The following is a 50,860-nucleotide window of genomic DNA, read 5'->3' on the forward strand; positions in this document are numbered from 1 at the left end:
GTAACAGACAAACCGGAAATTTGGGTGAAACCAGAAGAAGAAAAGATTGAAGAAGAAACAACAGAAGAACTGGAAGCGCCAGAAAAACCGGAAGCACCAAAGGTGACAGAAGAGCCGAACGTGCTAGAAACACCAGAGGTAACAGAGCGTCCGGAAATTATGGTAGAACCAGAAGAAGAACAAGTAGAAGTTGAAGCAACAGAAGAGTTAAAAGAAGAGCAACTGGAAGCACCAAAGGTAACAGAAGAGCCGAACGTGCTAGAGAAACCAGAAGTAAAAGAGCAACCGGAAGTTTCAAACAAACTAGAGGCTCAAGGTAAAGTAGAAGTACAAAACAAACAAGATGTACAACATAAATCTGAAGTGCCATCTAGTAAAGAAAGTAATAAACAATCAAAAGTACTTCCTCAAACAGGTGGAGCAGCGACTGAATCTACTTCTATGATTGCAGGTATGTTCGCATTAATTTTAGGCGCGATGATGTTTAGACGCAAAAAGAATTAATGAGTTTGAGAGTGTTAAGTTGTTGTGTTTTTAGAATAAGATGTATAGAAAAAAGCGGAGACGATAGGTCTCCGCTTTTTTCTTTTTGTATGGGAATGTATTATTTACGTGAAAACCCTTCTTCATCAAGGTATTCCGCAGCTTCTGGATAAGAGTTGAATGTACCGTCTAAGTTTACGCCAGCGTAAACGTTCCACATGTCATCTTCTGATATAAGAGTCAGGATATGACCATCTTCGTTATGCCATTCTTCTTCTTTCGCAGGTTCTGCAGGTACTACGATTTCTTCTTGTGATAGTAGTTCAATGGATTGCTCAATTACTGAACGTAATTCTTCTGCTGAAAACTCGCGGATGTTAATCATACCTTTATCGTCCGTTTTGTAGCCTTTAATGCCGCTTGCATATACAAAGCCGTTTCCATTTGGGTGTAAGTGATATACAACGTTCTTTTTATCTAAACGACTTTCTTCAAAGTGAAAGTTTACACGTTTTAATGATACGTTCTTTCTTTCTAGTTCTGGGAAAGATTCAATAATTGATAATTTTTCTTCAAAAGTTAGCATAGTGCCTCCAAGTATATAGTAAAAGATTTAATTCGTTCATTATAGCATAGTTGCAATTGTTTCCAAAGATAAGGGGGAAACTTTTCATTGAATACGTTTACGTCACGATACTGTAAAAAGTGGGATAACGAATATATCGTTTTAGGTGTACAATGGAAAATGGACTTTATACGAAGGTGGTTTTTTCATGTTTCAAAAAATAGCAAAGGAATGTTTAGCAGGATTTACTGTTGCGATTGTTGCGTTGCCACTTGCCATTGCATTTGGGATTGCCGCGACAGGAACATCTGAAGGGGCGCTTGTCGGATTATACGGTGCGATTTTTGCTGGTTTATTCGCAGCGTTATTTGGCGGGACACCTGGGCAAGTAACGGGGCCAACTGGACCAATTACGGTTATTGCGACAGGAGTTATCGCGACGCACGGGTTAGAGGCGAGTTTTATAGCCTTTATGATGGCAGGACTATTTCAAATTTTATTTGGTGTATGTAAGCTCGGTTCTTACGTTCGATATATTCCGTATCCTGTCGTTTCAGGATTTATGAACGGTATTGCATTAATCATTATTTTAGGCGAAGTGAAACATGTGCAAAATAGTTTTTTACTCGTAGTATTAACGATTATTGTGATGATTGTTTCTGGAAAGTGGATTAAGGCAATTCCATCTAGTTTAGTTGCATTAGTCGGTGTGACTGCTTTGCTTCCTTTATTTTCTCCGTTACTCGAAGGGCTTACAGTGAAGTTACCGTTTATCGGAAATCTTTCATTAAATAAAGTAATTGAAAAGATTGGAACGATTCCAGAAGCGATGCCTATGCTTCACATTCCATCTTTAAGTGGAGCAGGGATAGCGGAACTTATTTTGCCAGCGCTTAGTATTGCTTTGTTAGGATCGATTGACTCGTTGTTAACATCGGTCGTAATGGATAATGTGACAGGTACGCGTCATAAAAGTAATAAAGAGCTCGTTGGGCAAGGTATCGGTAATATGATGAGCGGATTGTTTGGCGGATTAGCAGGTGCAGGTGCGACTGTTCGGTCTATCGTTAATATAAGAAGTGGCGGTAAAACGGCGCTTTCAGCATGTATGCATAGTGTTATATTATTTATTTTCATTATGGGACTTGGTCCGGTTGTACAATACATTCCGCTTGCTGTATTATCAGGTATTTTAATTTTAACTGGTATTGGAATGTTCGACTGGGAAAGCATGAAGAAAATGCATGTAGCGCCAAAAGGTGATGTTATTGTTATGCTCGTAACGATGATCGTTACAGTGAAGTTTGATTTAATGATTGCTGTTGCGTTTGGTATTATTCTTTCTTTCATTATATATATGGTGAAATGTAAAGAACGTAAAACTTCTATTGTAAATGAAGGGGACGTGACATATAAAATTAAAGGACCGCTTTCGTTCTTATCGGTGGATCGTGTTTTTTATACTTTACAAGATGTGAAATCTCCAGTTATTTTACGTATGAAAGATGTGCGTTATATAGATGTATCAGGAGCTATGGCATTATTGAATTTCATTGAGCAGTCTCATAAAGTAGGGATGAGTGTGACGCTTGAACAGGTACATCCTCGTGTTGAAAAAACAATCGTGACGATGGCGAATGATGAGCAGAAGGAACAATTGCAATTTTTGAAAGCTGAAACATTATAAAGAGAAGGGCCCTCACATGATAGAGTGTGAGGGTTTCTGATTATTCGGATATGCATGTTTGTAATTGAATATCTAGATGTTATACGTCTGTTGACAATTACTAAACTTAGCAGTATAGTAACATCTTAGATTGGCAGTATGATATCACAAAAAGTGTAAGAATTTTAAGATTTCTTTACGTTAAAAAGAAATCGCTTTAAGCTGGAGGGAATATTTGATGTACAAACAGTTACCACACGGAGTAAAAGTCGGAATTACACGTTCAATTGTTGCTTCTTTTGAGCAGTATATGAAGGAAATTGAATGGAACGAAGAAAAGTTTGATATGCAACAATTTGTTGAACAGTGGAAACAGTATTTATACACAAAATCAACTTGGATTAATAAAGTAGATGATGAGTTGAAAGGGCATCCAGATTTCCATCAAGCATTAGCAGTGAAAGTGAATGAAAAAATTAACGAGCTTATTAATGAAGAGCCGACTGAAGAGCAATTAAAAATATTAAATGAGAACAAAATAAACAATATAGATGATTTTTGTAAGTTAGAAGCAGCGTATCATATTGAACGTTTGTAGTTGAATTATATAAATAAGTTTACATAAAAAAACACGTCGTATTCTTAAAAGAGTACGACGTGTTTTTGATTCATCCGTTAGCACGTAATTACGCTTGCTCTGGAATAAACGCTTTCCATTTAGATAAATCGATAGTTTCTTTTGATACAGAATTAGCAGAGAATGTAAAGGTCCAAGGTTTAGTTGAATTGGCCTTGATTTGAAACTCTTTTAATGTAAATGTTTCTTCAGCGACAACGGCTCCAGAGCGATCTGCGATATGCAATGGAAGTTGTTCAAGGGTTATATTTTGATTATAGCCATTACGAATTAAAATAGTTGCATTTAAATCGCCATTTTCTTCTACAGTTGCGTTTAGTCCTAGTAAGTTAAGTTCACCTGCTGCAGGTGGTGTAAGGTTAGCGACAATTTCTTGCAATTTCATGATTGCACTTTCAGATAGTCTTTCTTGCCATATAGGATCTAAATCTAATGAATGTTTGCCTTGTAAGTCAAATACGAGTTGCCAGTCTTCTGTAGATAGCGTTGCTTCTGTTATTGAATTTTCTTCAAAGACGAAAGTCCAAGGCATATTTACATTTGATGGGATTTCTTCTAAGAGTGACAAATCAAATGCTTGACGTGCACATGTTTCTCCATCTTTATTTAATAAGGATAGAGTAAGAGTCTCAAATTGAATTGGCTGCTTTACACTACTACGAATAAATGTAGTAATATAATACGCATTCTCATGTTTTTTACTTTCAATTCCAGCTAGCGAAATTTGATTTTCTTGTAAGGTAGGCAAAGATTTATGTAAAAATTGATAAATGTACTTTTGCTCTTGTGAAACCTCATTCCAAGAAGGGTGAAAGTATAAGTTAGGTTTTACGTTTTTTGCATTGTTGATATTGCCTTCGGTTCCTAATAATTGAGAACTCGAAATTACAGAGTCTCTACCTTTTTTTCTTGCCTTCTTTAAAAATGATAGCATGAAATTCACCTCGTTATATGTTTTGTGGAACAGTTATATATCTTGCTAAATATAAAGCAACCTCTTTTTCAAAATGGCTAAATGTTTGTAAAAAGATTTCAAAACCTTCTTGTTGATAAAGACGTGCTGGATCCTCTTGTTGGTATTGTCTTAAGCCAATACCTTCTTTTAAATGCTGCATTGCACTTAAATGGTTTGTCCAACCAGAATCAAGGAAGTGCAAGCTAACTTGACGTAATACTTGTTGTGCATCTGTATTTTTTTCTAAATCGTTCACACGTTCTATATAACTTGTAAGAGTATCTTTTAGTAGCTCTTGTAAGTCCTCTGCGGAATGGACGTTATTAGCAGATAATGCTGGAATTTCTTCGGTAGATAAAACTTCTTTTAAAGCTTCTACTAGTCTAGTGAAATCCCATTCTTCAGGAAGCATACCTTCTAATAAATGTTCTTTAGCAATAGCAACTATTGTATTTTTGATCATTGGAATGACAATCTCTATCATATCTACTTCTTCGTTTAAAAGGTTATTACGAAGTTTGTAGACTACATTTCGTTGATCGTTAATTACATCATCTAATTTCAAGTTATATTCACGCATTGAAAAATGACTACCCTCACAAATTAATTGTGTACGGTTGACTAAATCATAAATTTTCGTGTTTTGAATTAAACCGCTCTCATCAAATTTAAGTGATTTTGCATACTTTTCTATTTCTTCACCTGCGTAGCGTTGCATCATTTCATCTTCTAATGAAAGGAAGAATTGAGAACTTCCAGGGTCACCTTGTCGGCCAGCCCGTCCTTTTAACTGATTATCAACGCGGCGAGATTCATGTCTTTCTGTTCCGATTACATGTAAACCACCAAGTTCGTGGACACCTTTTTCTAATAAAATATCCGTCCCTCGTCCTGCCATATTTGTTGCAATTGTAATTTGCCCTTTTTTCCCAGCTAGAGCAATTAAATCAGCTTCTTGCTCAGCGCTTTTTGCATTCAATAGTTGATAAGAAAGCTTTGCTTCATCTAAATAACGTGCAACAGTCTCTGATTGGAGGATTGACATCGTACCAATTAAAATAGGGCGGTTTTTCTTATGTATGTTTAGTACTTCTGCACAAACAGCGTTATATTTGGCGTCAGCTGTTACATATACGACGTCTTTTTTATCTTCACGAAGTATAGGGCGATTTGTTGGAATTGAAATAACTTCCATATTATATACACGGTTAAATTCTTTCTCTTCTGTTTTTGCTGTACCAGTCATACCAGATAATGCTGGATACATACGGAAGAAGTTTTGAATTGTAATAGATGCTTGCGTTTGATTCTCATCTGTAATTGGTAAGCCTTCTTTCGCTTCAAGTGCTTGATGTAAGCCATCGCTTAACGAGCGGCCATCCATAATACGTCCTGTGAAAATATCAACAAGCATAATTTTTTCGTCTTCAACAATATAGTCTACGTCACATTGGAAAGCGACATTTGCACGTAATGCTTGAATCATATAATGATATAAAGTTTGATGCTCTAAATCATATAAGTTATCAATATCAAATAAATCTTCAATTTTTGTAATGCCATCTTCTGTAAAGTTACATGCTTTTGTTTCCGCATCATAAGTGTAATGTAAAGTGTCTTGGAATGTGTTCATTACCTTCGCACATAAATGATGGAAATCGGAACTGCTTGCTTTTTTTCCAGCGATAATAAGCGGGGTCTTCGCCTCATCAATTAAAACGCTGTCAATCTCATCAATAATTGCAAAGTGATAGGGACGCTGTACTTGTTGTGCTCGGGATGACTCCATATTATCGCGAAGATAGTCGAAGCCAAACTCAGTCCCAATTCCGTATGTAATATCAGCCTCATAGGCGCGTTTTTTATCGATAGATTCCATTTGTGGTACATTTAACCCGACTGTTAGACCGAGAAATTCATGAACTTGTCCAATTAATTCTTTATCACGTTTCGCTAAATAATCATTTACTGTAATAACGTGAACGCCTTTTTTCTCAAGAGCACGTACGTACGTAGGTAAAGAAGAGACAAGTGTTTTTCCTTCTCCAGTAGGCATTTCAGCGATGTTTCCTTCTAGTAATACAAGGCCACCGATTAACTGTACATCGTAGTGACGAAGACCAAGCACTCGTTTTGCAGCCTCTCGAACGACAGCAAATGCTTCTACTTTTATATCATCAACTGTTTTTCCGTTTTGTAACATGTTCTGAAAAACAATAGTTTTTTGGCGTAATTCATCATCTGATAATGTTTCCATTACAGATTCTAATTGATTAATATCATTCACAATTTGTTCATAATTTTTAATCTTTCTTTTTTGTGAATCTCCCAACAATTTCTTGACCGAATTCAGCATTCTTGTAACACTCCTCTGACTGACAATAGATACATTATAGCATAGTTATACTAGAAAAAAGTAGAAATGGAAAGTGGTAGGGGATTTGAGTAAAATCGTTTTTTGAGTAAGAATACTTTCGTTTTGTTGTAAAAAAGGAAGTATTCAATATATAAGAAATTTGGTATGATAATTTAATGAGATAAAATACAATCTCTATAATTTGTAATAATATGCTTGAGAATATATGTATAAAAGAAAAGAGAAGGAACATGAATAAGAAATTTGTAAAAGGTGCAGCGATTTTAACAATCACAACTTTTTTGTCGAAATTGCTTGGTAGTTTCTTTCAAATTCCATTACAAAATATTGCAGGAGATGAAGTACTTGGTATATTCCGCCTTGTGTTTCCTGTATATATGATTGCTCTTACATTGTCAGTAGCAGGTGTTCCGCTAGCAATTTCAAAATTGATTGCAGAGTTAAACGGAAAAAATAAGAAAAAAGAAATTGCAAAATTATTTAAATCCGCATCAATTATAGGAATGGCTTTCGGTGCATTCGGATGTTTGGTTATTGTATTATTTTCTACTGAAATTGCAAGTATGCTTGGTGGACAAGAAACGAGGGTGCCTTTACTGGTTACGTCATCGGCGTTGCTCGTTGCACCATATATGGCAGTTTATCGTGGTTATTTTCAAGGGTTTGGTGATATGAAACCAACGGGGATATCACAAGTCATTGAGCAATTTGTACGAGTATTTTTTATGTTAATCATCGCTTATATATTAGTATATTGGAATAAGAGTAGTGCTGTCATTACTAGTGGGGCAATGGTTGGATCTTTCCTCGGGGTAATAAGTTCCCTTATATATTTACGTATGACGTACAATAAAAGTTCATACAAATATAAGGAAAGCTCGTATTCGTTGCGAGATTTGAGAGAAGACGGAAAGAAAATATTGCAAGTATCTATTCCAATTGCTATTGGAGCTTTATCCATGTCGCTTTTAAATTTAGTGGATTCGCTTACAGTACCACATGTACTGCAAGGGTCGTCGGCAGAAATTCAAGCGCAATTTGGTATATATAGCCGAGGTTCTGCATTTACACAATTAATAGTTGTTTTCGCAAGTGCAATTGTATTTCCATTAATACCATTATTAACATCTGCGCTAGCAAAAAGAGATATGAGTTTAGCAAAAATGACAGTTCAAAATACGAATGCACTTATGCATGTGCTAACAGCCCCTTTAACGATATGGCTAATTGCATTAACAGTTCCTTTAAATGTGGGATTGTTTACAGATGCGAAAGGAAGTAGTATGTTAGCTGTTATGATTGGTAGTTCGTATTTCACATCAGTTATGGTATTATCAATAGGAGTTTTACAAGGGATTAACCGCTCTGCACAAGCTGCGTGGATTGTTATTGGCGCAAGTTTTGTGAAAGGTTTATTAAACATAGTGTTAACGAGAAAGTTTGGCATAGATGGAGCGGCGTATAGTACATTGATTATATATGTGTTAATCTGTATCGTAAATCATCTATACATCCGCAAATATCTTTCCTATTCTATTCGCATAGGAAGATTTTTTACTGTAATAGGAGTATCTTGTATTTTAGGATTAGGACTATATGAATTATCTACGGTGCTAGATGTTACATCTTCAAGAATGGTTGCGCTATTATATAGTGGTGTAGCATTTATTATTGCAACAATTTTGTACGGGGTATGTGCTTTGAAGTTAAACTGGATATCAACAAAACAAATACCATTTTTAAAAAAATAAATAAAGAGAACTACGAAATTTGAGAATTGGAATTCGGACGGGCTTATTGTGATGATACTTTTTAATGTATCGTGTGTTTTAGGTAAGGAGTTGGTACCAATTATGATGGATGAAACAATTGGTCACCAAATGTTGGAGGAGATTAAGAGTGCGGTTAGTTTTATCAGGATATTATGGTTTTTATAACGTTGGAGACGAAGCTATTCTACAATCGATTATTGAATCGTTACATAAAGAGAATCCGAATATTGAACTCGTTGTGCTGTCAAATGACCCTGACTATACAAGGAAAATGTACGGAGTGGAAGCGGTAAATCGTTGGAGTATAAAATCGGTTTATAATGCAATAAAAAATAGTGACGGGCTTATTAGTGGTGGAGGGAGTCTCCTCCAAGATAAAACGAGTGTGAAAAGTATTTTATACTATACGGGTATAATGGGGTTTGCTCGTATGCTAAAAAAACCGTATTACATTTATTCACAAGGAATAGGACCGATTACAAAAAGACATAATCGACTATTAGTAAAATGGCATTTGTCAAAAGCTGCATATATATCAGTTCGAGATGAGGATTCATTTTTATATTTAAAAGAGCTTGGAATGAAAAGGGATATTGAGCTTGTTCCAGATCCGGTTTTAACATGGAAACGAAAAAAACAATCAGATTGGTTACAAAAACATGCTCTGCACGGGAAAATTATTGCAGTTAGTGTGCGTCACTGGAATGCAAAAGAAGATTATATAAAAAAGTTAGCGATCGCTTTAAAAAAATTGAAGCAAGAAGGGTACCAAATTTTATTCGTCCCGATGCATGGGCCATTTGATCAAAATGCTTCGCGTGATGTAGTGGATTTAATGGGAGAAGAAACGTATATGCTCCCATATAAAATGGATATTGATGAGAAAATATCTATTTTATCAGAGTGTTCACTTTTAATTGGTATGCGTCTTCACGCTCTTATTTTTTCTGCTGTCGCGAAAACACCGATGGTCGGAATTTCATACGATCCAAAAATTGATTCGTTTTTAAGACAAGTGAATCAACCTGTTATAGGAAGTGTGGATGGAGACTGGAGTGCCGAAGATTTATATAAAATTGCGAAAAAGCAAGTGATACAACATGAAGATATACAGCAATCTCTGCAAAGAAGAGTAGATGAGCTTCAACTGCAAGGTGAACAAGCGGCCAAAAAAATTATTTATCATATAGAAAAAAACACTCTACAGAAAAAGTAGAGTGTTTTTTTGTTAGTGTACTTCTTTACGCTCGGAATCTTTTTTTCATATATTGCGTAATGAGATAGACGCCGTAACCTTGCATCATCATAAACGTCGGTATAATAAAGTAGCGATAACGCGATTGTATTTCAATAAATATATGGACTCCCGCGTAACCTAAAATTAATAGAGAGAAGAATAATAACGTTTTATTTTTTTGTTCTTTTATCGTTTTGATGGAAGCTATAAGGGCGAATAGGCAAATGCTTACGTAACATAATTTTTCTAACGTCCATAGTAATCGTGATAACTCAGGTTTTGTATACCCTTCTAGCCCCCAATAAATGGATGCGTCATAATCTCCCCACATAACTTTAAATTTATCTTTGAATAACAATAATAGCTGTCCTTTATCGGCAGTTCTTTCTGAAATGAGTTGTTTTTCAACTTCAAAACGTTCCTCGCCAATTGGATATTGAAAAACAAGTTTATGGTCAGGGAAAGAAAATCCACCTGTTGTCTCAGGGTTGAATCCGACTACAAATTTCCAGTAAGGGTCTCGACTAGATAATGGGTATTGTGTAATTCCTGTAGCGATTAATGTATAGCTAAAGATGAAATGCACGATATAATAAATGCCAAGCATACCAATTAACTTTGATACGACCATTTTTTTATTTATTTTTTGATCACCTATTATATGAGTGATCAGTAAGAAAAGAATGAGCGCTAGTAAAATAACAATACCAATCGGTCTCATAATATCGCCAAATGCAATAAGAATACTAACGAATATCCATGCATACGAATGCGAGATTCCTTTTTTTACAAGAAGATAAAAACCAGCATAGAATAAAAATGTAGCGATGTGCTGATTTGTTAAAACAGAAGTCATCATAATGTTAGGGATGTATGTTGCGAAAATAAGTGCTGCGACTCTACCGCTAAATTCGTTAAATAGATGCGAAGCTATGCGATATATAAAGTACGTAATGCCAGTGCAATACAGTATGTTTAGTAATTTAATCGCTAATACACCTTCGCCAAACAATTTCATAACACCGGCTTGATACATCGTAAAGCCTAATTGATATACCCAAGTCGTAAAGTATGTTTCGTTTGCAAATGAGAAATTATTATTTGCTGCATCAACTGCTCCGTTATACATTTGAGCGAAATCTTGTACGATATTTGTATGGACTGTTAACACCCATGCAAGGCGCAGTATAAATGCTAGTAAACAAAGAAATATGATAAATTGTGTTTGAGTAAAGAATCGGTTCACGATAATAGAAATGAATATAATACCGGTTAGAACAATTATGAGTGCAACGATGAGTAAAAAGGTGTTGTACTTCGGTTCAGTTATTAAATATTGCAATGAGAAAATAAGAGTCATTGCAAAAAATAATACTGTTAATATTTGCAGTGATTTAAATGCAAATGTATATAATCTAGGCATAGTTATCCTCCGTAATATGTAATATCTTTTTAGTTATTTCTATATAAACAGAAATAACTACGCCATTATATCATAAAGAATTTTACGGTTGTAAAAGGAATGAGGTACGAAAGAAAAATAGCACCTGTATATATTATTGATATATAATAAAATATGTATTTTAAAAAGGCTTTATACTAATTTGTATTTATCATGTTTATATAATTAGTATATAATCGGTGTTGGAATAATAAATTGGTAGATTATGAGGAGGATAACCGTGAAGAAATTTTCAAAAGGTATTACGGCAGTTGCATTAACGGGGTCATTGCTTTTAACGCCTATTTCAAGTTATGCGGCGAGCGATGATATTACTGGGCACCTATTTGAGCAGCATATGCGTACTCTTATTAACAAAGGGATTATGTCTGGGTATGGAAATAATGTGTATTTACCTGATCAAGAGATAACGAGAGCAGAGTTTGCTACATTAATAGCGAAAGCTCTGCAACTTCCACAAGCAGATTCGAATTTCAGTGATGTGCCAAAATCTTACGGCTTATATGATGGTGTAAGTAGGGCATTCGGAGCGGGAATTATTAAGGGGCGTAGTCCTGAGAGTTTTGCACCTGGTGATATTATTACACGTGAAGAAATGGCCGTAATGGTAAAACAGGCGCTAGATTATAAGAATGTTAAAGTAACTGTAAGTCCGCTTACATTTGCTGATACGAATCGTATTAACTATAAAGAACATGTACAAGTTATGGTAGCTACCGGGATTATTAAAGGTTATCCAGAAGATAATACGTTTAGACCGCATTTATCAGCGACAAGAGGTATGGCTTCGGCAATGCTGAATTTAATGCTTGATAAAGTTGGAAACACCGGGGGAGAAACGCCTGTAGAAACAAAGAATTATGTATTGCTAAATGATGCAGGGAAAGTAGTAGAGCGTTACACTACATATAAAGAAGCTGTTACGGCTGCGCAAAGTAAAGGCATCAATGCAGTAAAGTATGAAAATGAATACGTATGGATTAAAGATGGCTTTGCAACTGCGAAGCGAATTCCTGGAAATACAATTAATGTTTACGGTGAAAATTTACAAACAGCATATACATACCTTCAGTACGGAACAGAATTTAAAGTGTTAGAAGTTGGAGAAGACCGCGTGAAAGTTCAACTCTCTGATTTAACAGGTTATGTGAAGAAAAATGAAGTCACTTTAATTCCAGAAAAAGAAATGCAAAAATCATCCTATTACGTAAAACCAGATGGATACTTATATCATAGGTATTATACGTATGGTGCAGAGGCACCGCGTTATACAGAATATAGATATGGTGCGGCACCTTCTTTCATGAAGCAAGGGCAATCAATGTATAGTATAGATGGAAAGACATTTGGAAATGAAACGTTCTATCAATATTTTAATTACGTATCATTACGTTCTAAAACAGAATACACAGCAGAACAATTAGATAGTTATGTAAAATCAGTTAGAGCGGATTCTCCATTAATCGGTTTAGGTGCGAAATTTAAAGAAGTAGAAAGCAAGTATAATGTAAATGCACTATTCTTATATTCATTAGCAGTTCATGAAAGTTTATATGGAACAAGTGACCTTGCGCGAGATAAAAATAATTTATTTGGTTTAAAGGCAACTGATGATAGTCCATATGGTAACGGTCTAACATTTAATTCAAAAGAAGATTGTATTGAACATGCTGCAAAAGTATATATGAATGAATGGTATTTAAATCCGGGACATTGGCGTTATACAGCAGCGTATACAGGTGATAAATCTGGTGGTGTAAATATGAACTATGCATCTGATGCGAACTGGGGTAAAAAAGTAGCAGGGCATATGTTCCGTTTTGATTCATACTTAGGTAAAAAAGAGTACAACAAATATAAACTTGCACGTGTAACAAACAAGGTAGAAGTGAAAAAAGATCCTCGTACGTCAGGCGCCAAACTGTATAGCTTATCGCCAAATAAAGTTGTTACGATAACAGGCGAAGAAACGATAAATGGACAAGCATGGGTTAAAATCATTTCTGATGACCCTGCTGTAAATGAAGCGTATGTTGCAAAAGAAAATGTAGAGTACGTAAAACACTAATAAACTTTAAAAGACTGATCATCCAGATGCATTTTGAGAAAAATGAAAAAGATGATCAGTCTTTTTGTTTGCCGAATAAAACGAATGACGGTATCTAATGGTATTTAGTTACATTAAAATGAAAACAATCCCATTTTATGAAAAATAATAACAAATAATTCGACAAAACAACTAAAATAAAACGTATACATGTCGAACAGTGTCGATAATTTTAAAGAGTATAAATTGTCAATCCATTTGTAATATGTGCTATAATACTATCTGTATATTAGATACAAGCGATGTATATACGTTTACATATTAGAAAATTTGATAAAGGTATAATTCGACAAAAGTTAAGAATTTGTCGAATTATGCGATAAGAAATTCTTTTAAAAAAAAGAATTATGACGTATTATATACATGGTTTAACTTTTTGGTAAAAGATAGAATTTATTATGGCTGATAAATTACTATTCTTCAAAAAGTGTTTGTAATTTTAATATATGAATCAGGTAAATCACTAGTTTTTCAAATACATATTTCTAAAGCTAGTATTATATTTCTCAAGGAGGAAATAAATCAATGGCAAAAAATAAGTCTTTTAACAAATTAATGGCTGGTACAATGACAGCTGCAATGGTAGCAGGAGTAGTAGCACCAGTTGCTACAGCGGCAGAAGAGAGTGCATTTAAAGATGTTCCTAAAGGACATTGGTCTGCAGATGCAATCAACGCTATGGCTGCACAAGGTATTATCGTAGGTGTTGGTAATGGCCTATTCGGATTTGGTGACGATGTAACTCGTGCTCAAGTAGCTACTTTCATGGTAAAAGCGAAAGGTCTTGAAACTGGATCAACAAAAACTCCATTCACAGATGTACCAGAAAGCAGCATTTATGCTAAATTCATCGCAGCTGCTGAAGCTAACAAAATTATGGCTGGTTTAGGCGACAATAAATTCGGTCCAGACGAGAAGTTAACTCGTGCACAAATGGCACAGCTTCTTGTTAACGCATACGGCTTCAAAGCTGATGACAACAACAAAAAAACTTTCAATGACATCGACGGTTTATCTTGGGCAACTGCAAAATCTTCAATCGAGACTCTTGCAAGCTTAGGTATCGTATCTGGTGAAGGTGAAGGCAAATTCAATCCAAACGGCGTTGTAACTCGTGAGCAAGCTGCTCAGTTCATCTACAATGCGATGACATATAGCCCAGAAGTAAAAACAGAAGCTAAAGTTGAATCTGTAAGTGCGATCAACGCTCAAGAAATTAAAGTTACATTCACAAACCCAGTAGATGAAAAAACTGCGATTAACGAAGCTAACTACATTTTCAATCAAAATGGTAATAAATTAGAAGCTAATGACTTCTTCGGTCCAGCTGGTGAGAAAGGTGTTCTTTCAAAAGATGGTAAGAGCGTAACTTTCAAATTAGTAGATGGTAAAGCATTCGCTAACGCTGATAAATATGCAGTACACGTAACTACAGGCGTATTAGGTGCTGACTTCAAACCTGTAGAAAAATACCTTGATTCAGAAAAAACATTCTCTGACACAACAGCTCCAGAATTATTAGGTGCACGCGTTGTTGGTAAAAAAGTTGAATTAACATTCAACAAACCTGTGAAAACAGATGCACGAGTTAAAATTGATGGTGTTGAGCTTACAGAAGCAAAAACTGCAAGTGAAACTCCAGGTGTATACACTTTAACAACTGCTGAAGTTGCAGGAAAAGACGGTATCTTCGCGAAAGGTGATCATGAAGTAGTTGTATACGATGCGAAAGATACATTAAGCAAAAATCCTAATACATCTTCAATCTTAACAACAAAATACACTGTATCTTCTGATACAACAGCACCAGAAGTGAAAGAAGTTAAAGCTATTAACAGCCGTACTTTCAAAGTTACATTCTCAGAGCCATTAAAACAAGACCCTGAAGTAACTGTGAAAAAAGGTAACTACACGTTCCCAACAGCTGTAATTGATACAACAGGCAAACCAGGAGAGGTACAATTTACAAAAGATCCACAAAATCCAACTTCATACATCGTTTCTGTTAAAGAAGATAAAGATGGAGAGCGTAACCCATTATATGCAGGTAGTGAAAAGAACGTTGACTTAAGTGTTAACCTTAAAAACTTCAAAGATGGAGCAAACTTACTTGGTAAACCAGTTGATATGAGCGTTTCTTTATCTGAAGATACTGCTACACCAAAAGTAGCTACTGATAGCTTAAACAAAATCGAAGGTAATAGCTTAAAAGTTAAATTCGATGGTAAAATTAATGTAAATAAACCAGAACAAATCGTAGTACGTGACAAAGGTGGCATAGTTGTAGAGTCTGATTTCGTAACTGACGGTGACGTATTAACAGTTACTCCTAAAAACGGCGTTGAATTAAAAGACGATTCTTACACAGTAGAATTAAAAGCTGATGCTGTTAAGTATGCAGTAGATAACAACTTAGCTTCTTACTCTGTAAACACAAACAGCAACGTTGCATTTATTACAACTGTTGGTAAAACAGGCACTGTAACACCTGTTGAAGTGATGGACAAAGGAATTATTAAAGTTACTGGTGATGTAATCGAAATCAAATATACAAAAGACATGAGCGGTAACGCGAAAGATTTAGAGAACTACAAAATTGACGGTAAAGCATTACCAACAGGTACAACTGCAGAGTTCGTTGGTGACAAAAAGACTGTTAGAATTTCTTTACCAAAAAATTATTTCGCAAAAGCTCAAGATGCTAAATTCACAATTAGCACAAACGTATTAACTGCTTCTGGAAGCAAAGTAGTAGCTAACGCTCAAACAAAAGCTCCAGTAGAAGATGTAATTACATTTGCTGATAACACAGCTCCAAAATTAGCAAGCGCTGTTTATGTGAAGGCTAAGAGTGGAGATGACGTTTCAAATGAAATCAAAGTAACATTTGATGAAAACATTGCAGCGTTCACTGCAGACGACGCTCAATTTATCAATGACTTAAAAGTTGTTGTAAATGGCAACGATGCAGCAGTTAAAGGTATTAAGCATGGCGGAGCAAACGAGAAAAACGTTGTTTACTTAACAACTACAGAAAATCTAAACGTTGCTCAAGCTGCGACAATTAGTGTAGTAGCAAAAGGTTCAGCTAATACAGAAGGCATCAACATTACAGATGCTACTGGTAACCAGTTAGCACTTGGTAACGTAACTGCATCAACTGCTATTGTTAAAAAATAATAATAGATAGTATATCTGTTATTGATGAAAATCCCTTGTAGGAAATTTCCTGCAAGGGATTTTTCTATATTATTTAGTTGTTTGCGAGTAGGAGACTTATGATGTTTGATTGTTGCAAGGCGATGAAATATCAAAATTAAACATAGAAAGTATAAAAAATACCATGCCCTCAAATGATTACAAGGGCATGGTATTTCAACTTGCTATTCAATTTCCAAATCAACGATCATATAAGCAAGTATAACAGCAAAGAAAATGCTAACGGCTGGTGATGTTAATACGTGGCCAGACATAAAGGCGATGCCGAGCGATAGGACGAGTGTGCTAGCTAGTAGCATATGTTTGACACTAAATAGTTTCTTGAAGTTTGTGATCATACGAATGAATATTTTTATACCGAAATAAAGAAGCGGTAGTAAGTACGTAAGGAACCCGACAATTCCGAATGCGAAGAATAGGTCGTAGAAATCCATTTCGATTAACTTCACTTTCGTTGTATAGTTACCAGCGTATCCCATTCCAAATAGTTTTTGAGATAGTGGTGCGTCTTTATAATATTGTTTGTATACTTTTAAATATTTGTCACGATCACTGTAAATTAAACTTTTTACTTCAGAGTCTGTTAGTTCACCTTGCTTATGTTCTTCTTCTTTAATTACTTTTCCTTCTTTTCGTTCTTTTTCTTCTTGTACTGATTTTTTATATTCATACATTTGTAAATGAATGCTCATATTTTTTGCGATAGGAGTTTGTGGTGTAAGGACAAGTAAACCACCTAATACGATAGCAGCAATAACTGTGTTTACAAGGTATGTGAATCCTTTTCCTTCTCGTTTGCGATGAATTATATATTGAATGAATGAGAATAGGAGTGCAACGCCAAGCGTAACAATAATTGCACCATATCCTACTTTCGTTCCGACCATAATGCTTGCATACATCGCGAGTACAGTTGGAATCCAGTAATAGAATTTTGAGAAAGAAGTTGTTTTATGAACGGAGTATAAGACAACGATTGGGAACATAATTGCAAAAATAGAACTTAAATCATTCCCGGCAAAGAACCAACCTCTTGAACCGATCTTTGAGTGAGGATAGCTTTGGAAATCTGTACCCGTTACCATTGCCACAATGAGTGAGATACTCAAAATTAATGTTGCATATAAGAAATAGGTAATGATTTTATGAAACGCATAGTCGTTATTTTTTAGTTCTTTTAGTGCGATAATATATCCAAACAGTAGTACAATTGGATATACACTCTTCATAATAAATTTCACTTCTTCTCCGAATGAAATAGGAGATTTGACCATTAAATTATTCACAAGGCCGATTGCGAGTACAATGCCAAATAGACATAAGTAAATAATATATTTTTTCGCACCTTGTTGTTTATAATGAAGAAGTAGATAACCTAATGCGAGAAGCATAAAGGCGAAACGGACTACGATTCCGACTGTTGCACTCATGTGTAATACATAGATTGAAAAGGATGTTAGTAAATCTAAAATTGGTTGAAATACAATGAATAGCAGTAGGAAATGTGGGAAGTAGTTATCCGTCTGTTTCAACTTATTAACCATATGTGCCTCCATTTCTTCATTCTTTTATTTTCAGCACCTGAGACAGGGGATAAAAGCCTTTTTTTATAGGAAGGCGAATGAATTTCAATATTTGATTTTTTGTATCAAACTTAAGAATACACCATTTCATTGTAATGGTAAATAGATGAAATGGATGGGTAAACCGACTTTAATTGCTATATTTTTCAACGGAATTGTATGTTTTATACAAGGGTATATACAAATTACGAGATTATTAGACAGAAAATTAAGAAAAAAGAAGGGTTTTTCACTAGCTTTCTATAATTATATAAGTATAATCTTTATGTGGAAAAGAGGGGTATATATAATGGAAGTAACAAGTAAAACAGAATCTGTTGTTGTGAAGTATGAAGGGCGCGTTGCAACGGTTATGGTCAATCGCCCAGAGGTGTTAAATGCATTAGATGAGCCGACATTAAAAGAGCTATTACAAAAGTTGAAAGAAGTAGCGGAGAGTTCTGCGCATATTGTTGTGCTATGCGGGAATGGCCGTGGTTTTTCTGCGGGTGGGGATATTAAATCGATGCTTTCAAGTAATGATGAAAGCAAGTTTGATGGTATTATGAATACTATTTCTGAAGTCGTTGTCACGTTATATACGATGCCGAAGCTTGTTATTAGTGCCATTCATGGACCAACTGCAGGTCTTGGATTAAGCATTGCATTAACAGCTGATTATGTGATGGCAGATATATCATCTATTATTGCGATGAACTTTATTGGAATCGCTTTAATTCCAGATGGTGGCGGTCATTTCTTCCTTCAAAAGCGCGTTGGTGAAAATGTGACGAAGCAAATTATTTGGGAAGGAAAAAAATTATCGGCGAGCGAAGCACTTGATATCGGCTTAATTGATGAAGTAATCGGCGAGGATTTCCAAACGGCTGTGAAGAAAAAAATTAGTGAATGGTCACAAAAACCGATTAAAGCGATGATTCAAACGAAGCAAATTTTGTGTGAAGTAAATCGCTCTAATTTAGAACAAACGCTGCAACTTGAAAAACGTGGCCAATATGCGATGAGACAAACTGCGGATCATAAAGAAGGCATTGCTGCTTTCTTAGAAAAACGTTTACCTACATTTAAAGGTGAATAAAGTGGAGAAAGTGCTAACACATTTTAGTATAATTGTGTTAGCACTTTTTTTTAGGAGTAATATATGAAGAAAATTATCGGTGTGATCGGCATGATTGTAATTGTATATTATGCTCTGCATAGTACGCCATCTATGGCGGTTCGGACTGCGTTGTTTTTTGAAGGACATCCGAGCGTTGCTTTCTCAGGTGAGGTGACGAAAGAACGGGATGTGAAAAAAGAGGCGATTCCTGATGAGTACCAGACCTTATATGGCGATAAGAAAGAGGAACTGGAGCATTATTTCTTTCCACACGTAAGAGCAAAAGGTTCAGGAATTGATATGACTAGTGCATGCGTCACGAAAAGCTGGTTTTTCTATAAAGCAGAGCTTGGGTGTTTCTAAGTATAGGAGGTTGAATGATGTCAGCGTATAACAAGTTAGTAAGAGATCGTGTTCCAGAGAAGATTTTAATGTCTGGAAAAACGTATACAGCACAAAAATTAACAGGGCAAGCATACATACAAGCTTTAGCGAAAGTTGGAACGGAAGAAATTCGTGAATTTGCTTCTATGAAAGAGCGTGAACATGCGCTAGACTCTCTTGCAGATGCACTGGAAGTTATTATTTCATTAGCGCGTGCAGAAGGTGCGTCAATTGAAGATGTAGAACGTCTTCGTAAGCAAAAGGAAATAGAGCGCGGTGGATTTGAAAGAGGCATTTATTTATTAGACGTTTCAGAAGAATAGTTTTACAGGAAGGCATAGCGTTAATGAGTAACGTTATGCTTTTTGTTAAAGTGAATTTTATTACAATTTAGAAAATTAAGCTATATGAGTAGAGGTTTTCTAGCAAATTTTGTATACTGAATAGTAGAGAAAATGAGGAGGAAACGACGATGGCACATCATGCGAAAGAAACGATGGAACTTATTAAGGAGCTTGTCTCTATTCCGAGTCCATCTGGAAATACAGAGAAAATCATTCGTTTTATTGAAAACTATGTGAGTGAGTGGAATGTAGAAACGAAGCGTAACAATAAAGGGGCTCTTATTATTACGGTAAAAGGAAAAAATGATGCACAGCACCGTTTATTAACAGCGCATGTGGATACGTTAGGTGCGATGGTGAAAGAGATTAAGCCTGACGGTCGCCTTCGCCTTTCTATGATTGGCGGATTTCGCTGGAACTCTGTAGAAGGGGAATATTGCGAAATTGAAACGTCAAGTGGCAAGACGTATACAGGAACGATTTTGATGCATCAAACATCTGTGCATGTATATAAAGATGCAGGTGAAGCGAAACGCGATGAGAAAAATATTGAGGTTCGTATTGATGAGCGTGTTTCTTCGGTAAATGAAGTACGTGAATTAGGAATTGAAGTAGGCGACTTCGTTTCATTTGATCCACGCGTTCAAATTACAGAGAGTGGATACATAAAATCACGTCATTTAGATGATAAAGTAAGTGTTGCGATTCTATTGAAATTAATTAAGAGATTACAAGATGAAAACGTAACATTACCATATACAACTCATTTCTTAATTTCTAATAATGAAGAGATTGGATACGGTGGTAATTCTAACATTCCAGAAGAAACGGTTGAATATTTAGCAGTTGATATGGGAGCGTTAGGTGATGGGCAAGCATCTGATGAATATACAGTATCTATTTGTGCAAAAGACTCTAGTGGCCCGTATCATTATGCACTGCGTAAACATTTAGTACAGCTTGCGAAAACGAACAATATTGAATATAAAGTAGATATTTATCCATATTACGGCTCTGATGCATCAGCTGCGATTCGTGCTGGATTTGATGTGAAACATGCATTAATTGGAGCGGGTATTGATTCTTCTCATGCATTTGAGCGTACGCATGAAAGCTCGATTGCGCATACAGAAGCACTCATATATGCATATGTGATGTCTCAGTTAATTGAAGGCTAATTTCATAGAGAATAGAGAAAGCTGATTGAAAATAGTATTTTTCATCAGCTTTTTATTTTGGGGATAACTAGTCGCCTTTTTAAATTCCACTTATATTTATTGTTCTTTATATATTAACATTTAATAATTTGAGGAGGAAACGTATTTACTCCAGTGATAGAATGTTATAAACTATGAAAGGAGTTATTTTCCAGTTAATATTTTTAATATTAGTTTGATTAAGAGAATTATAATGTGAGATGTCGAGAGGAGATTTGTTTTTTATGAAGTACAAAGCAATAGCTGCTGGTATGTTAGCGGCAAGTTTACTAGCTTATCCAGTTAGTAGTTTAGCAGAAACGAAGAAGTTTTCAGATGTTCCGGATAACGCATGGTCAAAAGACGCAATTTACTATTTAGTAGAAAGAAATGTAATTAGCGGTATGACGGACAGTACGTTTGCACCACAAGGTCTTTTAACACGCGCTGAAGCAGCGACAATTGTAGCGAAAGCAATTGGATTAAACGTTGATCCAGCTGCGAAGCCATCTTTTAATGATTCAAAAAATCATTGGGCAGCTCAGTATATTGCAGTAATTGAAAAAGAAAATATTATTGCAGGACGAGGAGCAGGCGTATTTGATCCTGATGGAAAAGTAACGCGTGCTGAGATGGCGTCTATGCTTGTGAAGGCTTATAAATTACAAGGATTCGTAAAAGCGCCAATAACGAATAAATTTACTGATTTAGAAAACCATTTCGGTAAAGAAGCTGCAAATATTTTAGTAGCGTTAGAGATTTCTGCTGGTACAGGGGGGACAAATTGGAGTCCAGATCTTTCTATACCACGTGAACAAGCAGCACAAATGACGTATAAAGCGGACAAGCTAACGAAAAATAATGAGGACGTTAGCAAACCAGAAGATACAACGAAGAAAATGTATATCGATCGTAAGTTCATTACATACCATCAACCATCTTTATCATCAGGAATCACTGACGTGCAACATGAACCACAAACAGTTGTAGTAAAAGAAGAGCGAGATGGATGGATTAAAATTGTAACGAATAAAGGTGATAAATGGACACCTTTAACAGAGAAAACAGAAGTTATTAATGAAGGATTTACAACGTATGCAGAAGCGTCACATGCTTCTAAAGTGTTAGGGAAACATGAAGCGCAAAAAGTAACAGTTATTGAAGAAAAAGATAGCTGGATTCGTATCCGTACAAATAGCGGCTTCCAGTGGGTGGATAAAAACCAATTAAACCCAGTGAAACAAGGTAACTTCTTAGAAGGTAAAGCGATTATTATTGATCCAGGTCATGGTGGAGAAGATCCAGGACATCTTGGTGTAAATATGGATGAAAGTGCTATTGTATTAGATACATCATTACGAGTACAAAAATTATTTGAAAAGAAAACACCATTTACTGTGTTATTAACACGTACAGATGATACACGCCCGGGAGTTGATTCTGGCGATTCTTTAAGAAAACGTGTAGAATTTGCTAATAAAAATAACGGTGACATTTTCGTAAGTATTCATGCTAATGGATATAACAACTCAGTAGAAGGTACTGAAACATATTATTATAGATCAGCAACAACAAATCCAAACAAAGAAGAAAGCCGTATACTAGCAGAAAAAATACAAAAACGTTTAGTTACTGCCCTTGATACAAATAATAGAGGGGTAAAAACAGATAACTTCTATGTAATTAAATATAATACAATGCCGGCTATTTTAACTGAACTAGGATTTATTGATGCAAAAGATGAAGGTGAAAAGCTATCTTCAGAAGAATGGAGACAACGTGCAGCGGAAGCGATTTATCAAGGTATTTTAGATTACTACGAAGCAATGGGTAATAACGTATCTTCTTTCCGTTAATAATTTAAAAGAGATTGCCAATAGGCAGTCTCTTTTATTTGTAAAACAAATCATAAAGGTTTCTCTTTATTTCCGGCATGTGATATCATTTAATTTTATATAAAAAAGTATTCGAGTAATTGTGTTCATAACAATTTTAAACGATAAAGGATGATCATAGATTGAATAATCATAGTAAAACACCTGCATGTATATATACGTATGCATTTCGCGAGGAGGAGCGTGCTTTATGTTACTTGGAAATGCGCTCGTTCTTTGGAATGGAATCTCACGTTAACATTTTGAAAAGTGATGTTAAAATTGACCCGAGTAGAAGTGCGTTTATGAAAGAGCGCGTTGAAGTTATGTATGAAGGAGACGACTTAGAAAGTATTCTAAAGCAAGTGGAACAAATTGACTTGGCGGGAGCGACATTCAAAGTTATCTTCGTTAAAATAAATGACCTTGGGAAAGAAAATAAAATTGAATATGGAGAAAGACGTCTTATTGAACGAGACCTCGGCATGCATATTGAAGGAGAAGCGGACGTTCGTAATCCAGAGCGTGTATTCGGGATTGTTCCTCTTGGAGGACGTTGGTATTTCGGACATTATGTAGAAAGTGAGCCAGTTTGGTATCATCACATCAAAAAACCGCATAGCTATTCGACTTCTCTGAGCACACGTGTGGCGAGATCGGTTGCAAATATTGCTGTACCAAATCCAGAGGGAGTACGAGCAATTGACCCGTGCTGCGGTATTGGAACGGTAGTAGTAGAAGCACTTTCTATGGGGATTAACATCGTTGGTAGAGATATTAATCCACTTGTAGTTCTTGGAACGAGAAAAAACATCGCACATTTCGGGTTTGAGGGAACGGTAACGAAAGGTCCGATCGAGGAAATTACTGAGAACTACGACGTTGCAATTATCGATATGCCGTACGACTTATTTACGCACGCAACACCAGAAGATCAGCTCTCTATTCTTTCAAGCGCACGTCGCATCGCTAAAAAAGTAGTCGTTGTCACGATGGAAACAATGGACGATATGATTCATGAAGCAGGATTTGAAATTACAGATCGTTGTATTACAAGAAAAGGATCATTTACTAGACAAATTCTTGTTTGTGAATAAGAAAGGAAGGTCACCCGTTTGGGTGACCTTTTTTGCTTGTGTTGATGTGTGATTGGTTGGTGGTTTAGGTGGGAGGGGGACGTGGTTTGTCGAATGGTCGATATTCCTTGTCGAATCGCCGATATATGATAAGTTGTGATCGATATATTTGAAAAATCGCTGATATATTCTGAGAATCGTTTTATATCTCTATATTATTATATTACTCTTCTTTCAGTTTTTCCTGTTGTGCGGCTAATAAATTGCGTAATACGTGTCCGCGATAACTTTCTAGTTTTCGTCCTTCATAGTAACGAACGCCTAATTTTTTCAGTTCGGCTACGTACCAGCCTTTTGTTCCGTAGTACATGAGATCACTTCCTTTTGCTTTTGAACAGTATATGTTGAGGAGATTTGGAAATTTCATCTCAAATTAATATTGAATATTCAGTTTATTTATATTATGATTAACTTATTATCGGATGACAGTGATTAGCCTCCCTGTAAGCCCGGATGCATGTTTGAAATGAATAGAGGAACTTCTTTCCACTTGAGCTTCCTTAGCAGGAGGACGAGCCATAAGGATAGAGGCAGTAAAATTCAATGCAGTTGTATGCGTTGTTTTTCTGGCTCTTTTTATTTTTTCTTAAAACGTAGGAGGGGATTTTTGAGAAAGCGTTATCAATGGGTTGTGGCGCACGTTCATGCTAATGGAGGGGTTGGTGAACTGTTTGGCTAAAGAGAAAAAGGAGTTACAAAAGGATTTAAAAACGCGGCATATAACAATGATTTCGATTGGCGGGGTTATCGGGGGCGGTTTGTTCGTAGGAAGTGGGACGATTATTCAATCTGCAGGGCCTGCGGCGATTTTGTCCTATATTATCGGTGCTTTAATGGTTGTGCTTGTGATGAGGATGTTAGGAGAAATGGCAGCGGAAAATCCTGATAGCGGTTCTTTCGCAACGTATGCGAATAAGGCAATTGGACCGTGGGCAGGATACACGATCGGATGGTTGTATTGGTTTAACTGGGTCATTATTATCGCAATTGAAGCGGTGCTTTTAGGCGTCATGATTAACAACTGGTTTCCTTCCGTTCCAGCTTGGATCGCAAGTTTATGTATGGTTCTTTTAATGACGATGACGAATGTATATTCAGTGAAATTGTACGGTGAGTTTGAATATTGGTTAGCGTTTATTAAAGTCGTGGCGATTGTTGCGTTTTTAATTTTAGGAGTTTCGATGTTTTTTGGCCTTGTTCCAGGAGTGGATAAACCGAGTCTTTCTATTATTACAGAGCACGGTGGTTTCTTCCCGAACGGAGTTGTCCCTGTTTTACTGAGCGTTGTGTTTATTTCGTTCTCGTTATCAGGAAGTGAAGTTGCAGCAATTGCAGCCGGGGAATCGGAAAATCCAGAGAAGAATGTTATACGAGCGATTAATAGTGTAGTATGGCGCCTTATGCTTTTCTTCGTTGGATCCGTAACAATTTTAGTTATGTTCATTCCGTGGACGGATAAGGAGTTATTAAAGCTTCCATATGCAAGTTTATTTAATATGGCAGGAGTACCTGCAGCCGCAGAAATTATGAATGGTGTCGTATTTTTATCACTACTTTCCGTTATGAACTCAGGTATATATACGAGTTCGCGTATGTTATTTTCCCTTGCGAAAAAAGGTGACGCTCCATCCGCTTTTTCAAAGTTAAATAGTAGAGGAACACCGGTTATAGCGATTTATGCGAGTATTGTATTTGCATTTATTTGCGCGATGTTGAAATTTATATCTCCTGATAAACTGTTTGCGTTTTTAGCAAATAGTTCAGGCGGAGTAACGATGCTTATGTACATGTTCGTTGCCGTTTCGCATGTGAAGTTAAGACGAGAAAGGGAACGAGAAGGGGCTGGAAAGTTAAAAGTGAAAATGTGGTTATTCCCTTATCTCACATATGCAACGCTTTTAATGATTGTTACGATCTTTGTTTCACAGGCGTTCATCGCAGATATGCGTATGCAGTTTTATATGACATTACTAGCTACTACCCTAGTAATCATAAGTTATTTTCTAAGAGTTAGAAAGTTAGATAAGCAAAAGTTGAATGATTTTACGATTATAAAAGATTCGGGAGTTAGCATAGAAAAAGAATAAGAAAAGGGGTATATACTATGTTGAAAGAGAAGAAGGATATTACAACTACAAAATCTAGCATATTACATGAAAGAAGAAAAAATGCGGTGCCAGAAGGACCATACAATATTACGGAGCTGTATGTGCAATCAGCAAAGGGAGCGATTATTACAGATATAGATGGTAATGAACTGATTGACTTTGCGGGTGGAATTGGTATGCAAAACGTTGGGCATTGTCATCCGAAAGTAGTGAAGGCGATTCAAGAACAAGTGGAATCTTCTATTCATAGTTGTTTCCACGTAGCGCCATATGAAAGTTATATTGCGTTAGCTGAAAGACTGAATGAATTAACGCCAGGTGATTTTAAGAAAAAAACGATGTTTGCTAATAGCGGAGCTGAAGCAGTAGAAAATGCGGTGAAGATTGCTAGAAAGGCAACGGGAAGAAGCGCGATTGTTTCGTTTGAACGAGCTTATCACGGACGTACACTTATGACGATGTCACTTACAAGTAAAGTGAAACCGTACAAGCATGGATTTGGGCCGTTCGCATCCGAAGTGTATAAATTACCATATCCGTATTATTACCGTGCTGACGAAAGATTGACGCAAGAAGAAGTAGACGAACAAATTTTATCGTATTTCGAACGTTTTATGTTAGAAGAAGTCGCAAGTGATAATATTGCAGCGATTATTTTGGAACCCCTGCAAGGAGAAGGCGGATTTATCGTTCCGACGACTACATTCATGCAAGGTGTTCGAAATATTTGTGATAAATATGGAATCATTATGATTGCGGATGAAATTCAAACTGGTTTTGCTCGTACGGGTAGCTTATTTGCAATGGATCATTTCGATGTAGCTCCTGATTTAATGACTTTCTCAAAATCAATTGCTGCTGGCATGCCGCTTAGCGCAGTAACAGGAAGAGCGGAACTAATGGATGCACCTGGTCCTGGTCAACTTGGGGGCACATTCTCTGGAAGTCCGGTTGCTTGCGCAGCTGCGTTAGCTGTTTTAGATGTAATAGAAGAAGAGAATTTAGTAAATCGCGCCGCTGAAATTGGCGCACGTATGATGACAGTATTTAATAGTTGGAAAGAGAAATACGAACTAATCGGTGATGTGAGAGGAATCGGCGCAATGACTGCAATCGAGCTTGTAAAAGATAGAGAAACGAAAGAGCCAGCAACGGAAGAAGTAAAAGCGATTATGAAGGAAACACATAGTAAAGGGGTTATTACGATAAGTGCAGGTATTTATAGTAACGTACTTCGTTTCTTACCGCCGCTCGTTATAACAGATGAACAGCTTGAAGAAGGGCTTACTATTTTAGAAGCGGCAATTGCAAAACTATCAAAATAAAAACGGTGGGGGCAGGGGAATGAAGTTTTTCAATTATATAAATGGTGAGTGGAGAGAGCCTTCCACGAATGCATACGTGAAAGATTATAATCCGCATAATGGAGAAGTGCTAGGCGAATTCCCGTTTAGTTCAGTAGAAGATACAAGAGTCGCAATTGCATCAGCGAAAGAGGCTTTTCATAAATGGCAAAAGTTATCGTTTCAAGAAAGAGCGAGCTATTTATGGAAAGCGGCAGCTATTTTAAAAGAAAAGGTAAATGAAATTGGCCAGGATGTAACGAATGAAGAAGGAAAGACGATTGCAGAAGGAATAGGCGAGACGAAGCGAGCAATTAGCATCCTTGAATATTATGCCGGGGAAGCAAATCAGCCGATCGGGGAGATTATCCCGTCTGCGAATGAAAGTACGATGCTTTACAGTAAACGTGTCGCAGTAGGACCGGTCGGATTAATTACGCCGTGGAACTTTCCAATCGCGATTCCAGCATGGAAAATGGCGCCGGCACTTATTTACGGAAATACAATTGTCATTAAGCCGGCTGAAGTGACGCCGAAATCAGTGTACCATCTTGTAAATGCGTTTCATGAGGCGGGTATTCCGGCAGGTGTTATCAATTGTGTGTTCGGAAAAGGTTCTGAAGTTGGTGCAGAGTTAACGGGAAATCCGGATATAAAAGCGGTATCCTTTACAGGCTCTAATCACGTTGGCAATATCATTCAGAAAGCAGCCGTTGAAACGAGGAAAAAAGTGCAATTAGAAATGGGCGGGAAGAACCCGTTAGTCGTATTAAAAGATGCCGATGTTGAAAAGGCGGTAACGATTGCGATAAAAGGTGCGTTTATGTCAACGGGGCAAAAATGTACGGCAACAAGTAGAGTCATTGTAGAAGAGGAAATTTATGAAGCATTCAAGGATCGACTGTTGCAGCGCACGGAAGCTCTTACAGTTGGAAACCCGTTAGAGCCAAGTACATTTATGGGACCATGCGTTTCAAAAGGGCAGCAGCAATCTGTTTTATCGATGATTGAAGTTGGAAAAGGAGAGGCTACCTTACTGTATGGTGGTAGTGAGCCGAAAGATGCTGAATTGCAGAAGGGCTGTTACGTGTTACCGACTATTTTTGAAAATGTAGACGGGGATGCACGCATTGCGAAAGAAGAAATTTTTGGCCCGGTAATCTGTTTATTCAAAGTGAACAGTTATGAAGAAGCAGTATCTGTCGCAAACGATACAGAATACGGACTAAGTGCATCGATTTGTACGAACAATTTAAGTTTGTCACAAAGGTTCATTGATGATATGGAAGTTGGAATGGTTCATGTGAATTCAGAAACAGCAGGAGCAGAACCACAAGTTCCGTTTGGTGGAATGAAAAACTCTAGTGCTGGACCGCGTGAACAAGGAAAAGCGGCGAAAGAATTTTACACGAGAATAAAGACAGTATACGTAGATCAAGTATAAACAATAAAAAACATAGTAATGGAGGATGCAATATGCGTAAAGGGACATTTTTTATGGCAGGACACTCTAGGCTTCCGAAAGGTATGGCTGTTCGCAGCATGTATGAAACATTAACAATTACGATTGAGGCAGATCATAAATATCATGTCATTATTGAAGCATCATGTACGCTCGCAACAGAGCACGGTAGAGACTTCGTCGCTCAAATTTTAAGAGGACATAGTTTACGAGATGGTATTGAAGAAATCGTGCAAGATATTACAGATCATTATCAAGGAAAAGCGCAAAATGCTATCGTCAGTGCGGTAAAAGATTTACATCGCCAATATGTAAGTTATTTGAATGATGAACAGCTCGAGGGAGAGTACGAGGAAACAACACCATAAAAACTGTCTAGTTTATCCCGCATTAACGCGCAGTAAGATCTCCACGGGAGATCAACTGCCCGTAAATGCCCGATTGGTGAAACTAATGATCAGTGGGGATGAACTACGTCCCCACTGATCAAAGTTTCACTTTATCACCATAAACAAGAGCCAGTTGTATTTCCGTTAACGGGATACGACTGGCTTATTTTATTGAGGAGGCAAGGAATATGAAAAAGTTAAATGATGTGCAAGTTGTAAAACAAGAGACGAAAAAAAGAGGATGTGCGGAAAGTAAAGGGATTTGTAAAATGTGTAAAGCATGTCGAGAAAATAAGAAAAAATAAATTGACAGTTAGAATATTTTGAATTATTATTTAATTAATAAGATCCATTCGAGAAATTAGCCTTCTCTAAACCCGATCTTGTTTTCCTGTTTTACACATATTTTCATATGAACTGTCTATTATTATTGTACTTTAAGAGATTAAAGAACATTCGTAATTATGAGCCAGTTGTATGTATCTGCGATTGTTTTGTCGTGGATATGTATGACTGGCTTTTTCGTTGTTAGGGCAGTAAGACCGGATCTCAGCATAAGAAGATAAGGATAACTGTCTGTAAAAAGCGTCAATACGTTCTTCATATTTTATTTAGGGAGGAATTGAAATGTCGATTATTACAGAACAAAGTGCGAAGATGAAGTTTGCAAAAAAATATGAGGGATATGAAATTGTTCCTCATCCGGAGCATAAACGTTTATATCATATCGTATTAAACCAGCAATTGCTTAAGCAGTTTTTTGAAGAGGTAAAAGAGCATTCAGAGCAGTCACTCCAGTACATTCCGTATTCTCGGTTTAATCTTGCGGATAGTATGAGAAAGATTTTTGGGCAATCATTTATGGATAACATTCGCGGCATTATTCATGACCGTGAAACGGGCGGATTTACAATTGGAGTACAAGGTGAAACGATAGATCCAGCAGATTACGTGAAATTTGCGACAGCGTTAACGCATTTAATTGGAACGCCAAACTTTGATGCGATGACAGGAACGTATTATGCTAGATTTAATGTGAAAGATACGGATAGTAGTGATTCGTATCTTCGTCAAGCGTACCGATTATTTACACTTCATACAGATGGAACATTCGTTGATGAACCAACTGACTGGCTTCTTATGATGAAAATTGAAGAGCAAAATGCGGTAGGAGGGGAATCCCGTTTACTACATTTAGACGATTGGGAAGATCTTCAGAAATTTAGAGATCATTCGCTCGCATCTGTTAAAGTTACGTATAAAGCACCACCAAGTAAAAATTCGCAAGAAATCGTGTATCGTGAAACATTTTTTGATGTAAACAATGCACCGTGCATTTGCTTTATTGATCAGTTCGCGTATCCAGATAATATTGAACAAGCGAACTATCTAAAAGATTTATCGTATTCAGTTGAAAACTCACCGGCAACACACGCATTAAAATTACCAGTTGGTGATTTAGTTCTTTTAAACAACTTATTTTGGATGCACGGCAGAGCGGCATTCGAAAAGAATAAAGATTTATATAGAGAACTCATGCGTCAGCGCGGTTGTTTTTCTAAATAATATGTACGGCGGGTCTTTCAAAGAGACCTGCCTTTTACACTATTAAGGGGGAAGTAGGATGTATGACTTTATAATTATTGGCGGAGGAATCGTTGGTCTTTCAACGGGAATGGCTTTAACGAAAAAATTCCCACATGCAAAAATCGCAATCATTGAAAAAGAAAAGGAACTAGCGCATCATCAAACAGGACATAATAGCGGTGTCATTCACTCTGGCATTTACTATAAACCAGGGAGTTATAAAGCGAAGTTTGCGAAAGAAGGAAATGCAGCGATGGTCCAATTTTGTGAAGAAAATGACATCGCTTATGACATGTGCGGAAAAGTAATTGTCGCGACAGAAAAAGAAGAACTTCCTCTTTTACATAATTTATATGAGAGAGGCTTACAAAACGATTTACATATTTTAAAAATAGATAAGGAAGAATTAGCTGAAATTGAACCTCATGTAAAAGGACTAGGCGCCATTCGTGTTCCGTCTTGCGGGATTGCGGATTATAAAGGAGTCAGTTATGCATTTGCGCGCTTCATAGAGGAAAGCGGCGGTGAAGTACACTTAGGAACAGCCGCAGAGCGTATTACGGAAAAGAAAGACCTTGTCACAATTGAGACGAACAAAGGTACATTTAAAACGAAATTTCTCATTAACTGCGCTGGATTACATAGTGATCGTATTGCGAAAAAGACAGGCATATTAACGGATATGAAAATCGTTCCGTTCCGTGGTGAGTATTATGAACTTGTCCCGGAAAAACGCCATCTCGTAAAACATTTAATCTATCCCGTTCCAAACCCAGAATTCCCGTTTCTAGGTGTTCACTTTACAAGAATGATAAACGGGGACGTACATGCGGGACCGAACGCAGTATTAAGCTTCAAGCGTGAAGGCTACACGAAAAAAGACTTCGACATAAAAGACTTCATGGAAACAATGACATACACAGGCTTCTGGAAAATGGCAATGCCAAACATGAAAGAAGGCATAAAAGAAATGGTGCGCTCATTCAGTAAACAATCATTCCTAAAAAGCTTGCAGCGCCTCATACCAGAACTAACAGAAAAAGACATCGTCCCAACGCATGCAGGCGTAAGGGCACAAGCCATCTTATCAAACGGAAACATGGTAGATGACTTCTGCATCATCCCTGGCATCAATTCGCTGCATATTTGCAATGCACCATCCCCGGCCGCAACAGCTAGTATAAAGATTGGTGAGGAGATTGCGAAGCAAGTGCCGGATGTGGTGGCGGTTAGGGTTTGATGGATAGATTGGGTGTCCTCGGGTGTACCGGGTGTGGGATTGGTTGGTGGTTACCGAGCGTAAACGTGCGGAATTTGTCGGTTGGTCGATAAGTTGTGTCGAATCGCCGATATATTCGAAGTTACGGCCGATATAATTGAATAATCGCTGATATATTTTTGCGGGAGTGTTGGGAATGCGTATGTTTCTACCATTAATGTTCGTTAATGCCTAAATAATAGTTTGTATGGATTTGAAATAAAGCTACCTCACTTTGTTGAGTTAAGTAGTTGCCCGTATAATAGAGAAGTCCGCGCTATTATACGGGCATTCTTATTTCCTTCCGCTCAAAATCATTGCATTTCCTAATACCTTTTTGTTTAATAAGAGTTTTGGTAACTCCATTTCTTCAGCAAGCTTGTAGCTATTCAAGTCAGATACACCATATTTCTTTAAGACGTGTAAGAGCTCTTTCTCATCTCCAAATATTTTTTCATCCATAAACAAATCTAAGAAAACAAATTCACCACCAGGTTTTAACACTCTTAAAGCCTCTTTCATTACTTCAATTTTATTTTCTTTATCTTTTACTTCATGAAATGTTAGACAGCTTACAATTATATCAAATTCATTATCAGTAAAAGGGAGTTCTGCAGCACTTGCTTTCAGAAAATCAATTCTATTAGAGACCCCTTCTATTTCAGCATTTTGTTGGCACTTAGATTTGGAGTATTCCCAATTTCCGCCCCAATAATCAATTCCAGTTAGAAGGGACTTAGGAAAAGTCTTTGCCAGTTTAATAATTAGTGAACCACTACCGGTTCCTATATCTAGTATTTTTCCTTTTCCATCCCAATTCACCTTGGCAACAATTAAATCATGTATTTTTGACTGATAATTCCCTCCAAATGCTGCAAATTGGTAAACTGAATAAGAAAGTATAAATGCTATATAAATAAAAGGTAACGCAAAAATACCTGATAGGATTCGCAAATATACATTAACAGGTAATAATGTTACCGAGAGAAGAATGAGTGAAATAACCAAAAAAATAATTAGTTTGTAAATTCGTATCCAAGTTTGATATTTCGTTTTTGTTTTCAACATATGAGCCATCCTTAAATAACCTATCTTTTGTTTGCTACAATTATATAGGAAATCAATAATCCTGTCCTATAGTTTAAGTACATGACTTCATAATCATAATCTTAATACGAATATCCAATTATTTCAGAAGAGATCTGTCACAGCACCTCCCAAGAACGAATATGTAGCTTGAATTCCACAATGAATAAATGACCTTTTCATTGGCTTATGAACATACACATACACCACTGATTAACGCTCTACTTCATAAGTAATCCCATACTTCTTCAACTTCTTATATAAATTAGCCCGGGACATGCCTAACTTTTTCGCAGCGATGCTTTTGTTTCCGTACGTGTCTTCGAGAGCTTGTATAATTCTAGTTTTCTCTAAGTTCTTTTTCTCATCAGTGAGTGAACGCTCTGTATGATGGACCGACTTTTGCGAAGGCAATAGCTGCAAAATATTTACTTCCCGTATTTCTTTCCCGTCATGAAGGACAATTAATCTTTCTATTATATTGCGCAGTTCGCGAATATTACCCGGCCAAAAATATGTGTGTAGTTGATTCATTGCTTCTTGATGAACGAAAGGAGCGGGCTTGTTATATTTAAAAGAAAATTCCTTTAAGAAATGATGAGTTAAAAAGGAAATATCGTCCGTTCGTTCTCTTAGTGGCGGGATATGCGCTGTGAAGACATTTAATCTATAAAATAAATCAGATCGAAATGTCCCGCTGAGCACCATATCTTCTAACATACGATTCGTTGCGGCAATAATTCTTACGTTTATCTTTTTCGGCGTTTGTCCGCCAATTCGGTAAATCTCTTTTTCTTGTAAAGCACGAAGTAGTTTCACTTGCATATCAAGCGGGAGTTCTCCTACTTCATCTAAAAATAAAGTGCCGCCATTTGCTAATTCTAGCTTTCCTGCTTTTCCGCCTTTAGCGGCTCCTGTGTACGCTCCTGATTCATAGCCGAATAATTCACTTTCAAAGAGAGCGGCAGGAATAGCGCCACAATTAATTGGGATAAAAGGTTGCTTGCTTCTAAGGCTGGCTTCGTGAATGGCCTGGGCAAAGAGTTCTTTCCCAACACCGCTTTCTCCTGTAATTAAAATCGTCGCATCAGTTTTTGCTACCTTTTTCATGTTGTGGATAATGTGCTGAAGTGTTGCGTTATTTCCTTTAATCGTGCTGAAGGGGTCATCTTGCTGATGTTGAATCATTTGCTTTAATTGCTGTAATTCTTCAGAAGTAGAGGATAATTTTTCATTTAACTTAATCGTCGTAGTAATATCTCTTTCTACAGACATAGAACCAACTAATTCGTTGTCGTCGTTATAAATAGGAGTCGTACTAATTAATACGTGCTTATCTGGCAGAGGAAGGTGATAAATATCCCGGACCGGTTGCCCGCTCTCAAGAACTTTTAAATTCATAATATCTTCTTTTGAAAAGAACTCTTGCACATTTCTACCGATAATATCTTCCTTTTTAATGTCATACATTTTTTCTGCTGCCTCATTCCAGTACAACATAACTCCTTCTGTATTTACGATAGAAATCGCTTCTTCCACGTAAGAGAGGAGTGTGTGCAACGTTGGAACTGCAAAGTTATCAAATTGTTTCATAACATGGCCTCCAAAGAATTTATCCTGCTATTTGCGGACTGAAAATCCCTACTGATTTTATAAAAAAGTAGACAGTAGTATACAGATTTGTTGCCAAAAGGATACACCTTTTTCAGAAAAATGTAAACAAATTAACGCTTTGCAATTTGGCATGATACTTGCAAAGAAAATAGTATCAACATATAGGGGAGAGATAGAAATGAAGGTTAGTAAAATATACACAACAATTGATGCACACGTAGCTGGGGAACCACTTCGAATTATTACGGGTGGCGTGCCAGAGATAAAGGGAGAAACGCAGTTAGAAAGACGTGCATACTGTATGGAACATTTGGATCATCTTCGCGAGGTTCTTATGTATGAACCGAGAGGACATCACGGTATGTACGGTTGTATCATTACTCCGCCTGCGAGTGCTCACGCTGATTTTGGCGTACTATTTATGCACAATGAAGGTTGGAGTACGATGTGTGGTCACGGTATTATCGCTGTTATTACAGTTGGAATTGAAACAGGTATGTTTGAAGTAACAGGTGAGAAACAAAAGTTCATTATTGATAGCCCTGCTGGGGAAGTTATTGCGTACGCAAAATATAATGGGAGCGAAGTAGAGTCCGTATCATTTGAAAACGTTCCTTCGTTCGTATATAAAAAAGACGTTCCTATTAAAATAGATAACTATGAGTTTCAAGTAGATATCGCGTTTGGCGGAGCATTTTATGCGGTAGTAGACAGTAAAGAATTTGGTTTGAAAGTTGATTTCAAAGACTTATCTGCCATTCAAGCATGGGGCGGTAAAATTAAGCACTACATTGAAAGCCAAATGGAAGTAAAACATCCACTGGAAGAAGATTTAAAAGGAATATACGGCGTCATTTTTTCAGATGAACCGAAAGGAAAAGACGCTACTTTAAGAAACGTAACGATTTTCGCTGATGGGCAAGTAGACCGCTCTCCTTGCGGCACAGGAACTTCCGCAAGAATCGCAACTCTTTTTGAAAAAGACGCTCTGCAAAAAGGAGAAATTTTCATTCATGAATGCATTACTGACGGGAAATTCGAGGGAGAAGTATTGTCAGTAACAGCGGTAGATACATATGAAGCTGTCGTTCCAAAAGTAACGGGGAATGCATTTATTACAGGATTTCATCAGTTTGTTGTAGATCCGAGGGATGATTTGAAGCGTGGGTTTTTGTTAGCTTAATGTTTTCTTAAAGGGGGCCTTTGGATGAAGTGGTGGAGAAAACAAAAGTTACCTGTGAAAATTTTGATAGGGGCATTAATCGGTATTGCTTTAGGGGTAGCATTTGGACCGAAAGTAGCTGTTTTAAAACCGATTGGGGATATATTTATTCGTTTATTACAAATGATCATCGTTCCTTTAACTTTTTTAAGTATTGTCTCAGGTATTGCTGGGCTTGAAAATCCGAAAATGTTACGAGCGATTGGCGGGAGGATTTTTATTTACTATGCAGTTACGGCGGTATTAGCAACTAGTATTGGTGTAGTAATCGCTTATATTATTAACCCTGGTAAAGGGGTAGAAGGTCTTCTTGCGAGCGGGCAGAATTTTAAAGAGGAGAAGTTTAGTTTTGTAGATAATATTGTGCAATGGTTTCCTTCCAACGTCATTCAAGCAGGTGCAGAAACAAGCATGCTTCAAATTATTATCTTTGCTATTTTTGTCGGTATGGCCCTCATTCTTCTTGGCGATCAAGCGAAAGGGACTCGTAAACTAGTTCATGAAGGTGCGAAAATAATGATTAAAATTGCGGAAATCGTTATTGGATTTGCACCGTACGGAATTATGGCGTTAATTGCTCATGTAGTTGGCACATTTGGAGCAGATATGCTTACGGCGGTTGTTAGCTATGTAGTAGCTGATTATTTGTCATTGTTACTTATTATTCTCGTTATGTATCCAATTGTATTAAAAGTTTTCGGGAAGATAAGTCCAGTACATTTTTATAAGCAAGCAAGTCCAGCTATGCTCGTAGCTGCAAGTACGACATCGAGCAGCGCAACGCTTCCAGTAACGATGGAAGTGGCGCAAAAAAGACTTCGTATATCAGAGTCAGTAGCTGGCTTCACTATTCCGCTTGGAGCTACTATTAATATGAACGGACTATCAGCAGCGCTCGGTGTTTTAGCCGTTTTCGCATTAAATGTATACGGAATTCCAATTACATTTGGGCTTATTATGCAAACTGTATTTTTAGGAATCGTCCTTGCTGCGGGCTGTGCCGGAGTAAAAGGTGCAGACGTTATTACTGCGACTATTTTACTTTCTACACTAGGGCTCCCGCTAACGATTATCCCAATCATTGCGGCTGTTTCTCCGCTCGTTGATATGGGGCATACTGTCGTGAATATTACAGGTGACTTAGTAGGAGCGCAGGTTGTGAATGAAAATATAGTACAAAGTGAGGAGAAGAATATAGGAAAGGGTGAACAAATATGCTAGTCATAAGCGCGAACGAACAAAGGAACTTAGTAAATATGAACGAAGTCATTGAATACGCGGCGCTTGCTTTACAAGAATTTTCCGCAGAAAGAACGATCACACCAATACGCGGCTCATTACCATTTGCAAGCGCACAAAATACCGCATTAATTATGCCTTCAGTCGCAGAAGGACTTGAAGCGCTCGGTTTAAAAGTAGTAACAGTAGTTCCGCAGAACAAGAAGATAGGAAAGAAAACAATAAACGGGATTGTGATGCTATCTGACTTTCAAACGGGAGAACCACTCGCCCTTTTAGAAGGATCGTACTTAACGATGATTCGAACAGGCGCCTTATCAGGCGTAGCGACAAAACATTTAGCTCGTCATAACGCAAAAACTCTATGTATCATCGGCACCGGTGAACAAGCGAAAGGAATCACTGAAGCTGTACTCGCCGTTAGGGACATCGAAAAAATCAATTTATACAACCGAACAGAAGAAAAAGCGTATGCATTTGCGCAATATATACAAGAGAAATTCAGCAAACCGGCTTACGTTTACAGGGACCCAAATGAAGCAATAAGCGAAGCAGACATCATCGTCACAACTACGAATGCATCCACACCAGTCTTCTCAGAAAAACTAAAAAAAGGCGTACACATAAACGCCGTCGGCTCATTTAGGCCAAGCATGCAAGAACTACCATCCCACGCCATTACAAGCGCAAACAAAGTAGTAGTCGAATCAAAAGAAGCAGCACTAGAAGAAACAGGTGACCTTCAAGTGCCGATAAACGAAGGTGTATTTAAAGCTAGTGACATCCACGCCGAACTTGGTCAAATTATAAGTGGAGAAAAAGCTGGTAGAGAGAACGATGAAGAGATTACTATTTTCAAATCAGTTGGTTTGGCGGTAGTGGATATTATCGTTGCGAAGTATTTGTATGAGAAAGCGGTGGAGCAAGGGATTGGGACTGTACTTGAGTTTTGAGGGACTGCCTTTTGGTGGTCTTTTTTGTTTTGGGGTGGGGGTCTTCTGTGTTAATGAATTTTGTTTGGAAGAATAGCGACAAGTAATCGTGAACATAAGATATAGAGTCAAAAAAATAAATAGGCACCTTGGAGGTGCTTATTTATTTGAATCCCCTATCATATAATTCTCCTTATTTTTTAACTATAATTTTAATGACATGCTAGATTATATATTTCGTCCTTAATATATTTAAAGGGTAATTGGGTATTAAGATTAATTAATGGAATGAAAGAGTTGGATTAAATGCATTTTTTAAAATTATCTAAAAAGGAATTCATAAATTCCTTAGTTACTTTCGTTAAATTTTTCGTTTCTAAATAAATAAGCCAGAAATCAACTGGAAATTTTTTCTCTTCCTTTAATGGAATAATTTTTATATCCCCATTCATAACCATTGAACTTTTTTTAATAGAAAAATCATGCAAATACAAGATGGCTTGACTTTCTGTTACCAGCTTATAAAGGAGGCTGTTGCTATTCGATCTAACTAACACTTGATTTAAATTCGGTTTTGTTAATTTTAATACCTTTTTATAGTCAGATGAATTATACATCACTAATTTTGAACCTTTTAATGTGCCAAGTGTTACATAATCATGATGATAAAAAGGTGAATTTTTCCCAACAGCTATACAAATATGTCCTGTATGAATATGTTCAAAAAGAATATTTTTTTCTTTTTTTAACTCTTCTAAAGAAGCGGGAATTAAAGCGATGTCATAATTTTCCTTGTTGAAATTCTGAATAATTTCTGTAGGGTTTTGCTCTATTAATTCGAATGTAATATTGTTATTTTCCGAAATAAAATTTGCCATTGTTTCTTGAAGTATAAAAGTAAAGGAAGGAGCAGTTAAGATTTTTAAATGAGTTTGATTGCTATTTTTCAACTCAAAAATTTCTTTATTTAGTTCTTTAATGGTGTTTAGTAAAGTCATTGCTTTAGAAATTACGATCTTACCTTCAAAAGTAGGAGTAACTCCTTGTTTAGATCGGTTAAAGATTTTTATACCAAGTTCATTTTCTAACTGGGTAATAGATTGACTCATACCTGAAGATGAAATAAATAATTTTTCTGCTGCTTTTGATATTGACATCTCGTTTGCGACATTTACAATATGTTCCATTTGTTCAAAATTCATCATTCACCTCAACTTAAGCAGATTACATCATTATATTTTCATAAATTCTACACTTGATTTTAATTTTAAAAAGGAAGATTCGAAAACCTGACCATAATCCCATCCAATCCTTTTATGCACAGGATGAATTTAGATTGCAATGAAATTTCTTCTGTATCTAGTTCAACCATTCAGAATCACACTTACGTTTTTACTAAATTGTAAGTGACAAATTTTAATAGAGAGTAAATCAAATGTAAAAGTTTCGTAAATGGGTTCTGGGGCAAAAAGATTAAATTGTATTGCTGGTAGTATCTAAAGGTCAGTTTAAGTTTTACTTAATACGGTATAAAGATTTTCGGAATTTATTAAACATTTCGAATGATGATACACTTCTTTCTGGCAAGAGACACGACCGTACTACTTAAAATCAATGTTCATTGCCTCATATTTTTATTCAAAATTATTAAAAGGCAAAAAGAAAGGAAAAAAATGAAAGGAGCGGAATGGAAAAGGCAGCAGACGATATGCTACATGCTAAAAAAAGGGAACACAAGATTCGACGTTAACGGGGCCCACCGCCAAAACGGGAATTTTTCCCGCTGAGCGATCAAGTAATATAAAATCCTGATTTTCAACCCCTATAAGGGACACCTTAACGGGCTAAACAAAATGACAAACGGCCATTTCATATTGAGTATTACACAGAATAACAGGAGGTTTAATTTATGCTATTTCTTAAAAGGTTAAAAATTCTAACACTAACGATGATAGCTATTCTAGTAGGTCTTAGTGCTACTCCTTTTCAAGGGAAGAGTTCTGCGGCAGGGACAGAAAACACTACGGAAGAACCTATCTTCAGCTTCATGTCAATGTCGGACACGCATACCAATACGGGTAAAACGGTTAAAGCTGTAACGGATGCTAAAAATAATAATGCAAGTGCAATAGTTTTAAACGGGGATATAACCGAGCGCGGGGATAGCGGTGAATATGACACCATAAAAAATGCTATCAATTCTGTAAAAGATCATCCGCCAGTGTATTATACAATAGGAAATCATGAATATGATTGGCAGTCGGATTATAATGTAGCGAAGAACAGATTTCTAGAAAAGGCAGAAATACCAGAAAAGAAGGTGTATTACCACCGGGAAATACAAGACTATGACTTTATATTTTTAGGGTATGATACGAAACCGTCCTATTATGCGTATATGTCCGACGAACAGTTAGCTTGGTTTGAAAGCACGCTTGCTGCAAATGCTGAACCGGACAAGCCGATTTTTGTGTTCATGCATGAGCCTATTCACCAGACCGTATCCAAGTCATATTCTTCGAATGGTTATTATCAAAGAAATGCACAGGAGCAGGAGTTCCGAAAAATCCTTGAAAAATATCCACAGGTTGTTTTAACAACAGGACATCTTCACGACGATATTAAGATACAAGGCAACATGTACGCAAATAAATTCACTGCATTAAGAGACGGTGCAGTTTTAAATAATCAAGCTCTGATGTTTGATGTATATAAAGACAAGGTGCGTATAAAGGGAAGAGATGTAAATACACAAAAAACCATTTGGGAAGGTACTGTGAGTCTGCACCCGAATACAACCGACAAGTATGAAGCCGAGGATAGTGTGCTCGCATATGCTACCTCTGGCGACGACATAAATCAGTCCGGCGGCAAGTATGTGAATATGAACCATGGAAGCGCATATATCGAGTCGCTCAAGGTTGACGGAGGAGCTTCTGGCGGCAATAAAATATTGAAAATAAGGTATGCTACCGATGCTGCCAATGCTACCAAGGGATTATATGTAAATGGAGCCAAAGTACAGACACTTAGCATTCCGACTACCGGAAGTATGAGCTCGTATAACGATTTGGCGGTACCTGTTGAGCTGAATCCAGGTCCAAATAACAAGATTGTCATACAAAGCGATGGCAACGCAGCGGGCGTGAATATAGATAAACTCCAAATTATGGAGGGTAACAATCCGAAACATATGTGGGGATTTAATGACAATGGCAACGACAGTGTCAAGAATGGGATTAATGCAACCTTGCACGGAAGTGCTGCCTATGATAAGACGGATAAAATGGAAGGTTCAGCTTCGCTCAGCCTGAACGGTGCTGACGGTAATTATGCAAGTGCAGATCTTGCATCCAACAAACAGAACAATCTAACGCTAACAACCTGGGTGAAGTGGAATGGTGCAACCTCAGGATCTCAACAAATATTGTCCAACGGAGATGGCCTTACTAATGGATATTCAATCATGTTGGATCATGACCAAGGTGATAAGGTGTCCATTGCGATCAACGGGCAGAAGATCCTTGGATCGCAGACTGCTTTAACTCCAGGACAATGGACCAATATTACTGCGGCAAGAAGAAGCGGAACCTGGGAGCTTTATATCAATGGCAAGAGTACACCGGTAACCAATAATACAACAGATCCTTCTAAGCCAACAACGGGAACGTATATCGGTGCGGACAGTACCGGTAAACAAAGCTTCAATGGACGTATTGATTCTGCAAGAATTTACAATCAAGCTTTGTCTACAGATCAGATAAAGGCGATTGCCAATGAGACTTCTGACGTTACGTTACAAAGCATCGAAATAACTAAACTGCCAACAAAGTTGAATTACCTTCAGGGAGATGGGGTGAATATAGACGAGATGGTTGTGACAGGCACTTACAGCGATGGAACAACAAAGGTGGAGAACGTAACGGATGATAATATTACCGGTTTTAATAGTGCCACTCTTAAAAAGGGATTGCCAATTACTGTGACTTTAGGTGGAAAGACTGCCAGCTTTAAGGTAAATATTTTAGATGAATTGCCTGGTTCAGCATCGGTGCCAGGAAGGATAGAAGGTGTAAACTACAATTCGAAAAAACCGGATTCTGTATTTAGAAATTTTCCGAATAATGATGGCGGACGCGCATGGATAGTGACTGCTATGGAAAAAGGCGAATGGATGGAATATAACGTAGATGTGGCAAAATCGGGATTCTATCAAGTAAATTACAGGGTGGCAACATGGCGTCCGGCAGAGGTTGAATTCGAGGTAGATGGAGTACCTCAAACGAGAACCCCATTTTCAACTGGGAGTTGGAAATATGACACTTTTTCTTCCGATACAATCCAACTGAGTGAAGGCTCACATAAAATAAGGCTGAATGCAAATACAGGTTTTTGGAGATTGAACTGGTTTGAATTGACAGAGGTTCAAGGAAAAAAATTGAGCAGTATCACAGTACCTGCACCGGTAACAGTGCCAATCGGAACGGCGAAGACAGCGGCAGCTCTTGGATTGCCCGAAAAAGTAGCCCTTGTAACCGATGGGGGGAATGTGGATGTTAGTGTGAATTGGGATGTAAATAGTGCAAGCTACGATCCAACTTCCACGACGGCGCAGACCTTCACGGTAACAGGAAAAGTAACTCTGCCTATTGGAGTCACAAACCCGAACAGCGTTCCATTGACAACAAGCATTAGCGTATCTGCAAGGGCTGCCGAACTAGTAGCCCACTGGAAGTTCGATGAAGGATCCGGTACAACCGTCGGCGATTCTTCAGGCAACGGCAACACCGGTACTCTGGTTAACAACCCGACTTGGACCGATTCGGGCAAAGGCGGAGCGCTTGCTTTCAGCGGCGGCTCAAGAGCCGAGTTCAACTCTTCGGCAACTTTGAATAAAACAGGTGACGAGTCCGTGTCGTTGTGGTTCAAGACTTCTCAGCCTGCAACCGGCACCACGAGCATTTTCCGTAACAGTAATCGTTTCACCGCCCTTCAGTTAGTGGCAGGTGGTCAAGCTCGCGCGGCCCATTGGCCCAATGATTCATCCAGTTATAAAGCGCTGAATTTTCCATGGACCTACAGCGATAACAAATGGCATCATTATGTGGCTTCCTACGATCATTTAACTGGGATGAAGATTTATGTCGACGGTAACTTAGTAGCAAGCAATACAACGAATCTCGGACCGCTTCCGACTGTGACGAATAAAATCGTGCTGGGAGCCACAGAAACCGGCGGAGAAGCTTACAATGGACTGCTGGATGATGTTCGCGTATATGACCTCCCGTTGACTCAGGATGAAGTAAGGCAATTGAATGATCAACAACCGCCTACGACAACGGACAATGCGCCAAGCGTCTCAGTCAATTAAGACGTCACTGTAACCTGAAGCGCGAGCGATAACGAATCGGGTGTAGACGATGGCGATGAGCCAAGAATCACTCTAATTCATGGATTTATTGATTTTCACCTGTTCCCTAGAGATAAAGGCGACATTTTTATGTTTTATAACATGAATGACGAACTTCTTTTTGCTGGGAAAGCACGTAAAGTAAGACAACGTATTAAAAATCATTTTGAAGATAATGTATCACCAATTAAAAATCATCGTGATGAAGTGTATCGTATTGATGTACGTATTGTAGAAAATCCGATGGAAAGAGAAATTTACGAAACATATATGATTAACGAATTTCAAGCGAAGTATAATGAGGATAAAGTATTTTATAAATAACATCAACGTAAAACATGATCTTGGTACTACATCAAGATCATGTTTTTTTATGCAATGAAAACAATTGATTATTCTTAATCATTCGACAAAATACAACAATTTAAGATTTTATTTTTTGCTATGATGAGTAAGGAATTTATATATCGTGTTATTGGGGGATAAAAAGAGATGTTGAAAAAATTTATTACATGTATTTTAGGTGGGGCTTTAGTATTCAATTTATCCCGCTTTAATGGGCAGTAAGACCCCCACCTCAAAATTCAGCGAAAGCAAAGAAGTTAGGTGGGGGATCAACTGCCCATAAAAGTCCGATTGGTTCAACTAATAATCAGTGGGGGATGAAGAAAACCCCCACTGATTAAAGTTTCAATTTATCTGGTTGCGACAATACATCCGACAAAACTTCTTCAGAATCTAAAGAAACTAATTCGAAACAAGAAGAACAGAAAGTGCAAACAACGGATGAGGCGAAAACGAAAGAGAATACAAAGCAGAAAAATACAGAACAAACAAAAGAGAAATCAAAAGTAAAAGAAAAAGAAAAAGAGTATGCTATAAACAAGGATTTTCATACACCTAAATTTGATGTAACTGTAAAAAGAGTTGTAGAAAGAGATAAGGTTGGTAAAGAAAGTATAGGATTCCAAAAACCTGAAGATGGACATGTCTTTATTGCTGTAGAAGTAGAAGGGAAAAATATTACAAACGAATCGATGAAATTAGCCGTTTTACCATCAGTGGATTTAGTGGATGAAAATGATAATGCTTACCAAAGTGATGTGTGGGCAGCTAGTACTTATGCGGTTGAAAAAGGCGAGACCTCTACTCTTACTAAGGGATTAAAACCAGGGGAGGTAATGAGAGAAAGTAAAGTTTACGTGATTAATAAAGAAAAATTTGATACAGGAAAATGGTATGTAGTTGTTAACCATGAGTATAAGGAACAAATTAAGTAGTGTTTATTTATTAAGGGGAGATGGCTCCTCTTTTTTTGTTGTCAAAAAGATCTTTTAAACTTTGAATACCTAGTTCTTTCCCTCATAACAACTAAAAACCAACATATACTGCTACAAGCAAACAAGAAAGAAAACGATCATGAACTGGTTAGAAGCTTTTATATTAGGAATTATTCAAGGATTAACCGAATTTTTACCTATTAATATTGTATAATTCAATAAATTTGTTAAGACTGTCTTCTAAGCTCTTAATTGTGTTTGGATACTTTTTTGAATAACCTTCACACATTTTTTAAAAATAATGATAAAGTGTTTGATAATCAATTATTACCTCATCACCACTGTATAATGCAAATTCTACACCTTTAAATGAATCTCCATTGGCAATATCATACTCATCCAAATCTCCTGGAAAAGTACATGCGCCATATTCCTCTCCAAATCCTACTCCTTCACAAACTGAATTGATTACCTTTAAAAATCTTTCATCATCTACCATATTAAACACTGCTTGTATAGGGAAATGAGTTAAATCTAGTAAATCCTCATCTTTTAATCTAAACTCTCTTTGCATACATATCCCTCCTCGTATATCTTTAATTTATTCTGGAAAAAAAGAAGAGATTTCTCCATCTTTATGGCATCCTCTCCAAGTTATCTCTTTACTGTCAACACCTGTCCATTCCCTCAAACGCTTTGGCTACCAAATGAATATTATCGACCGCTTGTTGAAAGGCGCGGAGAATTGTTTCGTCAAATCTAAAACTTGTTGGTTCGCTTCTTGCGCTTTTGGATTAGCAGAAAGCGTAGTACGCGTCGCTTTTTTTATAGAACGATTTGTCGCACTTTGGATTGTATCCGAAGCACTCCTGGAAAGATATTGCGAATTTAATTATAACAACAAATGGATAAAAATTACTTAGGGGAACTTCATTTTACAATATATATGTTTCTCTCAGTTCTCAACAGACGATGGCAAGTCCTGATACAGATGTAAATGAGGTGTTCAAAGATGTTCAATCATCTGATGGGAGACGGGAAAATAAAGCTTGGAACTTCCAGGTGAAAATGTCAATTTTTACATATAGGTCTTTAAAAATCGCTTATTGTGTTAAGGGGTTGGATTAAGGAATGATATACTTTAATTGAGGTGAAAAATATGATTCCGACAATAAATGACCTGATTATTATTTGCCATTATTCTTTGTTAGGTGCAATACCGAACAATTTAAGAGGACTTACTGTAAAATTAGAAAATAAAACGCTATATTGGAAAGGTTATTTTGATGGAGAACCCACTGAAGAAGAAATAGAAATATTGAGTGTAGCTTGTACAGAGGTAATAGCTAATTTCCCTATCATTATGGACTGTAGCGAAGAATATATCAGCCATAGATATCCATTAGAAATGGAGGTGTTGCAGTTTTGGGCATTCTTAAGATGGGAAGAGGATAAAAACATAAATGTAAAGTAGCTCCAAAATATACAATGAAAGTTGATTTTGGAGTTGTTTTTTGTTTACTTTTGGGAGAGCGATGTGGTCCTAACAACAAAAACTCCATTTTGAAAAAAAGCCTGATCAAAATGGAGTGAGATCTTTTAAAAAAAGTTTAATCAAAACTCACTTGGAATTTTTTACTTGAAGGAATAAAGCATCGCATCTTTTTTATGAACATTGTTAATTTAGAATGAATTTTGACTATATATGTAATTACTTGTAAAATATTATACATAGAAAAGTATTTTAGGATAAATATAGAAGGGGTATGTTTTTTAGTTTTAAAGGGGCTAAAGCGCATCTATTTTATGTTTTGAGAGGGAGAATTGGAAAATCACATGAAGAATTTTAAAAAGAGTACAGGTAAAATTTTACTAGCATCTGGATTAGTAGTTTCTATGTCAGCTTGTAGTGTAACTAGTTTATTTGGAGACAAAGAAAAAACAAATGCTGAATCTGGTAAACAAGAGAGTAAGGAAACTACGACAGAAGGAACAAGTTCAGCTAATTCAGAAAGTAAATCATCTGAAACAAAGGAAAAATCAACTAACTCGAAAGAAGAAAGTAAAGATGTTAAGATGATTATGGTTTTACCTGAGGATTATCCACAACTTATGGTAGACATTGAACAAGATTTATTAAGACGATTAGATTATTATGATGCTTCTGTAAGAGATTGGAAAAAAGGTAGTAAATCAAATGCTGAGGTAAGAGATAGTATCAAAGACTTAGATAAAGTATTTGATAAACTAGAACGTATAGACGCACCTGGTAAATATAAAGCAGACCACAAAGAAATAGTAAAATCTGTTCAGAAGTTAAGAGAGTCTTTCAAGGAAATAGAGCAGTTATTTGACTACTCAAAAACACCTAAAGATTCTAATGATGTAATCATAGATAAAGCAAACAATAAGTTAGATGAAGCAAAACGTATTTGGACTCCTATCTTTGATAAGTTAAAAGCAGAAGCGAACGGTGGTTCAACTACTTCTACAACAAGTAGTTCTGATAAACCAAGTCTAGCTAGTGGTAATGAAGTAAAGACATACAGTAGCCAAGCTAAAACTGGTATATTCAAAGGACAGATTGATACACCTGACGAGAGTTCCGCTAAGTTTAAAAATGTACAGAACAATTATAAAGATGGTACAGAACTCGTAGGTAACTGGGGTATTGATTACGGAGACGGAGTAAAAACTACGTTAGTCCTAAAAGCAGACAAGACATTTGAGACATATGCAAATGGTTCTTATCCAAACAAAGATAATTACTTAACAGGAACATATCAAGCAGACGTTGCTTCCCATCAGTTAACGTTAGTAGTAGAAAAAGGAACTCAAAACGGTCAAGAAGTGAAATTGGAAAGACCTATTTATTCATCATATGAGGTTAAAAACTTGGATGGTAAAGCATTACAGATTTTCCACATAGACGAACAAGTAACAATTTGTTATGTGAAACAATAAATAATTAGCAAAAAACTCTGTAAAATAATTTTTACAGAGTTTTTTTGTTAGTTCTAATTTATTATAAACGATCAGACTCTTTTATAAATTAGTCCTACCACATGCCAATCAAGCTAAGAAATACAAATTTCCCAAAACGAAAAAATGAGCATTTTGTTACAAATTAGTACAAAATTTCGTTCTGGGGATATTATGATATTTTAACTTGATAGACATAGGGTATCGCCAGCATTTTTCAAAATAATCTATGCTATGCTGAAAAATAAAATCAGCTGATTTATATAATTATCGTTATTGGAAGTTATTTTTAACTTTTTCTGATTTGAAAGAGTCAATCTTTGTTTTGTTTTTCTAACAGTTGAATAACCTTATCTAATTTTTGTTCAACTAAATCTTGCTTTTTGCGATTGTTAGTATACCGAATTATACGTATAATTCCCCCAAATATTGCACCGATGATTACTAAAATAATAGCAATTCCTATGTAATAAATAGAGTTTTCTAAAGGTATTATTTAGAACCTTATTTCCCTTGTTTTACCATTTAAAAGAATTGATATATTGTTTGATTTTGGTTGTATATTCTATACATGTCTGGTTAAAATAACGTTTCATTTTTATAAATTAATATATGTATTATTTTATAGAAAAGCTCATCAGGATTTATTCTGATGAGTTTTTTTGTTTATATAATTTATCAATAATTATTCTTTTTTCTCCGGCTGATAGGAAAGAATAACGACACCTGAACTGGTCGTTCTTGTTTCTATAAGTTTTAATGCTTTTGTATTGTTCTGGTCTTTAAAGAGACGCTTTCCGCTCCCTACGATAACAGGATTGACTATAAAGTGATATTCATCAATGAGGTCATGTTGCATTAATGTTTGTGTAAGATCACTGCTGCCATAGATTAAAAGGTTCTGACCGGGCTGTTCCTTCAGTTTCGATATTTCTTCTACAATATTACCCTTGATAAGATTTGCATTCCATTCGGTTTCTTCCAAAGTTGTTGAAGCAACAAATTTAGGCATGCTGTTCATCTTATCAGCAAAACCCTCTTCATCAGTCATAGAAGGCCAGGCAACTGCAAAACCTTGATAGGTTACTCGTCCTAGTAGAAGAGCTTCACTTTCAAACAGTAAATCGGATTGAAACTTTGCTACTTCTTCATTGAAGTATGGAGCAGTCCAAGCAGGTTCCTCCATGACACCATCTAGTGAGAGGTACATCGATACAATTATTTGTCCCATTTTGTTCTCCTTTAGTTTTAAATTGAGATTTTTACATATCGGTAACACAATTATTAATTCTCCAGCTAGAGAAATTCTCCTTTTTTAATAATTTCGACAAAATGTATTTATGTATATTCTATACATGTTATGTTTACATAACGTCCCAATTATCGGTAGCAGATAATTTCATAGAATCCTTGTATGTACAGGGATTCTTGTTTTTTTGTCTATGTATCTCTTATACAGGATTTTATACATTATTGATTAGCAATGCTTATTGTGCTAACGAATCAGGATAGTGTGGCGACCAACTACATGGTTGCTTATCCTCAATTATTAGAAGGAAAGTTCTATCATTTTGCGAATTTATTAGACATAGACGAGTGCTATAATTTTCTATATCTCCATAAAGAGGTGACTACGCATGAATCAAAGACCGTTAGAAGAAGAATACGCCGGGGGCTCCGGCGAATATATCCGTTTGGTGCCGGACGGTAACATCATCGACATTCTGCTCGCCCAGGAAAAGCAAATGACTGAGCTCCTGGCATCGTTGACCGAAAGCCAGGCCGCATATCGGTATGCGGAAGGAAAATGGACGCTGAAAGAAGTCGTGGGCCACATCGCAGACGCGGAACGCGTCATGACCTACCGCCTGCTCCGGTTCGCAAGAGGGGACCAGACGCCTCTGACCGGTTTCGATCAGGAATTGTTCGTGCCACCTTTCGGAAGCTGGACAACCGCGCAATTGGCCGAAGACTACCGGGCCGTACGGCAATCAACGATCACATTGCTGCGCGGGCTACCGGCAGAGGCGTGGACCCGCAAGGGCATAGCTAACAACCTAAGCATTACGGCGCGCGCCCTCGCATACGGCATCGCAGGACACGAACTTCATCACATGAGAGTCATCCGAAATCGGTACTTGAGTTAATCGTCGGCTGAGGCCAAAGACAGCGCATCAGCATCGCGCGCGCACTATCTGTAAAACCTGACTTCATCCTATGTGAAGAATCAATCTCAGCACTGGATGTCTCAGTCTAAGTCCGCTCAATCACCATCCGGCTACAAATTCACCACTGAAAAATGCGCACAGGAAGTACCGAAAATGGTGGAGATTGCAAAGGGGCATCAGGTGGCTTGTCATTTGTTTTAGAGGAGAAAGCATCAGGGGGACCTGGTGCTTTTTTGTTTTGTGTGGGATGGGTTGTAGACTAACGGTCAGTGACTGTATATATTTGCATCTCCTGTCATATAATTTTCCTTATTTTTTAACTATAATTGTAATGATATGTTAGATTGTATATTTCGTCCTTAATATATTTAAAGGGTAATTGGGTATTAAGATTAATTAATGGAATGAAAGATTTGGATTAAATGTACCTATTATTAAATTCGGAAATAATATCTCTAACGCTGAAAAGATAGTTGGTTTAGGGGTTCTTTTCTATTAATACTGTTAAAGTAGGTACTGAAGGTTCATTAGATGTCAATGAAAGAGGATGAAAAGGAAAAGCGTTTAAGTATGGCTAATGCAGAAGCTTCTTTAGTAAAATATGAAGGGGGGATGATGTTGAAAATTTTTAAAAATACAATTTTATTTGTTTTATGTTTAGTAGTTCTTAGTGGTTGTTTTACA

The 50,860-nt window shown here is 36.9% G+C and carries 36 protein-coding genes and 7 pseudogenes; 30 read left to right on the top strand and 13 right to left on the bottom strand.

Annotated features, from left to right (window positions below; genetic code table 11):
• The coding region (locus COE49_RS18975; RefSeq protein WP_255291292.1) for an LPXTG cell wall anchor domain-containing protein at positions 1-504 on the top strand (504 nt) is incomplete at its 5' end.
• A gap of 100 nt (positions 505-604) precedes the next feature.
• Here the strand turns inward: COE49_RS18975 and COE49_RS18980 are convergent.
• Positions 605-1,069, bottom strand: coding sequence for a hypothetical protein (locus COE49_RS18980; RefSeq protein ID WP_002170575.1), 465 nt, complete (start codon positions 1,067-1,069; stop codon positions 605-607).
• Positions 1,070-1,256: 187 nt separating this feature from the next.
• Between COE49_RS18980 and COE49_RS18985 the strand changes: the two genes are divergently transcribed.
• Both COE49_RS18985 and COE49_RS18990 read left to right on the top strand, forming a co-directional pair.
• Positions 1,257-2,735 carry a SulP family inorganic anion transporter gene (locus tag COE49_RS18985; protein ID WP_098252336.1) on the top strand — a complete coding sequence of 493 codons (1,479 nt, stop codon included), beginning with the start codon at positions 1,257-1,259 and terminating at the stop codon, positions 2,733-2,735.
• 217 nt (positions 2,736-2,952) lie between these two features.
• A complete protein-coding gene (locus COE49_RS18990) occupies positions 2,953-3,312 on the top strand; it encodes a hypothetical protein (RefSeq protein ID WP_140417478.1) in 360 nt (119 codons plus the stop codon).
• Positions 3,313-3,400: 88 nt separating this feature from the next.
• Here the strand turns inward: COE49_RS18990 and COE49_RS18995 are convergent, their stop codons facing one another.
• Together COE49_RS18995 and secA2 are read right to left on the bottom strand one after the other, a co-directional pair.
• Positions 3,401-4,285, bottom strand: a complete 885-nt coding sequence (locus COE49_RS18995) for an accessory Sec system S-layer assembly protein (protein WP_141552241.1) — start codon at positions 4,283-4,285, stop codon at positions 3,401-3,403.
• A 13-nt stretch (positions 4,286-4,298) separates the two neighbouring features.
• Positions 4,299-6,662, bottom strand: coding sequence for an accessory Sec system translocase SecA2 (secA2, locus tag COE49_RS19000; protein ID WP_098357035.1), 2,364 nt, complete (start codon positions 6,660-6,662; stop codon positions 4,299-4,301).
• 251 nt (positions 6,663-6,913) lie between these two features.
• On the opposite strand from secA2, the gene COE49_RS19005 reads away from it, so the two are divergent.
• The gene (locus COE49_RS19005; protein WP_098946006.1) at positions 6,914-8,434 is read left to right on the top strand and encodes a putative polysaccharide biosynthesis protein; all 1,521 of its coding nucleotides are present in this window, start codon (positions 6,914-6,916) and stop codon (positions 8,432-8,434) included.
• Between the two features lie 148 nt (positions 8,435-8,582).
• Complete coding sequence (csaB, locus tag COE49_RS19010; protein ID WP_141524737.1) at positions 8,583-9,671, top strand: polysaccharide pyruvyl transferase CsaB; 1,089 nt, start codon at positions 8,583-8,585, stop codon at positions 9,669-9,671.
• A 25-nt stretch (positions 9,672-9,696) separates the two neighbouring features.
• Here the strand turns inward: csaB and COE49_RS19015 are convergent, their stop codons facing one another.
• On the bottom strand, positions 9,697-11,115 hold the full coding sequence (locus COE49_RS19015) for a glycosyltransferase family 39 protein (RefSeq protein WP_141552242.1): 1,419 nt from the start codon (positions 11,113-11,115) through the stop codon (positions 9,697-9,699).
• A 259-nt stretch (positions 11,116-11,374) separates the two neighbouring features.
• On the opposite strand from COE49_RS19015, the gene COE49_RS19020 reads away from it, so the two are divergent.
• Entirely contained in the window at positions 11,375-13,222 is a 1,848-nt protein-coding gene (locus COE49_RS19020; RefSeq protein ID WP_098946007.1) for an S-layer homology domain-containing protein, read from the top strand.
• Between the two features lie 564 nt (positions 13,223-13,786).
• On the top strand, positions 13,787-16,441 hold the full coding sequence (locus COE49_RS19025) for an S-layer homology domain-containing protein (RefSeq protein WP_098946008.1): 2,655 nt from the start codon (positions 13,787-13,789) through the stop codon (positions 16,439-16,441).
• 203 nt (positions 16,442-16,644) lie between these two features.
• Here COE49_RS19025 and COE49_RS19030 read toward each other — a convergent pair whose 3' ends face one another.
• Positions 16,645-18,024 (bottom strand): O-antigen ligase family protein, encoded by a 1,380-nt coding sequence (locus COE49_RS19030; RefSeq protein ID WP_098946009.1) that lies wholly within the window; start codon positions 18,022-18,024, stop codon positions 16,645-16,647.
• A gap of 304 nt (positions 18,025-18,328) precedes the next feature.
• Here COE49_RS19030 and COE49_RS19035 point away from each other — a divergent pair, with 304 nt between their 5' ends.
• The 6 genes from COE49_RS19035 (at position 18,329) to COE49_RS19060 (ending at position 24,057) form a co-directional block, all read left to right on the top strand.
• The gene (locus tag COE49_RS19035) at positions 18,329-19,141 is read left to right on the top strand and encodes an enoyl-CoA hydratase (protein WP_140417482.1); all 813 of its coding nucleotides are present in this window, start codon (positions 18,329-18,331) and stop codon (positions 19,139-19,141) included.
• Between the two features lie 63 nt (positions 19,142-19,204).
• Positions 19,205-19,525, top strand: coding sequence for a hypothetical protein (locus COE49_RS19040; RefSeq protein ID WP_088232462.1), 321 nt, complete (start codon positions 19,205-19,207; stop codon positions 19,523-19,525).
• A 17-nt stretch (positions 19,526-19,542) separates the two neighbouring features.
• Complete coding sequence (locus COE49_RS19045; protein ID WP_088232463.1) at positions 19,543-19,869, top strand: nucleoside triphosphate pyrophosphohydrolase; 327 nt, start codon at positions 19,543-19,545, stop codon at positions 19,867-19,869.
• A gap of 149 nt (positions 19,870-20,018) precedes the next feature.
• A complete protein-coding gene (locus COE49_RS19050; protein WP_088232464.1) occupies positions 20,019-21,068 on the top strand; it encodes a M42 family metallopeptidase in 1,050 nt (349 codons plus the stop codon).
• Positions 21,069-21,331: 263 nt separating this feature from the next.
• Complete coding sequence (locus COE49_RS19055; RefSeq protein ID WP_098946010.1) at positions 21,332-22,942, top strand: N-acetylmuramoyl-L-alanine amidase; 1,611 nt, start codon at positions 21,332-21,334, stop codon at positions 22,940-22,942.
• Positions 22,943-23,103: 161 nt separating this feature from the next.
• The gene (locus COE49_RS19060) at positions 23,104-24,057 is read left to right on the top strand and encodes a TRM11 family SAM-dependent methyltransferase (protein WP_088232466.1); all 954 of its coding nucleotides are present in this window, start codon (positions 23,104-23,106) and stop codon (positions 24,055-24,057) included.
• A 202-nt stretch (positions 24,058-24,259) separates the two neighbouring features.
• On the opposite strand, the pseudogene COE49_RS19065 reads toward COE49_RS19060, so the two are convergent.
• A pseudogene (locus COE49_RS19065) lies at positions 24,260-24,450 on the bottom strand (YflJ family protein).
• A 308-nt stretch (positions 24,451-24,758) separates the two neighbouring features.
• Between COE49_RS19065 and COE49_RS19070 the strand changes: the two are divergent.
• The 6 genes from COE49_RS19070 (at position 24,759) to lhgO (ending at position 32,225) form a co-directional block, all read left to right on the top strand.
• Positions 24,759-26,183 (top strand): amino acid permease, encoded by a 1,425-nt coding sequence (locus COE49_RS19070; protein ID WP_088232468.1) that lies wholly within the window; start codon positions 24,759-24,761, stop codon positions 26,181-26,183.
• Between the two features lie 17 nt (positions 26,184-26,200).
• Positions 26,201-27,529, top strand: coding sequence for a 4-aminobutyrate--2-oxoglutarate transaminase (gene gabT / locus COE49_RS19075; RefSeq protein WP_098252323.1), 1,329 nt, complete (start codon positions 26,201-26,203; stop codon positions 27,527-27,529).
• Between the two features lie 19 nt (positions 27,530-27,548).
• Positions 27,549-28,991 carry an aldehyde dehydrogenase family protein gene (locus tag COE49_RS19080; protein WP_098252322.1) on the top strand — a complete coding sequence of 481 codons (1,443 nt, stop codon included), beginning with the start codon at positions 27,549-27,551 and terminating at the stop codon, positions 28,989-28,991.
• Positions 28,992-29,023: 32 nt separating this feature from the next.
• A complete protein-coding gene (locus tag COE49_RS19085) occupies positions 29,024-29,377 on the top strand; it encodes a DUF3870 domain-containing protein (RefSeq protein ID WP_088232471.1) in 354 nt (117 codons plus the stop codon).
• Between the two features lie 648 nt (positions 29,378-30,025).
• On the top strand, positions 30,026-30,964 hold the full coding sequence (glaH, locus tag COE49_RS19090; RefSeq protein WP_088232472.1) for a glutarate dioxygenase GlaH: 939 nt from the start codon (positions 30,026-30,028) through the stop codon (positions 30,962-30,964).
• Between the two features lie 58 nt (positions 30,965-31,022).
• On the top strand, positions 31,023-32,225 hold the full coding sequence (lhgO, locus tag COE49_RS19095) for an L-2-hydroxyglutarate oxidase (RefSeq protein ID WP_098252320.1): 1,203 nt from the start codon (positions 31,023-31,025) through the stop codon (positions 32,223-32,225).
• A 312-nt stretch (positions 32,226-32,537) separates the two neighbouring features.
• Here lhgO and COE49_RS19100 read toward each other — a convergent pair whose 3' ends face one another.
• Both COE49_RS19100 and COE49_RS19105 read right to left on the bottom strand, forming a co-directional pair.
• Positions 32,538-33,311, bottom strand: a complete 774-nt coding sequence (locus COE49_RS19100) for a class I SAM-dependent methyltransferase (protein WP_088232474.1) — start codon at positions 33,309-33,311, stop codon at positions 32,538-32,540.
• Between the two features lie 231 nt (positions 33,312-33,542).
• Positions 33,543-34,922: a sigma-54 interaction domain-containing protein gene (locus COE49_RS19105; RefSeq protein WP_098357027.1), complete on the bottom strand. Its 1,380-nt coding sequence runs from the start codon at positions 34,920-34,922 to the stop codon at positions 33,543-33,545.
• A gap of 151 nt (positions 34,923-35,073) precedes the next feature.
• On the opposite strand from COE49_RS19105, the gene COE49_RS19110 reads away from it, so the two are divergent.
• The 3 genes from COE49_RS19110 to COE49_RS19120 are packed head-to-tail and all read left to right on the top strand — an operon-like array spanning position 35,074 to position 38,357.
• Positions 35,074-36,126: a proline racemase family protein gene (locus COE49_RS19110; RefSeq protein ID WP_170933786.1), complete on the top strand. Its 1,053-nt coding sequence runs from the start codon at positions 35,074-35,076 to the stop codon at positions 36,124-36,126.
• 24 nt (positions 36,127-36,150) lie between these two features.
• The gene (locus COE49_RS19115) at positions 36,151-37,386 is read left to right on the top strand and encodes a dicarboxylate/amino acid:cation symporter (protein WP_088232477.1); all 1,236 of its coding nucleotides are present in this window, start codon (positions 36,151-36,153) and stop codon (positions 37,384-37,386) included.
• A complete protein-coding gene (locus COE49_RS19120; RefSeq protein ID WP_098946011.1) occupies positions 37,380-38,357 on the top strand; it encodes an ornithine cyclodeaminase family protein in 978 nt (325 codons plus the stop codon). Before COE49_RS19115 ends, COE49_RS19120 begins: the two co-directional genes overlap by 7 nt.
• A 281-nt stretch (positions 38,358-38,638) precedes the next feature.
• On the opposite strand, the gene COE49_RS19125 is transcribed toward COE49_RS19120, so the two are convergent.
• Complete coding sequence (locus COE49_RS19125; RefSeq protein ID WP_176551491.1) at positions 38,639-39,538, bottom strand: LysR family transcriptional regulator; 900 nt, start codon at positions 39,536-39,538, stop codon at positions 38,639-38,641.
• A gap of 707 nt (positions 39,539-40,245) precedes the next feature.
• Between COE49_RS19125 and COE49_RS19130 the strand changes: the two genes are divergently transcribed.
• The 3 genes and pseudogenes from COE49_RS19130 to COE49_RS19145 form a co-directional block, all read left to right on the top strand.
• Complete coding sequence (locus COE49_RS19130) at positions 40,246-43,707, top strand: LamG-like jellyroll fold domain-containing protein (protein ID WP_098946013.1); 3,462 nt, start codon at positions 40,246-40,248, stop codon at positions 43,705-43,707.
• Between the two features lie 51 nt (positions 43,708-43,758).
• Positions 43,759-44,070: pseudogene (locus COE49_RS19135) on the top strand (nucleotide excision repair endonuclease); the annotation flags it as partial.
• A gap of 365 nt (positions 44,071-44,435) precedes the next feature.
• Positions 44,436-45,026, top strand: a pseudogene (locus COE49_RS19145) (hypothetical protein); the annotation flags it as partial.
• 193 nt (positions 45,027-45,219) lie between these two features.
• Here COE49_RS19145 and cdiI read toward each other — a convergent pair.
• Positions 45,220-45,600, bottom strand: a pseudogene (gene cdiI, locus COE49_RS19150) (ribonuclease toxin immunity protein CdiI).
• A gap of 94 nt (positions 45,601-45,694) precedes the next feature.
• A pseudogene (locus tag COE49_RS19155) lies at positions 45,695-45,897 on the bottom strand (TIGR04197 family type VII secretion effector); the annotation flags it as partial.
• Positions 45,898-46,185: 288 nt separating this feature from the next.
• Here COE49_RS19155 and COE49_RS19160 point away from each other — a divergent pair.
• Positions 46,186-46,500: a MafI2 family immunity protein gene (locus COE49_RS19160; protein WP_088233366.1), complete on the top strand. Its 315-nt coding sequence runs from the start codon at positions 46,186-46,188 to the stop codon at positions 46,498-46,500.
• Positions 46,501-46,850: 350 nt separating this feature from the next.
• The gene (locus COE49_RS19165) at positions 46,851-47,990 is read left to right on the top strand and encodes a DUF3994 domain-containing protein (RefSeq protein ID WP_088233365.1); all 1,140 of its coding nucleotides are present in this window, start codon (positions 46,851-46,853) and stop codon (positions 47,988-47,990) included.
• A 331-nt stretch (positions 47,991-48,321) separates the two neighbouring features.
• On the opposite strand, the gene COE49_RS19170 is transcribed toward COE49_RS19165, so the two are convergent.
• Together COE49_RS19170 and COE49_RS19175 are read right to left on the bottom strand one after the other, a co-directional pair.
• Positions 48,322-48,501 (bottom strand): DUF4083 family protein, encoded by a 180-nt coding sequence (locus tag COE49_RS19170; protein WP_088233369.1) that lies wholly within the window; start codon positions 48,499-48,501, stop codon positions 48,322-48,324.
• Between the two features lie 192 nt (positions 48,502-48,693).
• Positions 48,694-49,239 carry a dihydrofolate reductase family protein gene (locus tag COE49_RS19175; RefSeq protein WP_088233364.1) on the bottom strand — a complete coding sequence of 182 codons (546 nt, stop codon included), beginning with the start codon at positions 49,237-49,239 and terminating at the stop codon, positions 48,694-48,696.
• Positions 49,240-49,645: 406 nt separating this feature from the next.
• On the opposite strand from COE49_RS19175, the gene COE49_RS19180 reads away from it, so the two are divergent.
• From COE49_RS19180 to COE49_RS28110, 3 genes and pseudogenes are all read left to right on the top strand, one after another.
• The gene (locus COE49_RS19180; RefSeq protein ID WP_098253314.1) at positions 49,646-50,155 is read left to right on the top strand and encodes a DinB family protein; all 510 of its coding nucleotides are present in this window, start codon (positions 49,646-49,648) and stop codon (positions 50,153-50,155) included.
• Positions 50,156-50,166: 11 nt separating this feature from the next.
• Positions 50,167-50,377, top strand: a pseudogene (locus COE49_RS28270) (hypothetical protein); the annotation flags it as partial.
• A gap of 199 nt (positions 50,378-50,576) precedes the next feature.
• Positions 50,577-50,675 (top strand): annotated as a pseudogene (locus COE49_RS28110) (ABC transporter ATP-binding protein); the annotation flags it as partial.
• Positions 50,676-50,860: the final 185 nt, after the last annotated feature.

This window comes from Bacillus sp. AFS029637 (assembly GCF_002584985.1).
Taxonomy (GTDB): Bacteria; Bacillota; Bacilli; order Bacillales; family Bacillaceae_G; genus Bacillus_A.

What these genes read in the sequence shown, in the direction of transcription:
- lhgO (WP_098252320.1), top strand. Translation starts at nt 31,023, where the DNA reads ATGTATGACTTTATAATTATTGGCGGAGGAATCGTTGGTCTTTCAACG.
- COE49_RS19160 (WP_088233366.1), top strand. Translation starts at nt 46,186, where the DNA reads ATGATTCCGACAATAAATGACCTGATTATTATTTGCCATTATTCTTTG.
- COE49_RS19025 (WP_098946008.1), top strand. Translation starts at nt 13,787, where the DNA reads ATGGCAAAAAATAAGTCTTTTAACAAATTAATGGCTGGTACAATGACA.
- COE49_RS18995 (WP_141552241.1), bottom strand. Translation starts at nt 4,285, where the DNA reads ATGCTATCATTTTTAAAGAAGGCAAGAAAAAAAGGTAGAGACTCTGTA.
- COE49_RS18980 (WP_002170575.1), bottom strand. Translation starts at nt 1,069, where the DNA reads ATGCTAACTTTTGAAGAAAAATTATCAATTATTGAATCTTTCCCAGAA.
- COE49_RS19080 (WP_098252322.1), top strand. Translation starts at nt 27,549, where the DNA reads ATGAAGTTTTTCAATTATATAAATGGTGAGTGGAGAGAGCCTTCCACG.
- COE49_RS19105 (WP_098357027.1), bottom strand. Translation starts at nt 34,922, where the DNA reads ATGAAACAATTTGATAACTTTGCAGTTCCAACGTTGCACACACTCCTC.
- COE49_RS19055 (WP_098946010.1), top strand. Translation starts at nt 21,332, where the DNA reads ATGAAGTACAAAGCAATAGCTGCTGGTATGTTAGCGGCAAGTTTACTA.
- COE49_RS19100 (WP_088232474.1), bottom strand. Translation starts at nt 33,311, where the DNA reads ATGTTGAAAACAAAAACGAAATATCAAACTTGGATACGAATTTACAAA.
- COE49_RS18990 (WP_140417478.1), top strand. Translation starts at nt 2,953, where the DNA reads ATGTACAAACAGTTACCACACGGAGTAAAAGTCGGAATTACACGTTCA.
- COE49_RS19045 (WP_088232463.1), top strand. Translation starts at nt 19,543, where the DNA reads ATGTCAGCGTATAACAAGTTAGTAAGAGATCGTGTTCCAGAGAAGATT.
- COE49_RS19005 (WP_098946006.1), top strand. Translation starts at nt 6,914, where the DNA reads ATGAATAAGAAATTTGTAAAAGGTGCAGCGATTTTAACAATCACAACT.
- COE49_RS19040 (WP_088232462.1), top strand. Translation starts at nt 19,205, where the DNA reads ATGAAGAAAATTATCGGTGTGATCGGCATGATTGTAATTGTATATTAT.
- COE49_RS19050 (WP_088232464.1), top strand. Translation starts at nt 20,019, where the DNA reads ATGGCACATCATGCGAAAGAAACGATGGAACTTATTAAGGAGCTTGTC.
- COE49_RS18985 (WP_098252336.1), top strand. Translation starts at nt 1,257, where the DNA reads ATGTTTCAAAAAATAGCAAAGGAATGTTTAGCAGGATTTACTGTTGCG.
- COE49_RS19125 (WP_176551491.1), bottom strand. Translation starts at nt 39,538, where the DNA reads ATGAATTTTGAACAAATGGAACATATTGTAAATGTCGCAAACGAGATG.
- COE49_RS19015 (WP_141552242.1), bottom strand. Translation starts at nt 11,115, where the DNA reads ATGCCTAGATTATATACATTTGCATTTAAATCACTGCAAATATTAACA.
- COE49_RS19175 (WP_088233364.1), bottom strand. Translation starts at nt 49,239, where the DNA reads ATGGGACAAATAATTGTATCGATGTACCTCTCACTAGATGGTGTCATG.
- gabT (WP_098252323.1), top strand. Translation starts at nt 26,201, where the DNA reads ATGTTGAAAGAGAAGAAGGATATTACAACTACAAAATCTAGCATATTA.
- COE49_RS19120 (WP_098946011.1), top strand. Translation starts at nt 37,380, where the DNA reads ATGCTAGTCATAAGCGCGAACGAACAAAGGAACTTAGTAAATATGAAC.
- COE49_RS19035 (WP_140417482.1), top strand. Translation starts at nt 18,329, where the DNA reads ATGTGGAAAAGAGGGGTATATATAATGGAAGTAACAAGTAAAACAGAA.
- COE49_RS19085 (WP_088232471.1), top strand. Translation starts at nt 29,024, where the DNA reads ATGCGTAAAGGGACATTTTTTATGGCAGGACACTCTAGGCTTCCGAAA.
- COE49_RS19130 (WP_098946013.1), top strand. Translation starts at nt 40,246, where the DNA reads ATGCTATTTCTTAAAAGGTTAAAAATTCTAACACTAACGATGATAGCT.
- COE49_RS19110 (WP_170933786.1), top strand. Translation starts at nt 35,074, where the DNA reads ATGATACTTGCAAAGAAAATAGTATCAACATATAGGGGAGAGATAGAA.
- glaH (WP_088232472.1), top strand. Translation starts at nt 30,026, where the DNA reads ATGTCGATTATTACAGAACAAAGTGCGAAGATGAAGTTTGCAAAAAAA.
- COE49_RS19030 (WP_098946009.1), bottom strand. Translation starts at nt 18,024, where the DNA reads ATGGTTAATAAGTTGAAACAGACGGATAACTACTTCCCACATTTCCTA.
- secA2 (WP_098357035.1), bottom strand. Translation starts at nt 6,662, where the DNA reads ATGCTGAATTCGGTCAAGAAATTGTTGGGAGATTCACAAAAAAGAAAG.
- COE49_RS19180 (WP_098253314.1), top strand. Translation starts at nt 49,646, where the DNA reads ATGAATCAAAGACCGTTAGAAGAAGAATACGCCGGGGGCTCCGGCGAA.
- COE49_RS19115 (WP_088232477.1), top strand. Translation starts at nt 36,151, where the DNA reads ATGAAGTGGTGGAGAAAACAAAAGTTACCTGTGAAAATTTTGATAGGG.